Source organism: Bradyrhizobium sp. sBnM-33 (assembly GCF_032917945.1).
In the GTDB taxonomy this organism is placed as follows: domain Bacteria; phylum Pseudomonadota; class Alphaproteobacteria; order Rhizobiales; family Xanthobacteraceae; genus Bradyrhizobium.
The window spans coordinates 2861411-2919081 of sequence record NZ_CP136624.1 but is presented as its reverse complement, the minus strand read 5'-3'; the positions used below and the strand labels follow the sequence as shown (position 1 = coordinate 2919081).

The window sequence follows — 57671 nt, the reverse complement described above, 5'->3', positions numbered from 1 at the left end:
CGGATGGGCGTTGATGATGGCGACGTCTTTGTCACCACGATGCCGCTGTTTCATACCGGCGGCTGCGTCTGCTGCGTGATCGGCGCGGTATCGAAAGCCGCAACCCAGGTGCTGGTCGAGGCCTTCGAACCTGGGCTCGTGCTGGAAATGCTCGGGACCTATCGCGGCAACGCGATGCTCGGCGTGCCTACCATGCTGGTTGCAATGCTGGAGCATCCGACATTCGCGGCGACCGATCTCTCCTCCGTCAAGGCGATCTGCTCCGGCGGCTCGACAGTGCCCGCCTCGCTGGTGCGGCTGCTGGAGGAAAAGCTCGGTGCGCCCTTTACGATTGTATTCGGGCAGACCGAATGCTCTCCGGTCGCGGCGCAGACCCGCACCACCGACAGCGTCGAGGACAAGGCCAATACAATCGGCCTGCCGCTGCCCAATATGGAAACCAAGATCATCGACCCCAACACCGGCGAGACGGTGCCGATCGGCACGATTGGCGAGTTCTGCACCCGCGGTTATCACGTGATGATCGGTTATTTCGAAATGCCCGATGCAACCGCCGCCGCGATCGACGCCGACGGCTGGCTGCACACCGGCGATCTCTGCGCGATGGACTCCCGCGGCTATTGCACCGTGGAAGGCCGCCTCAAGGACATGATCATCCGCGGCGGCGAAAACATCTATCCGCGCGAGCTGGAAGAACTGCTGTTCAGGCATCCCAAAATCGGCGAGGTCGCCGTGATCGGCTTGCCCCACGAGAAATGGGGCGAAGAGGTCGCGGCCTTCATCCGGCCAGCGCCCGGCGCCATCATCGACAAGGAAGAACTGATCGACTACATGCGCGCCTCGCTCGCCCCGCACAAAACGCCAAAGCATTGGTATGTCGTCGACGCCTTCCCACTGACCGGATCGGGCAAGATCCAGAAATTCAAGCTGCGGGAAGCCTGCACCAAGGGCGAGATGACGGCGATCTAGGCCGTGGATTCACTAACGCATCTGGATCCCGACGTCCGCCCGACACCAGCGAACGAAGCGGTTTAGCAGGCGGTATGGGGTCCGAAGCCGCGTGGCAGATCGCGCCATTGCGCCCTTGAAGTAGCCGTCTCCGGCAATCAGCCAGCGCGCCGCGCAAGGAGCAGTGAAGCCCCTAGCCCGCACATGACTGCACCCGAGGTCTGTCGCATCTTGGCTATGAGAGACGGTCGCTTCGCCAGGCCGACTCTCGCACTCGCGGCCCAATAGGTCACGACCACATCGACCCCAGTGTTGAGCACAACCGAAATGATCCCAAGGATGATGAACTGCCGCGCAACAGTGGCGCTTGGGTCGACAAATTGCGGGATGAAGGCGAGAAAAAATGCAGCCGTCTTCGGATTCAACGCCTCGACAAGGATGCCCTCCCGAAATGCCCGCCCGATCCCGGTCGTCTCCACCCCGATCGGGTCGACGATGCCCGCTTTCCGCCATGTCTTGAAGCCGAGCCAGATCAGGTAGAACGCACCGGCGATCTTGAGCACATTGAACGCGTCGGCGCTTGCCATGACAAGCGCCGAGATGCCGACGGCCCCAGCGATAACATGCACAAAGCCGCCGACCCCGGTGCCAAAGCTCGATGCCAGGCCTTCCGAACGACCGCCTGCAAGCGTTCGTGCAGCAACGTAGAGCATCCCGGGTCCTGGTGTGATCGCGACCAGGAGCGCCGCTACCAAGAACAGCAGAAAAGTCTGGAAGTCGGTCATCGATCGCCAGCGTCCAAACTTATCAGCCTTTGGGTACCAAAGACGCCACGACACGGTCCTCAGGGCGATCGCTCTTGGACAAACCGTCGATGACGCCAGCGCGATCTGCTGGATTTCGGTTCTGGCTCATCTTCCGCTTGCCATCGAGCCTCGTGATCGGCATGCGCAGTCCGACAATCCCCTTGAGTTGCGCTTTGATGAACTCAGCCGGGGCGTCCGCCACTGCCCAGCGATCCCGGCGTGATTCCTCGTGCAGATCCGTCAGCCGCGTTATCACGTCGAACAGTCGGTCCGCATCGTCGAAAAACTCAACAGGTCCGTAGGCATGTACGGCAACGTAGTTCCACGTCGGCACGACCCTGTGCGTCTCCTGCTTGGTCGCGTACCAGGACGGGGTGACATAGGCCTCAGGCGCAGCAAAGATGGCCATCGCCTCGCTGAACGGCACCAGTTTCCACTGTGGATTGGCCCGCGCGACATGCGCGTAAAGCGTGCCGTTCCGGCCCTCGCTCTCGTCGAGAAGTATGGGAAGCAGCGTTCCGATAAGCCCCTCCTCGGTCGCGGTGACAAGCGTCGCCGAGCGTGCCTCACGCATGGTCCGGTGAATATCCGCCATGTCGTCAATGCGGAAGGCTGGCGGAATATACATTGGCGAAGCTCCTCGGCATCTCGATGCGACACCAAATGACGTCGGTCGGCCCTTGATGCCTGATCGTCTACACGGCACACTGGTTCACCTGAAGAGCCAGTTTGGAGCAACTTTGGTGGGCCAGTCTAAATCGGTAAAGAGGTACCCCAAGCCACGTGGTGCCCGGCAAATCTACGAGGCATTGAAGGCGCAGATCGAGGATGGCGTTTACAGGCCGAGCGACCGGCTACCTTCGACGCGGACGCTCGCTAGCGAATTTGGCGCCTCCCGAACGACGATCACGGCAGCCTATGAGCAACTTCTAGCCGAAGGCTTCATCGAGACGCGGCAGGGACGCCGGGCATCCGTCGCGCCTGCGCTACGATCGGGCCGCTCTTCACGGGCAAGCAGCAAGCAGGCGCCAAGAACTGCTCGACTATCGGCTTTCGGACGACGGCTCTTCGAATTGTCCGGACCGCCGGTCGCGGCCGAGCCCCTGCAGGTCGACTTTCGTTACGGCGATATTGCAACTGCCGACTTCCCGAGCCTGGCATGGCGGCGTGCTTTGACGAAGGCCCTGACGACGTCTGGTTCGCGCCGTCTACGTTATCAGGAGCCGCAGGGGTCAATGGAACTGCGAACCGCGCTGCAAGCGTACTTATGGCGTGCCCGGAGCCTGCGCTGCAGCGTTGACCAGATCGTCATCGTCAATGGGTCACAGCAGGGTCTCGATCTGTGCTCGCGGATATTGCTCGATACCGGCGACCGGTTCGTGATCGAGACCCCATTCTATTGGGCCGCCCGGCATGTTTTTGAGAGTGTCGGTGCGACGCCTCTATTCGTCCCGGTCGACGAAGAAGGTTTGCAGACGGAAGCCCTCAAGGACATCAAAAAGGTCCGGCTTTGCTACGTGACGCCGTCGCATCAATTTCCGTTAGGTCACGTTCTCTCAGCATCGCGCCGTGCTCAGTTGTTGCGTTGGGCCGACAAAGCGGGCGCTTACGTCATGGAGGACGACTACGACGGCGAGTACCGATACGACATTCGGCCCATCCAACCGTTGCACGCTTTCGATGACGCGGCTCACGTCATCTATCTCGGAACGATCTCAAAGACGCTCTCACCCTTGCTGCGTCTGGGATACCTCGTGGTACCACCAGAGCTCGTGGACGCCTTCCGCACCGCCAAGCGCCTTACCGACCGGCACTCGCCGACGCTGGAGCAAGCCGCGCTGGCCGACTTTATACGATCGGGCGCCTACGAGCGGCACGTAAGAAAACTCCGGCGAAAGAACGCGGAGCGCCGGGCGGCATTACTCGACGCACTCGCTGATCATTTTGGCGACGCGGTCGAGGTGCAGGGATCGGAGGCCGGGCTCCATGTGGTCGCGTGGTTCAACAACTTCGATGCAGCGCAGGAAGACCAAATGGCGCGAAACGCCAGGCAGACGGGCGTCGGTATCTATCCTGTTTCCGATCTATACGAAAGTGGGCGAAGAGTTGCCGCGAAACGGCGAGCCGGCTTCGTTTTCGGGTACGCTGCACTTGAGGAACGGGAGATCTGGCAGGGCGTTGCCCGCTTGGCCGATGCCCTGAGGACGGTATAAGAGTACACGGCCCAGGCCTGTTCGCGCGACCGGACGGTTGCCCGCTTAACCCTTGAATGTCGGTTGCCGCGGATGGATGCAGTCTTTGAAGTCTGCAAAGCCTTTCCACGCCGGCTCCGGCGCGTCCTGTCCGGCTTGAGGCACATAGATCGACGGTTCGATCGAACTCATCGTCGGAATATAACGTGGACAGTTCGGGAAGATCGCGCGCGCGGTCACGCGAACGATGAGCTGCGCGCCAACGGTGTCCGACAGCAGCGGGTCGCTGTCGCTCACGCTGGCGCTGCCGTTGACCCGCAGCCGCCGCGGCTTGTCGTGCATGGCAATGAACAGCAGGCCGACATCGGCATTGACGACGATGTTGCCGAGACTCTTGAACATGCCGTTGCCGTCATAGTCGGGAAATGCGAGCTCGGACGGCCCGGTGATGCGCACAAAACCCGGCGCGCCGCCCTTGAATGAGCAATCGGGCCGGCCTTCGGCATCGGCCGTCGCCAGGAAGAAGTATGGCAAGCTTTCGATGAACTGCTTGTCGTCGGCTGTGAATTCCTTGCGCATCAGCTTCTCTTCCAGCCGGTCCGAAATCCGGCGGCTGTCGAACCGATCCTGCAATTGCCTGTTACCTTCGTGATACATGACGCTCTCAGCCATGGCCGTACGCCCTCCTGCTCTGAACCACCTGGATGGACGGTCCAACCCGGGGCAGGTTTCGCAGGGAAGCATACCCCTTCTTGGTGATGCCGCGTGCGGCAAGCCGACCCGCGCGACCGATCAAGTGCGGGGATCTCGGCCATCGGAGGTTTGATCAATCCGGTGCGCGCAACCGATACCCAATCCCCGTCTCGGTCAGCACGAACTGCGGACGCTCGGGATCGGCTTCGATCTTCTGGCGGAGCTGGCGGACATAAACACGCAGGTATTGCGCATCGGTCAGTTCGTCCCACAGCTCCTTCAACAGGAAGCGATGGGTCAGCACCTTGCCGGCATGCTGCACCAGAACGCGCAGCAATTCATACTCCTTCGGCGAGAGTTTTACTTCGCGCTCGCCGACCTTGACGATGCGGCGCACCAGGTCGACCGAGAGATTACCCGCGCGGAATACCGGCCGTTCGCCCTGCACCTGCAATTGGTGCCGGAGCGCTGTGCGCATCCGCGCCAGCAACTCGTCCATGCCGAACGGCTTGGTCAGATAATCGTCGGCGCCGAGGTCGAGCGCCTGCACCTTGCCGGCCTCGTCGCCGCGGCTCGACAGCACCACGATCGGCACGCTCTCGTTGCGGCCGCGGATCATGCGCAGGAGATCATGGCCCTGGATGTCGGGCAGGCCAAGATCGAGGATGATCAGCGCCGGGCCTTCCGCGAGCTTCTCCAGCGCGATTTTGCCGCTGGGCGCTTCGAGGATGTCGTAGCCCTGCGTGCTCAACCCCATCCGCAACAATTTGCGGATCGGCGGCTCGTCGTCGATCACCAAAACCTTGATCTGGGCGGCGTTCATGCGGCGGTATCCAGCGCGCTATCGGAGGCCGGGACGGGCAGACGAATAGTGATGATGGCTCCAGAGCGATCGCTGCGATTGGCGGCCGATATCGTGCCATGCATCGCCTCGACGAAACCGCGCGAAATGGCGAGCCCCAGCCCGGTGCCGGGACGAACGTGGTCGCCCTTTTGGGCACGATAGAATTTGTCGAACACGCTTTCCAGCTCCGCCGGTGGGATGCCGTTGCCCTCGTCCAGGATCTGCAGCGAGACGGAATCCCGATCCCGCGCGCTCCTGACCGATATCGTGGTACCCGCAGGCGAGTATTTGGCGGCATTGTCGAGCAGATTGAACAGCACCTGTTCGAAAAGCACGGCGTCAAGCTCCAGCATCGGCAAGTCAGCGGACAATTCCAGCGACACCTTGTGCCGCTCCAGGATTTTGCCGGCCCGGCGCAGCGCGCTGCCGACGATCTCGCCGACATCGTGCCGCGCCGCGTTCGGCACGATGGCGCCGGATTCGAGCTTGGTCATGTCGAGCAGGTTGGCGATGAAGCGATTGAGGCGCTCCGATTCGTCGATCACGGTGGCCAGCAGGTCGCGCTTTTGCGGGTCCGTCAGGCTGGAGTCGAGGTCGCGCATGGTAGAGGCGGCGCCGAGCACGGAAGCCAGCGGCGTCTTGAGATCATGCGAGATCGAGGTCAAGAGCGCGCCGCGCAGCCGGTCGGATTCCACCGTGCGCTTGACCCGGTCCATGTCCTCCACCAGCAGCACACGCTCGATCGCCAGCGCGCCCTGATCGACCAGCGCATCCAGCAGGCGGCGCTGATCCGGCGTCAGCAAGGGACCGGTGCGGTCGTCGTCGATGCCGATGACGCCGATCGCGCCGCGCCCGGTTCGCATCGGCAGGAACAACCTTTTTGCTCCCGGCAGCGTATCTGATCCGCGTCCGGCCGGACGATCGTTGCTCCAGGCCCAGTTGGCCGCGGCGAGATCGGCCTGGTCGAGTTGATCTTCCGGAGGATAACCCGACTTGACCGTCAACACGCCCGCTTCCGGCAACAGCAGCACCACCCGCACTTTGAGCAACAACGCGGCCTGGTACGCGGTCGCCCACAGCACGTCGTCGAGCGTCGCCGTACCCGCCAGCTTGCGGCTGAAAGCGTAGAGCGATTCGGTGGTGCGAACCCGGCCGATCGCCGTATCGGCCTGAACGCGCACCCGCGCTGCGACATTGGAGACCAGGAGCGCAATCAGCATGAAGAAGAAGAACGCCGCGACATTGGTCGGATCGGTGATGGTGAAGGTGTGGACCGGCGGCAGGAAAAAGAAATTGTAGCACAGCGACGCCGCGACGCTCGCCAGAAGCGAGGGAAACAGCCCGTAGCGAACGGCCACACTCACGACGGCGGTGAGGAACACCAGATCGACATTCTCGATGCCGCCGAACATGGGTCGGATCAGTACAGCGGCGCCGAGACCGAGCGCGACGAACAGCAGCGCCATCAGATAGGGCCGCGGATTGAACGGCTCCTGCCGCGCCGCGGTCTGCACCGCCGCTTTCGCCACGCCCTGTTCGTCGCCGGCGATGACATGGACGCTGATATGGCCGGCGCGGCGCACCAGATCGTGCACGACAGAACCGCGCGTCAGTTCGAACCACCACGAGCGGGTCGACTTGCCGATGATGATCTGGGTGACGTTGTTGGCGTGCGCGAAATTGATCAGGTCGTCGGCGATGCGGCGGCCGACGCCGGGAATGGTGAGCGCCTCGCCGCCCAGCGCTTCCGCCAGCCGCATGGTGTCGGCCAGTCGGTCGCGCTGCTCGTCGGTCAGTTGCAGGCTACGGCGCGTCTCGATGCTAACAGCGGTCCATTGCGCGTGCAGCCGGTCCGCCAGCCGCTTGGTATATCGCACCAACCCCGCTGCCCGCGGATCTTCACTGACGCAAACCAGGATGCGCTCGCCCGCCGCCCAGGGCCCGGCGATCGCATTGGCCTGCATATGAGTGAGCAACTGCTCGTCGACGCGCTCCGCGGTACGCCGCAGCGCTAGTTCGCGCAGCGCCGTGAGATTGCCCGGCGAGAAATAGTGCTCCAGCGCGCGCTCGGCCTGCTTGGGGACGTAGACCTTGCCTTCCTTGAGCCGCTGGATCAGGTCGTCGGGCGTCAGGTCGATCAACTCGATGGCGTCGGCGCGGTCGAACATCCTGTCCGGCACGGTCTCGCGGACCCGCACATGCGTGATCTGCGCGACCACGTCGTTGAGGCTTTCAATGTGCTGGATATTGACGGCGGTATAAACGTCGATGCCGTGCGACAGCAGTTCCTCGACATCGAGATAGCGTTTGGGATGCCGGCTGCCAGGCGCATTGGTGTGAGCGAGCTCGTCGACGAGCGCGATCTGCGGCCGTCGCGCGATCAGCGCATCCAGGTCCATCTCCTCGAGCGTCTGCTCCTTGTAGGCAAACCGTCGGCGCGGCAGCACCTCGAGGCCGTTCAGAAGCACTTCGGTTTCAGCCCGGCCGTGGGTTTCGACGATGCCAATCACGACGTCGGCGCCCGCCTTCTTCTTGGCGTGGGCGCTCTGCAGCATCTCATAGGTCTTGCCGACGCCGGGCGCGGCGCCGACAAAGATCTTGAGCTTGCCAGCGCGGCTTTCCTCGCGCCGCGCTGCCTCCAGCAGTGCTTCCGGCGAGGGACGCTGTTCGGGGTCGCGGCGGGCTTGGACCATGCGGCAATATAGTCCTCACCCTTCGACGGGCCTAGCGGCTCTCATTTGGAGGCCTCGTCCAGTGCCAGATTCAGCGCCAATACGTTAACGCGGGGCTCGCCGAGCAATCCAGCCATGCGGCCTTGGATGTGCTCCGTGACCAGTTGGCGGACCCGGGCCTCCGGCAGGTTGCGGGCTTTTGCGATCCGTGGGACCTGGAATAGCGCGCCCTCAGGCGAGATATTCGGATCGAGACCGCTGCCGGAGGTGGTGACGAGATCGACCGGCACGGGCGCGGAAGGATTTTCCGTCATCAGCTTTTCGACGTCGTCCTTGATTCGGTCGGCTAGCGCCTTGCTGGTCGGCCCGAGATTGGAGCCGCCCGAACTGGCGGCGTTATAGGGCGAAGACACAGTCTTGGTGGAATCCGCGGGGTCCGGCGCCGAGGTCGCGGACGGGCGACCGTGGAAATATTTATCGTCTTTGAACTCCTGCCCGATCAAAGCGGACCCGATGATCTTGCCGTCCTTCTCGATCAGGCTGCCTTGCGCCTGTTTCGGGAAGATCACGCCGGCGATTGCGGTCATCGCCAGCGGATAGGCAAGGCCGGTGATCGCGGTGAGCAGGAGCAGGATGAGGATGGCGGGGCGGATTTCGCGAATCATGGTGTGTCTCCGTAAGTGTTTCCGTCATTGCGAGCGAAGCGAAGCAATCCATGTCGCCTAACAAAGAAAAGAATGGATTGCTTCGTCGCTTCGCTTCACTCGAATGACGGTTGGATTCAAGCTAGGCCCAAACCCACAACCGCCAGGTCGATAGCCTTGATGCCGATAAAGGGAACGATGATGCCGCCCAAGCCGTAGATCAGCAGGTTACGGCGCAGAAGCGCACCCGCCCCGACTGCGCGATAGGCGACGCCTTGCAGCGCCAGCGGAATCAGCGCGACGATGATCAGCGCGTTGAAGATAATCGCCGACAGGATGGCGCTCTGCGGGCTTGCGAGGTGCATGACGTTGAGGACTTCGAGCTGCGGGTAGAACGCCAGGAACATCGCCGGGATGATGGCGAAATACTTTGCGACGTCGTTGGCGATCGAGAACGTGGTCAGCGCACCGCGCGTCATCAACAACTGCTTGCCGATCTCGACCACTTCGATCAGCTTGGTCGGGTTGGAATCGAGATCGACCATGTTGCCGGCCTCCCGGGCGGCCTGGGTGCCGGTATTCATGGCGACGCCGACGTCGGCCTGCGCCAGCGCCGGCGCGTCGTTGGTGCCGTCGCCGCACATCGCGACCAGTTTGCCCTTGGCCTGCTCGTCGCGGATCAGCTTCAGCTTGTCCTCGGGCGTCGCCTGCGCCAGAAAGTCGTCGACGCCGGCCTCGGCCGCGATGGCGGCTGCGGTCATCGGATTGTCGCCGGTGATCATCACGGTGCGAATGCCCATGCGGCGCAGTTCGGCAAAGCGCTCGCGGATGCCACCCTTGACGATATCCTTCAGATGCACGACGCCGAGCAGTTTACCGTCTTTGGCGACCGCCAGCGGCGTGCCGCCGGCCTTGGCGATCTCATCCGAAATTGCCTGAATTTCAAGGGCCGTGTCCGATGTGGCGCCCGATTGCAGCGCGCGCGTTGCGTTGCCAGAGGCGACCGCGCGGACCGCGCCGCCGCCATCGACGTAGTTCAGGATCGCGTCCACGGCGCCCTTGCGCACCGAGGAAGAGCCGGCATCGATGCCGCTCATGCGTGTCTGCGCGGTGAAGGCAATGAAGGTCGCATTGAGCTCCTTCATGTCGCGGCCGCGGATGCCGTATTTCTCTTTCGCCAGCACGACGATCGAGCGGCCTTCCGGCGTCTCGTCAGCGAGCGACGCGAGCTGCGCCGCATCGGCCAACTCATGTTCGGTGACACCGCGCAAGGGGCGAAACGCCGTCGCCTGCCGGTTGCCGAGCGTGATGGTGCCGGTCTTGTCCAGCAGCAGCGTGTCGACGTCGCCGGCGGCCTCCACCGCCCGGCCGGACATCGCGAGCACGTTGAAGCGCACCAGCCGGTCCATGCCGGCGATACCGATCGCCGACAGCAGCGCGCCGATGGTGGTCGGAATCAGCGTGACGAACAGCGCCACCAGCACCACCACCGAAATCGAGCCGCCGGCATAGGCCGCATAGCTCGGGATCGTCACGGTGGCGAACACGAAGATGATGGTCAGGCCTGCGAGCAGAATATTGAGCGCGATCTCGTTCGGTGTCTTCTGCCGCTCCGCTCCTTCCACCAGCTTGATCATGCGGTCGATGAAGGTCGAACCTTGCGCCGCCGTGATCCGAACGCGGATCCAGTCCGACAGCACTTGCGTGCCGCCGGTTACCGCCGAGCGGTCACCGCCGGATTCGCGGATTACTGGCGCGGACTCACCCGTGATCGCCGCCTCGTTCACGGATGCGACGCCTTCGATCACCTCGCCATCGCTGGGAATGTTGTCACCGGCCTCGACCAGGACGACGTCGCCGACCTTCAGGCTGGTGCCGGAAACCAGTCGATAGTTGCGGTCGGGACCCTCCAGCAGCTTGGCCTTGCTCTCGGTGCGGGTCTTCTTCAACGACTCAGCCTGCGCCTTGCCGCGGCCTTCGGCAACGGCCTCCGCAAAATTGGCGAACAGCACCGTGAACCACAGCCACAGGATGATCTGGAACGTGAAGGCGAGGCTCTCGCCGCCGGTCACCAGATGGCGCAGGAAGATGACGGTGGTCAGCGCGGCCACGACCTCCACCACGAACATCACGGGGTTCTTCACCATCAGCCGCGGATCGAGTTTTGCAAAGGCCGCGCGGATTGCCAGCAGCACGATGTTCGGATCGAACATCGCCGACGCCGTCGCCTTTTTCTGCAATTTCATGGTTTCCATGGATGTCACTCCTGACGGATTCGATCAGAACAAGGTGTTGGCGTTCATCGCCAGGTGCTCGACGATCGGCCCGAGCGCCAGCGCCGGGAAGAAGGTCAGGCCGCCGATGATCAGGATCACGCCAACGACGAGGCCGACAAACAGGCCGCCGGTGGTCGGCAGCGTGCCGGCCGAGGGCGGGATCGATTTCTTGGCGGCGAGCGAACCCGCCAGCGCCATTGCCGGCACGATCATGAAGAAGCGGCCGACGAACATCGAACTTGCGAGCGTCAGATTGTAGAACAAGGTATTGCCAGTCAGGCCGCCGAAGGCTGAGCCGTTATTGCCGGTCGCCGAGGTGAAGGCATAGAGCACTTCGGTAAAGCCGTGCGGACCGGCATTGGCCATCGACGCTACCGCCGACGGTAGCACCACGGCGACCGCGGTCCAGCCGAGATACATCAAGGGCAGCACCAGGATCGCGAGCATCGCCATCTTGACCTCGCGGGCCTCGATCTTCTTGCCGACATATTCCGGCGTGCGGCCGACCATCAGCCCGGCGACGAAGATCGCCAGCACGACGAACAGCAGCATGCCGTAAAGCCCCGCGCCAACGCCGCCGACGATGATTTCGCCAAGCTGCATGTTGATCAGCGGGATCATGCCACCCAGCGCGGTGAACGAGTCATGCATGGCATTGACGGCGCCGCAGGAGGCCGCCGTGGTGATGACCGCAAAGAGTGAGGAGGCAACGATGCCGAAGCGGACTTCCTTGCCTTCCATGTTGCCGCCGGAAAGCCCGAGCGCATGGAGCGTCGAGGTGCCGTTGGCTTCGGCCCAATAGGTGACGGCGACGCCCGAGAGAAACAGCACGCCCATAACGGCCAGAATCGCCCAGCCTTGCCGCTGGTTGCCGACCATGCGGCCGAACACGTTGGTCAGCGCCGCACCGAGCGCAAAGATAGAGATCATCTGCACGAAGTTCGACAGCGCGGTGGGATTTTCAAAGGGATGGGAGGCGTTGGCATTGAAGAAGCCGCCGCCATTGGTGCCGAGCATTTTGATGGCGACCTGCGAAGCGACAGGGCCGACCGCGATGGTCTGCCTGCCACCTTCCAACGTGGTCGCCTCGACGTAGGCGCCGAGCGTCTGCGGTATACCCTGCCACACCAGGAACAGCGTATAGAGGATGCAGATCGGCAGCAGCACGTAAAGCGTGCAGCGCGTGACGTCGATCCAGAAATTGCCGATCGTGCGCATCGAGGAACGGGAGAAACCACGGATCAGAGCAACTGCGAGCGCAATACCGGTCGCGGCGGACAGGAAGTTCTGATGCGTCAGGCCCAGCATCTGCGTCAGGTACGACAGCGTGCTTTCGCCGCCGTAGTTCTGCCAGTTGGTGTTGGTGATGAAGGAGATCGCGGTATTGAAGGATAGGTCCTGGGCGACGGCCAATTGCCCCGCCGGGTTGAACGGCAGCAGCGCCTGCAGCCGCATCAGGCCGTAGATGACGAGGAAGCCGCCGATATGGAACAGCAGCATCGCGACCGTGTAGGTCAACCAATGCTGCTCGCGCTTTTCATCGACGCCGCCGATCCAGTATAGCCCAGCCTCGACCGGCCGCAGGATCGGAGAGAGGAGCGTGCGCTCGCCGTTGAAGACGCGCGTCATGTACCAGCCGAGCGGCTTTACGAGCGCGACCACGATCGCGCAGTACAGCAAAATCTGAAACCAGCCGATAAGTGTCATGGGTGAGTGTCCTTCGTATTACCTTGCAGGCAGCGGCACCCGCAGCAGCATGACGAGCAGCGCCGCGGTCGCAAGGAACGCCAGCGCGATGGCGGCGAGCGTGGTCATGACCGGTTCAAAATCGCTCGGGACGCAGCAGCGCGTAGGTCAGGTAGAACAGCAGGCCAAGCGAGACGAGGCCGGCGAGCGAGTAATCGAAGATCATGGCGCTCTCCTCCATAGCGTTTTCGAGCGAAGTGGATTCCGGTTCGCGTGAAGAAAGCGCGTCAACGTTTTAGAGCCGCTCGCAGACATAGGCATAACCAATGCCCGCCACGAAGAGGCCGAGAGCGAGCGCCAGCATCACAAGGTCCAGCATGGGATGTTCCTCTGCGACGTGAACCGCGCAGCCGAAGATTCGGCTATGCGTTCTTCCGGGCTGAGGTGCCACCGGCCGCATAGGTTTTCGAGACGGGAAGGATGGCGACGTTATAGGAATCTCATAAAGAACCGTCGCACTTGCGGCCTCCCTTCTCCCCTTGTGGGAGAAGGTGGCGTGGACGAAGTCCACGCGGGATGAGGGGTCTATCTCCGCGGATAGAAACCCCTCACCCGTCTCGAATGAGCTTCCGCTCATTCGATCCACCCTCTCGCACAAGGGGAGAGGGGAAGAGCCCGCCCCCTTATGAAGTTCCTATATTTTCACCCCTCGCCCCCACTCGTTTTCGAATGGCGTTTTCGCCACTTTGGGAGTCCGGTTGCAGTCGCGGCCGTGCGAATGAACGAGATGACGGCCATGTCAATTCTTTTGGAACACCGGACCACCACTGATCTCGGCGATCGACTTCGCGACGCTTGCTGCGTGACGGTCGAATTCCTCGCCGACATCGCCGCAGTATGCCGGCGGTTTCCGTCCAATACCCACGGCGCAAAGACGGCCCGCATCGAGCAATTGATCCAATCTCACGCCTGGATCGATGCCGTGCTGGCGCTGATCGATCTGGAATTGCCGCAATGGCGGATTCGGCGGATCGCCTATGATGAGGGCGAATGGTACTGCGCGCTGTCGCGGCAGCGCGAACTACCGGACTGGCTCGATCAGTCCGTCGAAGCTCGTCATGCCGATCTGGCGCTGGCGATGCTGAGCGCTTTTGTCGAAGCGCGGCGTATCAGCACGCCGTCGAGCCGGACCAGCGTCCCGCCCGTGCCGCAGGAGGCAACCCCGGCGTATGAAGCGGCGTGCAGCGACAATTTCGCGTAGAGTAGCCCGGATGCAGCGAAGCGAAATCCGGGAAAACAACAGGCACTGGCCCCGGATTGCGCTGCGCTCCATCCGGGCTACGGGCTCCTACTCCGCCGCCGATTGCAGCGCGACCTTTTCCGCACGCACCGCGCAGAACTTGAACTCGGGGATCTTGCCGAACGGATCAAGCGCCGGGTTGGTCAAGAGGTTCGCCGCCGCTTCCGCGTAGCAGAACGGCATGAACACCATGTTCTCCGGCACGTCGCGGTCGGAGCGCACCTTGACCTCGACTGCGCCGCGGCGGGTTTCCAGCTTGATGAAATCGCCGGGCCAGACGCCAAGCTTGCGCATGTCCTTCGGCGACATGAACGCCACCGCTTCCGGCTCGATCTGGTCGAGTACGGATGAGCGCCGGGTCATCGAGCCGGTGTGCCAGTGCTCGAGCACGCGGCCCGTGGACAGCACCATCGGATATTCGGCGTCGGGCACCTCGTCGGGCGCGATCACCTTCGCCGGCACGATTTTGCCGCGGCCGCTCGCGGTCGGGAAACCTGTGGTGAAAATGATCTCGTTGCCGGGCTTGTTCGGGTCGTCGACCGGATAAGTCACCGCGCCCTCGCGCACCAGGCGGTCCCACGTGATGTTGTTCAGTGACGGCATCACCTGCGTCATCTCGGTGAACACATCGGCCGGTCCGTTGTAGTTCCACGGCAGGCCCATGCGCTTGCCGATCTCCTGGATGATCCAGAGATCCTGCCGCGCATCGCCCGGTGGCCGGATCACCTCGCGCGCGAGCTGCACGCGGCGATCGGTATTGGTGAAGGTGCCGCTCTTTTCTGCAAATGCCGAGGCCGGCAGGATCACGTCGGCATGGAACGCGGTTTCCGTGACGAAGAGATCCTGCACTACCAGATGGTCGAGCATGGCCAGCGCGTGGCGCGCGTGCTGCAAATCGGGATCCGACATCGCGGGGTTTTCGCCCTCGATGTACATGCCCGTAATCTCGCCGGCGTGGATCGCGTTCATGATCTCGACGACGGTGAGGCCGCGCACGGGATCGAGGTCCTGATGCCAGAGCTTTTCGAAAGGCTCGCGCAGATCGGTGCGTCCGACCGGTTGGTAATCCGGCAGGAACATCGGGATCAGGCCAGCGTCGGAGGCGCCCTGCACGTTGTTCTGGCCGCGCAGCGGATGCAGGCCGGTGCCGGGACGGCCGACCTGGCCGGTGGTCAGCGCCAGCGCGATCAGGCAGCGCGCATTGTCGGTGCCGTGGATATGCTGGCTGATGCCCATGCCCCAGAAGATGATCGAGGCGCGCGAGCGTGCATAGACCCGCGCCACCTCCTTCAGCGTCTCGGCAGGGACACCGCAGATCGCTTCCATCTTCTCCGGCGGGAATTCCTTGATGCGCTCGGTGAGCTCGTCAAAGCCTTCGGTATAGCCCGCGATATATTGCTGGTCGGTCAACCCCTCGGTGATGATGGTGTGCAGCATCGCGTTCAGCATGGCGACGTCGCTGCCGGGCTTGAACGCGAGATGCTTCCAGGCGTGCCGGGACAACGATTGCGTGCGCGGATCCATCACGATCAGCTTGGCGCCGCGCTTGGCCGCATTCTTGAGATAGGTCGCCGCAACCGGATGGTTCACGGTCGGATTGGCGCCGATCACGATGATGACCTCGGCGTCCATCGCGGCGGCAAACGGCGCCGACACCGCGCCCGAGTTCAGGCCTTCCATCAAGGCTGCGACCGACGAGGCGTGGCACAGCCGCGTGCAGTGATCGACATTGTTGGAGCCGAAGCCGGTGCGCACCAGCTTCTGGAACAGATACGCCTCTTCGTTCGATCCCTTGGCCGAGCCGAAGCCGGCGAGCGCCTTGACGCCCTTCTCCTCTCGAATCTTCACGAGCCCCTTGGCTGCGATATCGAGCGCCTCATCCCACGACGCTTCGCGGAAATGCGTGAACGGATTGGCCGGATCGACCTGATCGTTGGCGTCCTTCTTCGCGTTCGGCAGCCGCACCAGTGGCTTGGTCAGCCGATGCGGGTGATGGATGTAGTCGAAACCGAAGCGGCCCTTGACGCAGAGCCGGTTGTGGTTGGCCGGGCCGTCGCGGCCCTCGGCGTAGATGACCTTCTCGTCCTTGACCTGATAGGTGACCTGACAGCCGACGCCGCAGAACGGACAAAGCGAATCGACCTTTTTGTCCGCGTAAGTGACGCGAGTCTGCTTCTCGTCCAGCATCACCGACGGCATCAGGGCGCCGGTCGGGCAGGCCTGCACGCATTCACCGCAGGCGACGCAGGTCGATTCACCCATGGGATCGTCGAAGTCGAACACGATCTTGGCGCCAGAGTTGCGATAGGCCATGCCGATGACGTCGTTGACCTGGACCTCGCGGCAGGCGCGCACGCACAGGCCGCACTGGATGCAGGCGTCGAGATTGACGCTCATGGCGGGGTGGCTGGTGTCGCCCGCCCAGCGTTCAGCCGCGGGAAAGCGGCTCTCGGTGACCTCGACCTTCTCGGCCCAGTGCCAGAATTTCGAATCGGGATCGTGCGAGGTCTCGCGCGCCGGCTGGTCGGCGACCAGAAGCTCCATCACCATCTTCTGCGCCGCGACGGCGCGCGCGCTTTCGGTCTTCACCTTCATGCCGACGCTCGGCGTGCGTTTGCAGGATGCCGCCAGCACGCGCTCGCCCTCGATCTCGACCATGCAGGCGCGGCAATTGCCGTCGGGCCGGTAGTCCGGCTCAGGCGAGTAGCAGAGATGCGGGATTTCCTTCTGGTGGCGCTTTGCCACCTGCCAGATGGTTTCGCCCGCGTTGGCCTCGACCTGTTGGCCGTCGAGTTCGAACTTGATCTTGGTCATTCCGCGGCCTCTTTCGGCACGAATTCTTCCGGAAAATACTTAATCACTGACGTGAGCGGGTTCGAGGCGGCTTGTCCAAGCCCGCAGATCGAGGCGTCGCGCATCGCCTGGCTCAGTTGGTCCAGCAGTTCGCGGTCCCAGATTGGCCGCTGCATCAAAAGCGCCGCTTTCTGGGTACCGACCCGGCACGGCGTGCATTGGCCGCAGCTTTCATCCTCGAAGAATTTCATCAGGTTCAGCGCTGCATTCTTCACGCTGTCCTGCTCGGACAGGATGACGACGGCGGCGGAGCCGATGAAGCAGCCGTATTTTTCCAGCGTGCCGAAATCGAGCGGGATATTGTCCATCGATGCCGGCAGGATGCCGCCCGATGCACCGCCCGGTAGATAGGCATGGAAGGTGTGGCCGTCGGCCATGCCGCCGCAGAACTCGTCGATCAGTTCGCGCACGGTGACGCCGGCCGGCGCCAGCTTCATGCCGGGATTTTTCACGCGGCCCGAGACCGAGTAGCTGCGCAAGCCATGACGGTCGTTGCGGCCATGGCTCTTCCACCAATCGGCGCCCTTCTCGACGATGTCGCGCACCCACCACAGCGTCTCGATGTTGTTGATCAGCGTCGGCAGGCCGAACAGGCCGACCTGGAATGGGTAAGGCGGCTTGTGCCGGGGCAGACCGCGCTTGCCTTCAATGGATTCGAGCAGCGAGGATTCCTCGCCGCAGATATAGGCGCCTGCGCCGCGGCGCATGTGCAGCACTGGACCGCCCGGCGGCAGCTTTGCGATTTCACACGTGAGGATTTCGCGTGAGGCCGGATATTCGTCGCGCAGATAGATATAAACGTCGGTGGCCTCGACCACATGTGCGCCGATCAGCATGCCCTCGATGAAGCGATGCGGGTCGGTTTCGAGGTAATAGCGATCCTTGAATGTGCCGGGCTCGCCCTCGTCGCCATTGATCGCCATCAGTCGCGGGCCGGGCTCACCCAACACCGCCCGCCACTTACGCCCTGTCGGAAAGCCGGCGCCGCCGAGCCCGCGCAGCGAAGCATCGTCGAGCGCCTGCAGCAGATCTTCTTTCGTCATCGCGCCGGAGCGCAGGCGATTGAGCAGCTTGTAACCGCCGCCTGCGACATAGGCGTCATAGTCAGTATACCTTGGCAAATGCGCATGGGTGTCGCCGGCCTCGGCGGCGGCGAGCACGTCCGTCACTGTGGCATGATCGACGAAGTGATGGCCGACTTCGGCGGCGGGCGCCGTATCGCAGCGGCCGACGCAGGGCGCGCGCACGACGCGAATGCTGGGGCCGGCGCTATCCTGCAGCTCGTGCAGCAGCTTCTCCGCACCCATCATGGCGCAGGTCAGGGAATCACAGACGCGGATCGTCAGCGGCGCGATATCGGGGGCGCCCTCCTTCACCACGTCGAAATGCGCATAGAACGTCGCGGTCTCGAACACTTCCGCAAATGACAGCTTCATCTCGTCAGCAAGCGCAGCAAGATGAGCCGCCGAGATCTGGTGATATTTGTCCTGGATCAGGTGCAGATGCTCGATCAGCAGGTCGCGCCGCCGCGGCCGGTCGCCGAGCAGGAGTTCGATCTCGTGGGCGGCAGTGGGATCGACCTGACGGCCCTTCGGCGTCGCCTTGGCCCGCTTCCGTCCCGCGCCCGGATGTTCGAACGAGCGGACTTTTTGTAGGTCGTGTACGTCGTGATCCATCGAAACGTCTCGTTCCCTGCCGATTTCTTGCTGCGAGCTTAGCCCGTGGCATGCCAGATGCCAAGCGAATTATCGCGCTTTAATAGGCATTTAAGGCGGCAGGCGGTGGCGCAGTGCAGATTTTGCCGCGTCTGGCGCGAGCCATGCCGGGCCTGCCTTGCCCGATGCCGGATGAGACCTTGTATTGATCCGGAGATCAATAAAGCTGTCTCATGTTGCGATTGCGAACGCGTATCGATTGACGTCTGCGATTGATCGATATGAATCCAAAATGATCCGCAAGCAGACGGCAATGGCACCATCATGCAGGTGCCTCGCATGCAGATGCCTCGCGGGCCAGCTCAGTTCCCCGGCGCGTCCGCTTTCTCGATCAAGAAAACGATACGGCTCTCCGCACGCTCGGCGATCTCGACCTTGTCACCGGTTTCCCGGATCAGGTTGGGAATATCGATTACCGACAGCGGATCGGTGCAATGCACTTCGAGAAAGTGGCCCGGCGTGATTGCCTTCAGCGCCTTGCGCGTTTTCAGCGCCGGCAAGGGACATTTCAATCCGGTAAGATCGAGTTTGGTCGTGGTGGTCATGTTTCGAACATGGCGAAGCAGAGACGCAACGTCAATCACACCAGACTTGCATAGGACAAAAAGCCGACCGTCTGGCCGGGCTCGACCAGCGTGATCTCTTCGCGCAGTTCAACCAAGCCATCGGTATCGACCAGCGACGACAGCAGGCCCGCGCCTTCGCGCGGAAATTTTACCGCTTCGAGCGCGCCGTCGGCACCCTTGCGCAAGCTGACGCGGACATATTCACGGCGCGAAATCTTCTTCTTGTAGCTGAAGGCGGCGCGAACCGGCATCGGCCGAAGCGGCTCCGGCCGGGCACCGGACAGCCCCAGAATGGTCGGCCGCACCACGTGAACGAAAGTGACAAAACTCGCCACCGGATTGCCGGGCAATCCGATGAACGGGGTGCCGCCGATGATGCCCATCGCGACGGGCCGCCCCGGCTTGATCGCCATCCGCCACAGCACCAGCCTGCCGACACTTTCGACGCTTGCCTTGACATGGTCCTCCTCACCGGTCGAAACGCCGCCGGTGGTGAGCATCAGATCATGGCTGCCCGCGACCTCCTGCAGCGCGCGGGCCAGCGAGGCGCGATCATCCCTGATGATGCCGAGATCGCTGACCTCGCAGCCGAGCCGCGACAACATCGCCATCAGCATGAAACGGTTGGAATCGAACAATTGCGCTGCGGCGCGCACCTCGCCCGGCGAGGCCAGTTCGTTGCCGGTGGAGAACACGGCGACGCGAATACGCCTGACGACATCGAGCTCAGTCAGGCCGAACGCCGCAGCAAGCGCGACATCCTGCGGCCGCAGCCGCTGGCCCGCCTGCAGCGCCGCGAAGCCTGAAGCGATGTCTTCACCTGCGGGGCGTACATTGGCGCCCGGCTTGAGGCCTGCGGGAAGCACGACTTTGTCGCCGTCGATGCGGACGTCTTCCTGCATGAACACGGTATCGGCGCCTTCGGGCATCGGCGCACCGGTGAAGATGCGCATGGCATGTCCCGGCGTGAGCGGGGCAGATGCGGAACTGCCTGCTTGGAGGCGGCCGGTAACCGAAAACGCTTGCTCTTCCTGCTGCGGCAGATCGCGGCTCGCAACCGCATAGCCGTCGACGGCGGAATTGGTGAAGGGCGGCAGCGGCAGCGGCGCCAAAATCTCGTGCGCCAGAATGCGGCCGTCGGCGCGGGCGAGCGCAACCGTCTCGATATCAACCACCGGCGTCACCCGCGTGGCAATGAGACCGACGGCCTCATCGACCGACATCATCGGACCGCCGAAGGCAAAGCAATCGTCGGACAATTGCGCCATGTGCCTGATCAGCCCTCAGCTTCGCATTTCGCCAGCACGTCTTCGAGCGATATTGCAGACCGCAACATCATCGCCGCCACCGCCTCGATATCGTCGAGATGGGCGGTCGGCAGCTTGGTTTCAACCGCCGTATCGGTCGCGATTCCGACGATACCGGGATCGTCGGGGAACAGCAGCGGCTTTTCATTCGCGGCGCGGTAGACCTCGATCTTGCGGTGCGGCTCGCGCTTGAATCCCTCAACGACGACGAGATCGACCGGCGACATCTTCGCCAGCAGTTCCGGCAATCGTGGTTCATGCGCCCCACGCAGCTCATGCATCAGCGCCCAGCGCCGCCCCGATGACACCAAAACTTCGGCCGCACCGGCCTCGCGATGCCGCCAGGAATCCTTGCCGGGCACGTCGACATCGAAGGCGTGATGGGCGTGCTTGATCACGGACACGCGCAGGCCCTGTTTTGCGAACTGCGGGATCGCCCGCGTCAGCAAGGTGGTCTTGCCGGCGCCGCTCCATCCGGCGAGGCCTATCACTTTCATCTTGCGCTCCGAGCCTGCATTTCCTTGCAGGATCGTCATGCCCGGGCTTGACCCGGGCATCCACGTCTTGACGCTATCGCAGCAGGAAGGCGTGGATGGCCGAGACAAGCCCGGCCATGACGGAGTAAACCGTGACTTGTTGACTCCGGTCCTTATATCAGCCCGGAGACAAAGTCATGCTAACCTGCGTCCTATGATGAAGATGGAAAAAGCCCCGGCCCCCCTGATCGTGCCGAACCCCGAGGATCCGCGGCTGACCGAGCGGGTCGCCGGGACCGACCAGACGGGCGCGGCCGTCGAAATCCGGGTGCCGGTGGAACGGCCGCTGACGCTATATCTGAACGCGCAGGAGATCGTCACCATGATGACGATCGGCGATTATCCGGAATATCTGGCGCTCGGCTATCTCCTGAACCAGAACATGCTGAAATACGACGACGTCGTCACTGAGGTCGAATATGACGACGACCTCCAGGTGGTGGTGGTGCGCACCGAGCATCACACCAACTTCGAGGCAAAACTGAAGAAGCGCACGCAGACGTCCGGCTGCGCCCAGGGCACCGCGTTCGGCGACCTGCTTGAAGCGGTAGAGAACGTGGCGCTGCCGAAGGCCGAGCTGCGCACGTCGTGGCTCTACGAGATGACGCGCACCATCAACACCATGCCTTCGCTCTATCTGGAGGCCGGCGCGATCCATGGCTGTGTGCTGTGCAAGGAAGGCACGCCCGTCTGCTACACCGAAGACGTCGGCCGTCATAACGCTGTCGACAAGATTGCCGGCTGGATCTATCGCCACGACGTCGATCCCGCCGACAAGATCCTCTACACCACAGGCCGGCTCACCTCGGAAATGGTGATCAAGACCGTGCGGATGGGTATTCCTATTCTCGTCTCGCGCTCGGGCTTTACCGCATGGGGCGTCGAGCTGGCGCGGCAGGTCGGGTTGACGCTGGTCGGACGCACGCGGGGAAAACGCTTCATCGCATTGTCGGGACAGGAGCGGATCGTGTTCGACCAGAACCTCGACTATGTCGAAGAAGAATCCGCGCGGCACAAGCGTAAGGGCGAAGAACGTGACGAGTAAAATTCCGGGCGTACTGCTCGCCGGCGGTCTCGCGCGGCGGATGGGCGGCGGCGACAAGCCGATGCGCACGATCGGCGGCCGCACCATTCTCGACCGCGTGATCGCGCGCCTTGGGCCGCAATGCGCCGGCCTGATCCTCAACGCCAATGGCGATCCGGCGCGCTTCTCAGCATTCGGCCTGCCGGTCATTGCCGATGGCATCGCCGATTTTCCCGGCCCGCTCGCCGGCATCTTGGCGGCGCTGGACTGGGCTGCCGCCAACCGGCCCAATGTAAAATTGGTGCTCAGCGCCGCCGCGGACTGCCCTTTCCTGCCGCGCGATTTGGTGTCGCGGCTCTATGGCGCGCTCGAAGCGGAGAATGCCGAGCTGGCCGTCGCCGCCTCCGACGGCCAGTCGCACCCGGTGATCGGACTGTGGAGCGTCAGCTTGCGCGAACAACTGCGCCACGCGCTGGTCGTTGAGGACATCAGGAAGATCGACCGCTGGACCGCGCGCTACAGGCTTGCCACGGTGACATGGCCGGTCACACCGCTCGATCCGTTTTTCAACGCCAACACCATGGACGACATCGCGGAAGCGGAACGGCTGGCAGCGCTGGACGGGGGCTAACTCGTGCCCCGGATGCAGCGCAGCACGAAGTGATGCGCTGCTGAGCCGGGGCCCACCGCGGATCGGAGGTGGTCCCGGCTCTGCGGCGCACCGCTACGCGCTGCGCCGCGTCCGGGACACGGGAACGCGAATTCGTCATTGAGCGCAAGCCGCCTGTACGCCGCCAGCAATGTCACACTCAATGGGATAGACCTAACAAGCAATCGTCTTGACTACCTGGAGATTGAAGAATTCGATCATGATTTCAGCTTCAGATTCATGCAATTTAATTGACTTTGCTCATAGGGTTGCCGCGATGGATTTGGCGCGAGGCACCCGTGGCAGTATTCGGACGCAGGAAGCCGCAGAGCTTCACCGAGTTGAAAGAGACAATGCGTCCGACGCCCGACGCAGATGGTGTAACCCGCGCTTTCTCGAGGGAGCTCTGGGACGATCCAAAGATCGGCAAGCTGCTGCGGGACGTTGGCTTCGCCCCCGATGATGCGCGCAACGTCCTGCCCACGGCAAACGACTATATCGCTCTTTTTGCTGCAGCCAAGCAGCGGCTGGAGGAGCGCACCGAGGCCTTCAACCGTGAAATGACGATGCGCCATGGCTATTGCCGCGCCGCGCCTTTTTTGGTCATCGACCACACAATCTGGGACGGCGAACATGGCGCGTTTCTGTATGCCCAGATGAACCTCATCGGATACGATGACTGGAACGTATTGATGCTGGCGGCGGATGTACGCACCAAAGAGCTCTGTGACATCGCGGGCCATCCTGGCACGGTGCCGGCGGTTACGGAGGTCATGACCAAGCGCGTGATCGAATGGAAGCAGCGCCGTGATCTCGCGCTCGAAGCGTTCGGAGTTACAGCGATGGGTGGCCAAGGCATCACGCGAGAGCAATACGAGGCCGAACAGGACGCGCTGCGCAGGGAGATTATGGACAACGTGGGCTGGATGAAGCCACGGATCATAAGTGAACTGTTGCGCGTTCAGGGCTAGAGCATGATCCGGAAAAGTGGGAACCGGTTTTCCGAAAAGATCATGCTCAAATCAAAGAGAAATTACGCCGCCAGCGGCGCGGTCCAGGCATCGTAGCCGTACACCCAATCGGCATCGGTCTTGCCGCTAAGCCAGGTGTTGGCGCGCGAGGTTGCTTGGATGCGCTCCGTCCGCTCCTTGCGAGTCGCCTCGAAACGGCGGAATGCATTCGCGACGCCCTCCCGCTCGACGCCATCAAGGCAGCGCGACAGTACGGCGGCATCCTCGATCGCCATCGCAGCGCCCTGCGCCATGTAAGGCGTCATCGGATGGCAGGCATCGCCGAGCAGCGTCACATTGCGATCCGCCCAATGCTCCAGCGAATTGCGATCGACGATCGCCCATTTGTGCACATCGGGGCACGCGGCCAGCACCCGCTCGACCTGTCGGTGGAAGCCGACGAACGCCTTGCGCAATTGCCTGACGTCGCCCTTCGCCGACCATGATTCAATCCGGAAATCCGGCTCCGGCTGGCTGGTGACGAGATAGATCTCGCTGCGATCCGGCTTGACGTAATAGATGACGATATGGCGGTCCTCGCCCCACCATTTGGTGCAGTCGTCAATCTTTTCGCCGCCAAGCAGCGCGGCGGGATAGGTGGTGCGGTAGGCGATCCGCCCGGTGAAATTCACCGGTGAGGCGCCGAACAGGATATCTCTTACGACCGAGTGAACGCCGTCGGCGCCGATCACGGCGTCGGCTGTCACGGTTGCGCCGTTAGCAAAGGCGAGCCGAACGCCCTCGCCGATCTCATTCAGCCCGACCAGCTTGTGGTTGAGCCTGATGAATTGATAGCGGTCTTGCCATTCCCGTCCCCCCTGCCCGAGCCGCTTCTTTTGACGGCTTCTTCAGTTCGCGAACGCTTCAGGCCGGCCGAAATCCCGCCTTCAGCAGTGCCGCGCGCGCCCCGCCCGACGCCAGCGCTTCAAGAAACGCCTGCACCGCCGACCGTTGCTTGCGCGCCGTCACCAGCGCGAAGTCATAATGCTCCTCGGCAAAGGGAATGAAACCCAGGTTTGACGCATGCGCGACCGGCGCAATGGTCATGCCCCAATCGGCACGGTGCTGCGCGACCGCAGCCGCAACCGCATTGTGCGAGCGCGGCTGATTCCAGTAGCCATCGGGTCGCGCATCGCCAAGCAGCCGGTCGATCAGGATGCGCGTGCCGGCGCCCTGGTTGCGATTGACCATGATGCAGGCGGGGTCGGCCAGCGCGGCGTGCACGGCGTCCTCCGCGCTCAAGTCCTCGAAGCGCTTGTCACCTTTGCGGAAGACGATGCCTTGCATGCGACGCCAGCCCGGTACCAGTTCGAGTCCGTCAGCGAGATACGGCGTGTTGTAGGTCTCGGTCTTCTCGTCGAACAAATGGATCGGGGCAAAGTCACATTCGCCGCGCTTGGCGGCCGAGAGGCCACCGAGGCTGCCGACGGCGATCGAGCGCACGGTGAGTCCGGCATGCGCCAGCGGGGCGGTGACCAGATCGAGCCCGGTGCAATGGCTGCCGACGATAACGAGATCCGGTACACGCACATGCGGCGTGAACAGTGTCACCTCGGTCTCGCTGCCGGCCGGCATCTGATCGGCCAGAGCATCGATCTTCAGAAAGCCGTCTGCCTGGGCAAAGGAGGTGATGGCGCCGGAGCCCTTGCCCGTGGGGTACGCAATCAGCCCGTCCGCGCCTTCAACCAGCGACACCATGACGAATTCAGTGCGGCCGAGTTCGGACGCGATCCGCACCGGCACGCGCGCATTGACCTTGGTGTCCGAACGCGGCGGCAAGCCGGCCATCCGCCGCAGCACCGGTACGATCATGTCGTGGAAGGTGAACATCGCCGAGGTCGGAAATCCCGGCAGGATGATCACGGGCTTGCCGTCGCATACCGCAAGGCACAGCGGCTTCCCGGGCTTCAACGCCACGCCATGGGCGACGATGCCGGGCTTGCCGAGCCGGCCGATGATGCGGTGAGACACGTCGCCCGCGCCTTTGGACGTGCCGCCTGACAGCACCAGCATGTCGCTCTTAGCGAGCGCATCGCGCATCGCGGATTCGAGCTGCGCCTCATCGTCGGCGACGGCGCCGAGAAACTTTGCCTCGCCGCCATTCTCCGTGATCGCCGCCGTGACGATCGCGCCGTTGGTATCGTAGATCGCAGCCGGGCGCAGGGAATGGCCAGGCTGCACCAGCTCATCGCCGGTGGAAATGATCGCAACGCGTGGCCGCCGCGCGACCACGACGTCCGCGATGCCGCAGGCCGCCAGCATCCCGATCTCGCGCGAGCCGATGATGGTGCCGGCGCGCAGCAGCGCTTCGCCGCGGGCGATATCGGAGCCGGCATAGGACACGAATTGACCAGGCGAGGCGGCGCGGCGGATGTCGATCGCACGATGTCCCGCCGGCTGCGTGTGCTCGACCATGACGATGGCGTCCGCCCCGCGCGGCACCGGACCGCCGGTCGCGATCGGCGTGGCTGTTGCCGACAAGACCGGCCGCGTCGGGGCGGTGCCGCACGCGATCACTTCGTCGTTCAGCATCACGCGCACCGGTGAGGCCTCGCCGGCAGAAGCAAGGTCGGTGGACCGCACCGCAAATCCATCGACATTGGAGCGATCGAACGGCGGCACATCGATCGGCGCCACGACGTCCTCGGCGAGCGCGCAGCCGAGTGCGCCCGCAAGCGAGCGTTGCTCGCTCGCGACTGCACGCGGGAAAAGCGCGGCTTCAAACCGCGCCAGCGCATCCTCGCGCGACAGGATCGTCAGGAATTGATCCTGATCGATATTGTCGCGGCCTTTCGGCGAGGGCGTATTCGTCATTCCCGAACCCATATCACTCTCGCAGCAGATAGGCATCGACCCGGGTGCCCGCCGCAAATCCTTCCGAGCCGGCGGGCACTGCGAGCCATGCTTCGGCGCGCGCGATCGCATCGAGCGACAATTCGCCCACCGCCAGCGGGACCAAAGCATCCTGCTTTCGTTCCAGCAGCACGATCTCGGCAATGCCGACGCTTGAAGCAATCTTGCGCGCCAGCGGCAGATTGAGCGTGCTGCGCCGCCGGCGGCCCGATAAACGATCGAGCACGGGAAGCCCCAGCGTCCACCACGCCGCCAAGGCTTGATCGGGCGCGCCTGGCAACACCACGACCGGCGTCTTGCCTGCACGACCAACGGCCGAAGTGCGGCCTGGTTGCAGGGCAATGCCATGTGCGAGAACCTTCCCGCGCGCGTCCAATGCCGTCACCGCCGTATCGGTGCGGCCGACACCGGAGCCGCCGACGATCAGCAGCAGATCGCACGCACCGTCATCGATCGCTGCGGTAATCGATGCGGCATCGCGACCTGTAGCTGCGACCAAAAAAACCTCGCCGCCCGCGGCCCGCGCGCTCTCGGTGACCAGATCCGCAGTTGCTGTGCCGCCGGGAACATTGACGATGCGCAGGCGCGGACGGCGCACGCTCAATCGCGCCATTCCTGCGGCGCGGGCGATCATGAGATGGCGCGGCAGCACGCGCCGGCCGGATGCAACGGGGTGGCCGCCTGCGGCGATATCGCCGCCGGCGCGGCGCACGCCCTGCCCCGGGATCGCCTCCGCCAGCACCTGCACGAGCGGACCGGACATCTCGACTGAATCGGAATCCAGCACGCAGTCGCAGTTGTCAGGGATGGTCTCGCCGGCCTCGACCCAGACCGGCGCTGTCGCTAATGGCAGCGGCGAATAGGACGATGCGCCGACAAGGTCGCGCGCGCGGAATGCATAGCCGTCCGCGGCAGCGATATCGCGCGGCGGGTGGGCATCGAGCCCCGGGATATCCGCGGCAATACAGCGCAGCGCTTCCGCCAAAGCCAGTTCCACCGGCGCGACCGGGTTCACGCCCTCCAGCAACGCGGTGAGCGCCACATCGAGCGGTGTCAGCGAAGTCGGCAAGCGCTGGTCCGAGGTCATGGGGCTCGCCTATGCCCTGAATCGCGCCGAAAATAAATAGAACTGGATACCGCGCGCGTGGTTTAGCCCATCCGACCAACGTTGACGTCGGCGCGAAATAGTTGCAAATGAGACCAATTGGCGGAACCAACCGCCCGAAAAACACCAACGGCCAATGTGCTGATTCCTAGGGAGAAGACAGGATGTTCGCCAGGAAACTATCCAGGCTTGCCGTGCTCATGGCCGCGCTGCTGGCATCGACCGCCGCGCTCGCTCAAATCTCGGACGACGTGGTCAAGCTCGGCGTCCTCACCGACATGAACGGGCCGGCGGCGACGCCGACCGGCCAGGGCTCGGTTACCGCTGCACAAATGGCGATCGACGATTTCGGCGGCACAGTGCTGGGCAAGCCGATCAGCATCATTGTCGGCGACCATCAGCTCAAGCCGGACATCGGCGGCGGCATCGCGCGGCGCTGGTATGACGTCGATCAGGTCGATCTGATCGTCGACGTGCCGGTATCTGCGGTGGGGCTGGCCGTGCAAGGCATCGCCAATGAGAAGAAGAAACTGTTCATCACGCATTCGACCCTCACCGCGGACTTCCACGGCAAATCCTGTTCGCCCTACGCGATGCAGTGGGTGATCGACACCCGTTCGCTCGCGGTCGGCACTGCGCAAGCGGTGGTGAAGCGCGGCGGCGATAGCTGGTTCTTCATCACCGACGACTATGCGTTCGGCCACTCGCTCGAACGTGACGCTTCCGCCGTCGTCACCGCCAATGGTGGCAAGGTGTTGGGCTCGGTGCGGCCGCCGCTTGCAACACCTGATCTGTCGTCCTTCGTGCTGCAGGCGCAGGCCTCAAAAGCCAAGATCATCGGCATTGCCGCCGGCCCGCCGAACAACATGAACGAGATCAAGACCGCCTCCGAGTTCGGCGTGTTCAAGGGCGGCCAGCAGATGGCGGCATTGCTCGCGCTGATCACGGACATTCATTCGCTGGGATTGCCGGCAGCGCAGGGCCTCTTGCTGACGACCTCGTTCTACTGGGACATGGACGACAAGACGCGCGAATGGTCGAAGCGCTATTTCGCCAAGATGAACCGGATGCCGACGATGTGGCAGGCCGGCGTCTATTCATCGGTCATGAGCTATCTCAACGCCATCAAGGAAGCCGGCACCGACGAGCCGCTGAAGGTAGCGGCGAAGATGCGCGAAAAGCCGATCGAGGATTTCTTCTCCCGCAACGGCAAACTGCGCGAAGACAATCTGATGGTCCACGATCTGTGGCTGGTGCAGGTCAAGAAGCCGGAGGAATCGAAATATCCGTGGGATTACTATCAGATCCTCGCCAAGATCCCCGGCGATGAAGCGTTCGGACCGCCCGATCCGGCGTGCGCGATGGTGAAGAAGTGAAGTTGGCGAACGGCGAGTAGTGAGTGGCGAATGGTCGGCAGCGAGTTCATCCATTCGCTACTCACCATTCGCTATTCGCCCTATTTCACCACCCCCGCCTCCCTGAAATACTTCATCACGCCGGGATGAATCAGTCCTGCATTCAGCGCCGCCGCTACCGTGTTCGCCGCCGTGGTCTCACAGGCCTGCGGCAGCTTCTTGCATAGCGCGGCCTCCTGCCCATGCAGCGTGCGCGCCAATCGGTAGGCGACGTCGTCGGGCAGGCTTTCACGCGCCAGCACAAAACTCCATGAGCCAATAGAATCGATCGCCGCGGGCTGGTTCGGACGCTGTTGGCGGGGACCGTCAGCGGTTTAAGGAACGTGTGCTTGGCGCGGACGCGGGCGATCTCGCTGGCGTCGGGTGCGATAAATCGCGCGCCGCCCGGCGCCTGCGCCATCGCGGCAAAGCCCGGCCAGCCGGCGCCCGCGCCCCACAGCGCGGCGGCGCGGCCGTCCTGCACCATGGCGGGGCCGTCGCCGGCGCGGTCGAGATAGATCGACTTGAAGTCCTCGTCCTGCTTCAGCCCGATGCCGTCGAGGATGTAGCGCGACAGGATCGGCAGGCCCGAGCCCTTCGCGCCGAACGCGACCGGCTGGCCGACCAGATCCCTGATCGTCTTGTAGGGACTGTCCGCCCGCACCACGAACATGCCGGGACTGGAATACATCGCGGTCAGGATTTTCAGCTTTGTCGCCGGCCGTCCGATGCCCATGAAGGCTTCGTAGGCGGGCTCCCCCGCCACCAGCGCGATGTCGAGCTGGCCGGATTCCAGAAGCGGGATGTTTTCATTGGAGCCCTTGGTGTTGCGCGGCTCGATCGACAGCGCCAGATCCGCGGCATTCATCACTTCCGCAAATGCATTGCCATAGACCGGAAAGCCGCCGCCCGGCGTCGCGGTTCCAAGGCTGATCGTGGTTTTCGTAATGGCCCTGCCTCCCTCCTGCGCCCCGGCGCTTCCCGCAAGCAGCAGCAGGCCGGCACAGGCAATCCGAGCGAGTTTCATCGTTGGCCTCAAGCGTTTGCTGACGAATGATGCGACGGAAGTTGTAGGCAAGGGCGGGGCCCGATGAAAGCCTGTTCTTGGCTGCTAACCCGGCATTGCCGTATCGCTGTCATGCCTGTAAACGATGGCGGCACCGTTGCCGGCCGCCTTCCCGCGGCCGCTCCGCGGCGGGGCCTGTAGCTCAATGGTTAGAGCCGGCCGCTCATAACGGTCTGGTTGCAGGTTCGAGTCCTGCCGGGCCCACCAGACATTACAGGAGCTTACGACGTTCCTGAAGGTTGATAATTTGGCACCGCCTCAGTTACCGCCACAGAATTGATTGCCGTTTTGTTCGCGTGATGGTCTCACGAAAGAAGGTTTGAACCAGGCCAGAGACATCTCACACAATCATCCGATCAATCCGCACCACATTTGCGCGCGGACATGATGAACTAAGATCGATGACCTGCGTTTCCATGACCTTCGCCACGAAGGCAACGGTCGGCTGTTTGAGGCTGGACGTTCCTAAAATAGGTAGCTCTAGTCACCGGACACAAAGATTGGCGAATGTTGCAGCGATAGACCTATTGCCAGCCGGAGGACCTCACAAACTGCGGAAGGCCTCTGCCACCAATGGAAGAATTCAAGGGCTATGCGTCGCTCTCGCGGTATCTAGATTAGCGTTTTCTTGGTTCGAATCATATCAGGCGGCGTCGGCGAGTTTGTAGGACCACGTGTGGATGACCGGATGGCGATTGACGTCGTCGATACCGGCCATGATGCGCTCCTTGAGTTCGTGTTTTGAGGCCACCCGGATGTGGCGCAGGACTGAACGGGCGAACTTGGAGAAGAATCCCTCGATGAGATTGAGCCATGAGCCGTGCTTGGGAGTGAAGGCGAGCTCGAAGCGTCCCACCGGTCGAGTGGCGAGCCAGGCTCTGGTTTCTCTCGATATGTGCACGGAATGATTGTCGAGGATCAATTTGATCGCAGTGTTTGGCGGATAAGCGGCATCGATAAGCCTGAGGAGTTCGATGAACTCTCGACTGCGGTGACGATCTTTGACAAGGGCGTGGACCTTGCCGGTGAGCAGATCGATCCCAGCCAACAGGCTGAGCGTGCCATGGCGTTTGTATTCATGATCGCGCGCAAAGGTGGCGTGGACGCCAGGCTTGGGCGGCAAATCCGGCGCCGTCGTTGCGATGGCCTGGATTCCCGGCTTCTCGTCGCAGGAGACGATCGTCACCGGCTTTCCCCGCCTCCTTCCTTTGGCAGAGGCTTTCTTCAGGATTTCGACTTCACGATAGACGCCCAGCACCTCCGCCATCTTCTGTTCGAACTCGGCGTCGCGATTTTCAAGATAGTAACGCACCTTGTGCGGCTTGATTTCCTCTCGACCGAGGATCTTGCACACCGTTCCCTGGACCAAATTGGCCAAACACGCATGCCCCGCCGCCGGCCCGTGTTCACGCGCATGGCGCGCCAAGAGCCGCGTCGTCCACAACTCATGTGGATAGCCGTGGTCCTTGGCCTTGTCGCACGCCAGCGACACCAACCAGGCTTTGGCTTCCCGGCGTGATGGTTGGTTCCTTGCCCGGTCGCGGGCGATCGTCGAGGGCCGCCAGCGGGCCATCGGCCAGTGCTCGCTCGACACAGCGCTGCACCGTCTGATGATGGACCCCAAGTCTCTGGCCCACCGCGCAGAACGAAGGGTTTTCCCGATACGCCAGCAGCATCTGCGCCCGCGACACCCGGCTCGCCAGTTCGATCCTCGACCGCGAAAGCGTCGTCAAGGTCGCTATCTCTTCATCACTCATTGCCAATTCGACCGCTCGCCGCCATCCTGCCATGATACAGCTCCTCGTTTCGCCGACCGCAAACGAGGAATCCGCCAACAACCCGTCCGTTCCACCAATTCAGCCTGCTGCAGCACGCGGGTTTCATGGAATCGGTCGTCTAGTAAAGACTGGGTGCCCGCTCAATAAACGGAGGCGGGTCATTAGAGAGGAGAAGTAGCGAAATGGCAAAGTCATACTGTTCCGACAGCACCGTCATTTCGGTCACTGGCTCCGGGAACCAGACTCCAAGCTCGTGTTCTTTCGTGGCATGTTTCTCTGCCGTCAAGCGTTGCGCCGCCAGCGATGTTGCCGGAATTTCGATCGGCCCTGCGGAAGTACGGAAAAAGGCTCCGGATTTTAGCGCGGATGCACTCGATCGTGCCCAAAGAATGTATCCATCTCGGGATACGACCAGCACAGCGCGCTTCTCGGTGTAAGCGAGCCAACGGAGTGTCGCGGCTATCAGGGATACTTGGTAACGATCTGAACAATGAGAAATGACGTCCAAGTCGATTTTCGACGACGGCGGAACAAGTCGGCGGAAATCATCAAGCGGCATCAGCAAGTTCGCCGCAAACACATTAGCCTGGTGCTCGATCTGACCGTAAGTCGAGTCCCATTGAACAAAGTCTTGCTCTCCACACCGGATACCTTCGGGATAGGCCAAGCGATGCAATAGGTAGTGGCCGAATTCGTGGCCCAACGTGAAGTTTATTCTGCCGGTCGAACGTATCCGGTTGTTGTAAAAAATTCCCCAGCCTTTCCTCCCGGCGGGTGCTTTGTAGAGAGCACCGTCGAAACCGGGAAGACTGCCGCCAACTATCCGTGAAATCGGATCGTGCGGAAATTTTTGGACACTGTATTCTTGCGCCACGGCTGTGACGTTAATCGGAAAATGCTCTGCTCCCAAAACGGTGTTCAACACGTGGGTTATTTCGAAAGCCCACCGCTCAGGGGAGAACGCATCAGTCATGTATCGTCGCCCCACAGCTTGACCATCTTTCTTATCTTCGCTCTGGTCGCCTCATCCATTTGACGATACTGGCGATAGAATTTGGCATCTGCCGCATCTTCAGTAGAGAGAGACTCTCCTTCGTCTAAAAGATACTCGATGGTCGTATCGAGTTGGTGCGCGATCTTGGCTAACTTATCTGCCGATGGGCGCGGTGGATTTTTATTTTCCAATTCCCAGATGTAGCTCTTACTCGATTCAGAGAGCTCAGCGAGCTTATCGAGACTAAACCCCCTTTCTTTTCGAAGGCGGCGTATCTTGTCTCCCAAAGCTGTAGACATTTGTATCTTCTCCTTTTTATGACCGACAGTTGGAGTGACTGTCAGGCATTGCCCGCTCGGCCAGATACAAGATTCTTACGAATGAGACGGAAGAGCTCTGCTTGATATTGGGCATCGTGCAAGGCGTTATGATCGGACTTGGACTTTGGATTCAGCTTTGCATCAATCGCACTGGAGCGCGTATCGCGCCATGTGGAGCCGGTAGCACCCATATAATAGGCTTTGATGTCCAAGGCGGTAAAACCGAAGGGATTTCTTCCGAGGAATTTGTGGAAATAGTAATTGATGAATGACCAATCGAAGGGGGCGTTAAACCCGACGAATACTGCCGTATCTGACTCACCAACAAAACTTTCGATCCAAGATGCAAATTTCTCCATGGCTTCTTTTGGAGGTAGCCCGGTCCTAGCTAGCTTTTCCAGGGAGAAGCCGCCGACTTCCAGAGCCTTCGGGTCAGCATTTCGATTTATAGGTTGCAGCTCGCAAGAAAATACACGCGACGGTTCATCTACATCACAGGCGCCAATAGACAAGAGGCTGAACTCTCCTGGTATGGGGCCAGCGGCTTCCACGTCAATTGAGATAAAGATTTCTCGCTTGACGGTCATGAGACAAGGGGCTCCGTTGCAACAAGGGCCGGCCTGCTCTGGATGGCGGCCCAATGCTCCCGAAACGCGCGCCGCCGCTCTTCCACCGAGCCCGCTGTTTTCCAATGCAAGCCCGCAAAAGTGTGAATATCGAACGGATGAGAGCTTCCTTCCTTCACCATTAGCATCGTCGGAAGAATACGGCCAAAGGCATAGCCAAGCTCCAAGAAACAGTTCGGGCGCATTCCAGTAATGTCGGCCAAGACCACGCGGCTCCGGTGCAGCTTGGCAAAGATCTCTTGATCGATGCGTGCGTGCTCGTATTTTTGATGGCCGTCTACAACAACCATGCGGTAACCCAGTTCACCCTCAATGATCGGCTGCACAACCACATCGAAAAAATTCTGCACGTCCGCGAAGTCCGCATGGTCTGGATTCAAGAGCCGCACGACGAACGCCGGCGGCGGCTCTAGACTTTCTAGAAGGTCTATGATGCCCTTTATCTGATCGGTTGTGTCGGCGCGATCCGTAAAGTTAATGCGATTCATCCAAGTGTGCGAGGTTTGGGCAAGAGTCCGGAAGAGGCGCGGCGCCTGGGCACTCGACAAGCCCAAAGTGAATAGCCGACGTGCTCCTTCACCAACCGGGGTCACCTTGCAATTGAGCGGAACCACTGGCTTACCCGCGTCATGATAGAGGTTGGCCAGGAACAGCACACCCTCGGAACCACCAACCGTCAGAAGAATATCGCCCCATCGCGCCTGTGCTTCCATGCGCTTGCTGTTCATATTCCAGTGCGACACGTTCTCAATCTGTATGAGGTCCGAGGATCGCAATTCGTCCCAAAGTGCTTGGAACTGGGGCGGAATTTGATCTTCTGTCTTGTGGTGCTGCACCGCGATGACGAGCGGGCCGGGCGCGCCTGACGGGCGGCGGGCGAGGCAGTTGCGGATTGTTTCCCAAATCAACCAGTCGAACAGAATTGGCGTCCCGTCTGCTGTACGGGTTTTCTCACTATCGACCGGCAGGACAAAGGTAGCTCCCCGAGACATAAGCTCCTGTACGAGTCCCTCCACCAGTGCACGCGCCTTCGTCACCTCGGCGACCGCCGCGATAGCTGGATCTTGAGATACGCTACCGGAGATATGGATACGCCGTCCAAAGAGCGAAGACTTCGCCATCAGCGATCCTCCACTGCCGGCGACGCCTTCATCATCGAGACGACGGACTTCAAATGTTCAAAAGAAAGCGGCCGATCCGGAAAAGCTAATGCCAACGCGCCTGGATAAAGGCGAGTGCGAATATCCGAGTAGGTCCAGGATGGCTGACCGCTCTTTGCCTCGGTAGCCGCGACGAGCTGAGCGATTTGTGATTCCGGCAAACCAAGCCCGGCCAAATCGAGCTTAAAGAGTTGGCGGCGCTCTTCGGCGGACGGCCGCTTGAATTCCTCCACGATCGCCGCACGCCTGCGCAACGCAGGATCAAGCACAGACAAACGGTTGGTGCAGAGAAAAGTGACTACACGGCCACCGAACTTTCGAAGATCGTCGATACCTTGAATGAGTGTATTTACGGCCACCTTGTCTTCGTGGTGGCTGTGGTCCTGAGAACGCGAGGTCGCCAGTGAGTCGCCCTCGTCGATGATAAGGACCGCGCGCCGCCCCCGCCCAGCAGATTGTGTTACACGATGAAACGCTTCCGAGAGGTGAGTTCCCATCTCGCCGACTTTACCGCTTCCGCGAACGCGGTTGCTCAACTTGAACAGGATCGAATCTTCTGCCCGCGCTTCGGCAACGATGCGGTTTGCTAAGCACTCGGCGTTTGCACTCTTTCCAGTCCCGACATCCCCGTGGAAGATTGCAAGCGGGTATTGCTCGGCGACAAGGTCGCCGAGCAATAACTTGCCGCCGTGGTATTTTTTGTTCCAGGCACCTAATTCGTTCAAACTCAAGAGAAGTCGAAGCTGATTGTGAACGCGCGTATACCGCTCCTCAAATCCCAGCAGGGTCTTCGCTTTCGCGGTCAACGCTGGGTCCGGAAGCGGGGTCTCGCTGTCGAAAACTTTAGGAGCTGGCTGGTTCACGTGGCAAAATCCTTCCGCTGCATGCCGAAGGCATTGCTGGCGTAGTCGCGTCCACCAGTCGCCTTAAGACCGGTGTGGTTCGTGTCATCGCTCGTTGGACTCCAGTTGATCTTCAACTTTCCGCTCATCGCCGCTTGCTGAGTGAGGGTATAGTCGTCGGTCCAAAACAAGATGATGCGCAAGTAGGCATTGGCAACCCGCGGCCACATAACCCCACCGGGGCGACTCATCGTCAGATCGCCCGAGGCCGTATTCACCATATACTGCGTTGCGCGCAGCTCGACTCCGCCCGACAGGAGCGTGAGGTCGACCTTTTCAAGAAAGCCCTTCTTAGCCAAGGCTTCCACATCATGCGCATACTCGCGCGCTTTCTCCTCAGTGATGGCAGCCGAACTCTGGCCGATCATAACCAGATCGGCCGTGAAACGGCGCGCAACTGCTTCGACGTCGGCCGTGGTATAGGAATAGGTCTCACTCGCAGTGGCAGAATAGGTCATGCGGCTTCCTCGATCTTGAAACGCGGGCCAAAAAGCTCTTTCCACACTTCGTTGTCGTCTTCAGCGGATGCAAAGTGTGCCGCTTCCCAAGAATCCTGCGCTGCCGCCACGATTGAGATGCGCTCCGCCTCGGTGATGCGGCTCGCCACGTTGTTGAGGCTATAGACCGGGTCGATGATGACCACCGGATCAGTGAAGGTGCCGAACGGGGCGGTGTTCTCCGCGAACTGAATCTTCTCCTTCAGGCCGGTCTGGGCGATGTAGAGAAGAATGCGTCGAAAGCGCTCTTCGATACTGCCAGCGTTGCCTTCGGTGTCGAGAATGTACGCGACGATCAGCTCGATAACGAAGGACTTGAGTGCCTTCAGCTCGGCGTGGTTGCGCCATTTCTTGGTCAGGCGAACGAGGGTCCGGTAATCCTTGTCCTTGTTTTTCCGGTCCCGCACAAACTTGATCTGACACGGCGCGCAGGTTTCCAGCTTGGAGCCGTCCTGCAAATCAAACTGCCAACCGTAGCCGGGACGAGCCGGGTCTTCGATCACGGGCACGATGTCGACGCTGAGCCCAGTGCCAACGAATGAAACTGTCGCGGCTTTCCGCTGAATCTCGAAATCCTCGACATCCTTGTTGGGGTAGATCTCAATCAACAACTTGTAGATGGTGTCGTTCAGGCCCTGGAGGGTCTCGTGGTCGATATTGCGACCCGAGATATAGAAGACGACATCGACGTCGACCGGGTCGGTCGAGGTCTTGCGCAAGATCGTGAACTTGGCGAAGGAGCCCGCCTTGACCACCTTGGTGATCTTGATCGCCGTCTTTTCACGAACGGTGCGGCTGAGTTCGGTGATCAACCGATCGACCTGCGCGTGGTATTCCTTCCGCTTGTCGGTCGGAAGCCGCAGGACATTGGCGTCGTAGTACTGGAGCGCTGTGTTGTTGAGGGGCACGTGATTCTCCATAGACTCACATAATGTTCGGTACTCCGAACGATGAATGGAGCGGATGTCTTCGGCAGTCAAGGTTAAAAAGTGCGCCTACTCAGAACATTCACACTTTTTAGGAGGGCCCCGGCGGCACTGGCAAGGGCGCCTGCATCTCGCATTCATGTGCCAATCATGTGTGCCATGTAGAAAATTGTAACGCTCGGCAATTGATTGGAGGTGAGACCTGTAACATATTGATATCAAATGATATATTATGGATTTGATGGGTAAAAGGCAGGAAAGTACTGCAAGACATCAAAAGCCCGCCAGAGGCGGTCTATGTCACTGATATCACTATCAAAGTTTGGTTGCGGGGATAGGATTTGAACCTATGACCTTCAGGTTATGAGCCTGACAAGCTCTCACGAGCCGCTCCGCTTAGGTGCGTTGAGACTGATCAGGTTTGTTAGAAACCTATCCAGTTGCCGACTTATAAGCATTTGCTCGAAGGCTTATAAGTCATGTCTAGCAATCAGTTCTTTGCAGGCAGTACTCACGCCCTTCCTGGTCTGTGCGGAAGGATTCGATGAAGCCCCCTTGCCGCTGGGTGACAAAGATCGTCTTGCCGTCTTTGCCACCGAAGGCGAGGTTTGAGGGCTCTTTGCCCTTGAGCGCGATCTCTCTCTGGGCTTTGCCGTCTGGGGTCAGGACTGCAATTGAACCCTTTAGGATGCGGGCGATGAATAGTTTGCCCTCCGTGTCGGTACGCACCCCGTCGATTGTGTCGCGATCGAACGTCTTGACTAGCCTTGCATTGGTCAGCTCGTTGCCGCGAATTTCATAAGCCCATATCTGACCACTGTCGGACTCGCCGACATAGAGCGTCTTTTCGTCGGGGCTGAGATCGATGCCGTTTGTGGTGCCCATGGCGCGTGGCGCGGTCATCACCTTACCCTGCACCGATCCGTCGGCTCCCTTCGCGATCCGCCAAATCTGGCCGCTGCGTCCCTTCCAGTTCGGGTCGCTCGCGTAGATCGTGCCCTCGCGCGCGATGGTCATGTCGTTAGGCTGGTTCATTTGGTCGGAATGAAACCAGACTTCGGGCATCGCGCTGCCCTTCCTCACCGCGAATATGTTGTGCTTCTTGTAGTCCGCTATGAACATCGTTCCGTCGCGCGCGAAGCGGATCGAGTTGCCGACGCTGCCCTCGGGAAGATCGATGAACTTCTCGGAAGCGGCGCTCCCGGGTGGAAGCTTGCCGATCGTGCCCTGTCTGCCGAGATTGACGACATAGAGATTGCCGTCGAGATCGACGGCCGGCCCTTCGATGCCCGACGTGTATTCGCCCGCGGGCGTGGCCTGGACGCTTTCGAACAACTTCACTTCGGCCGGCGCGGATGTCACGGCGGCCAGGCTCTGCATGGCGCTACAGCAAAGGCACCAGAAGGTCCTGACGGATATAGTAGCCATCTGCATCGGCGCACTCGCCGTTGAGGAAGATATCGGCAGGCCGATAGAACCGGCTGAAGCCGGGCTTACCTGCAGCGTTCTTTTGTGTCACCACGACGACCTTCGTCGTCGGGATTTCGCCGCATTCCTTGTCGGTCTTGCTAACGAATTTCCGCTGGACGGGGCCGGGCTTGATCCGCATCCTTGTTCCGGGAACCATCGTCCCCGCCAGATAATCGGCAAGGTTCAGAACCTGCGCGTAGCCCGGCTCCGTCTGGGGCAATTTCTCTCCTCCTGGAGGCATCAGCTTTTCCGCGCCGAGTCCGCGGAGGCGGATGCGCAGCTTCCCGGAATCGGGGTCTCCTGGATAAATCCAGCCGTCCTGCGCGAGTATGAAGCGCAGGACCGTTTGATCTTTCTCAGCCCCCGGCTGTCCCTTCTTAAGCCCGAAATCGGAATGGCAGCCGAGACAGTGCTTCTCGACCAGATTGGTCCGGACGGAAGTCAGGCGAGCCTTGTTCTTGGAATCGTTCGTGACGAAGCCGGCAAGCTCGTCGATCTGCTCGGGTGTCCGCACGCCGCACGGCAGCGGATCGGGCGGGTTGCCGGAAGCGCGATCGATGCGGATCACTGCCTGGTTCTTGTCCTCGGCGATCCAGATCGCACCATCGGCCGCGACCGTCATGCCGACCGGCGCGCCCTGCGGCCGCGCGCCGTTCACCCGGTACCAGCCGGATATCAGCTCCTCATAGGCGGCGGCCGGAGCATTTCCGGCGTCGGTCTGAAAGGCGCGGCTCGGTTCCGCGCCACAGCTCACCTGATAGCGGACGGGCGGCGGGCTTATTTTCGGGAAGCCGCGGCCGTCTACATCGTAGATGAGAAGACGGCTTCCCGTCGGGCGGTAGCCGTGCAGGGCGACAAGAAGCTTGCCGTCAAGTTCCGGGAATTTGCGCCCGTGATAATACAGCATGCCGAGTGGCGCGCCGTGCGGCGGCAGCAGCGAGTGCGGCGGTTTGTACGCGGCCGTGTTGTTACAGAAATTCTTGTAGGGCCCGGACTGTAGCACCGCCTTAAATTCAGGGCTTGGCGTCGAAAGATCGTAGCAATATGGCCAGCCGTAATGCTTCCCTCTCTCGATCGCGTTGATCTCCTCGTTGGGCTGAAAGATATCCGGCAGGTCCCTCGCATTCTCGCCCTGCAGGAAGGCATAACCGGCGTCGGGGAAGCGGGAATGCACGGCGAGCGCCATCGAGTTCCGGAGGCCCCGCGCATAAATCTCGCGCGGCGGATTGGAATCGCCCGGCCTTAGCGCCGGGAAGACGTTACCGGACGACGGCGTGAACACCCAGATGGAGGCAAGAGGCGACGGGCCTTCACCCGCAGCGCACGGCTTGGTGATCGGCGGCCTCGTGATGCAGTCGTCGCTGTGGGACCCGACATTGACGAATATGCGTCCCGTCCTGTCGAAAATGAAATGCTTGAGCGAGTGACTGCTTTCTTCGATCTTGGTGCCGTTCGGAAGCGTGACCCTGCGGCCCGGGAGGCCGTGAATGATTGTCTCGATCGTGCTCTTCGGATTTGCCGCGAGTGGATCGAACCGGAAAATCGTCTCATGGGTTGAGGCGTAGATTTTCTTATCCGGCCCGATCGCGAGGCCAAACGGATATTCGAGGTTCGTGACGATTTCCTTGACCCGCTTACCTTCCGCGGCGTGAGGATCGAGCAGCAGCAGCCGGCCATCTGTGCGATTCCATCCACTCATGTCGGAGATCACGAACTGCTCGTGGCCGGGGATTTGCACGATGGAGCGCGGAAACCTCAGCCCGTCTTCCTCGCTCAGAACCAGCCCCGCGCAAAACCCCTTCTTCATGTCGATCTTGACGCTGGGAAACGATAGTCCCCGGCTGCCGCATCGCTCCGCGCCGATCGCGTAGCCGCTCTTTCTTTCGGGTTCAGCCGACCAGGCCGACGGACCACAGAGAGCGGTAGCGGCAAGCACAAGCGCCGTTTGAATCCCTCGACGAAAAGAACAGGCAAGACTCGCATGAGCCATGGCAATCTCCGAATCTCTCGCAGACGCGAGTCGCCATACCATAGCATTACCCCTGATTTTCATAATCAGATACTACAACCAAACGTTTTTGCATTTCTGCGATCGGAGATGGCCATCACCATTGCGGAGTGGAGGGCCCAAGAATGCCGCCCGCTCCGGACTGATAAACCTTCTGTGAAAACCTCATCAGTGCGCAAGATCAACTGCCGTTCTCGGGCGGCAGTCGTCACGTCCTTCCACTCGAATTCAGATTGTAAGTTGCTCAGTTGATGCCAATGCTGGGATACGCAATTTCCAGCCGACAAATAATTCATCTGCGTCGTCGATCGTGTCTCTATTAGCGTCGAAGATAATCTTCCACTTTTCAGCATCGCCATAGTAGTGCTTTGCGAGCTTGCGGAGCTGATCGCCTGATACAACCACGTGCTCAGCGAGAATGTTGGTATCCTGCTGACCGGCGTCGATCACGTAAGACGCAAGCGCTGAATCAAGTTTGCTCAACGTTCTTGGCCTATAAGCAGCCCGATCAGGCAATTCGCTAGGCGAGGCTTTGTAACGGCGCAGTGCCGCCGCCGAAAGTTGCCAGCGGTGATCCGGCCCCTTCCTATCCGTCGTGATGACGTTCGTGAAGCTTTTTTCCGGTTTACTCATGTTCACAAGTGGAACGAGAGCATTGGGTGCAAATCCTTGGATGCGTGAGCCGGCGGCGGCATCAAGTACCAGACCCGCACGCTTTGCGCCTTTCAATACCCAAGCCAGTGCCCCGTCAGACAATCCCCGGATGTCACCGCCGCCGCCCACCGAACCATGGGTGCCGGGAAACCACTTCTCCTGATAGGGAGCATCAAGGTGATCCGGGGAATAGTTTTTCGCAGCGTTTATCGCAGTCAGATCACTCCAGGTCGCCGGCGGAAATAATGCGCGGCGCTCGTCAATTGCGACGGCATGTCTCGCACTCTCAACAAAATCGCTCAAACTTGCATCATGAAAAGCATATTTGTTGTTCAGCTTCTGACTGAAAGGCATAACCTCGGGAAAACCGAGCGCTGCAACTGTATCCCAAACTCCTAGGTACTTGATGGTCAGGACTGGAGCCGAGCCCTTTTGGTAGTCGGCCACATTCTGGCAACGCCAAGAGTCGTCGTCAGTACCAACACAAACATTACTCGAGTAATCAGCACGGAACTTTCTCGTGCGTTCGCTGGCGCCGTCCGCTCCGGAGAGTCTTTCACGATACAGGTCTAAGGCCTCGTCAATTCTGGCGGCATGGAGCCGACGCAACGGTCCGACATGGCGCACAAAGTTCACGAAGGTCCGAGCACTAAATGCACCGCGAGAAAATCCGAAGACGAAGATCTCATCTTTGGGATCGTAGTTGAAGATCAGGAAGCGATAGGCCTCGCGAACATTCTCGATCAGGCCTGCTCCGAACATACCTCCAGAGAGTTTTTCGAGACGGCCTGTACCTACGCCTTCATCATAGTGAATGATCTGCGTTATCCCGTCTCTCGTCTCTCGGACGATACTCGCCGCGGTCAAAACGACGTTGGTCGGCGTATCCGCGTTCAACGCATTCCATGTACCGTCAAAGCAAAAAACGAGGCGTTTCATGTTGATCCACCGAAATCAGATGCGCTTTTTCGCTAAGTGTCGTGCTGGATGGGCCAGTGCGCCCCGCGTTCCCTAATGGTCCGGTCGCCTTCAACCATAAGGTGGCCCCAAGGCTGATCTCGCGCTTCGAGACGAATCAGGGGAACGAGGGTTTACAATGTGCAAGACTTCGGTCAAAAACAAGTCGGTTCTACAAATGTCCAGCGATGTTAAGCCCTCAGAACGAGGCTAGGTTCGCTTGTGGCGCGATATACTCAACACTATTGAGTAAATAAGAGAATTTTTAAACTAGCCCTTGGTTTAAAGATATGCTATATTGCTCAATATGGCTGAGCTAAGCACCAGCAAGCTAAACCAACTCCAGAACGAGCTTCCGGAAGGCTTGCTCGTGGATGCCGCTTGGCTTCGAAAGAAAGGCTATGCGACCAACCTTGTCAGCCACTACGTATCGACGGGTCGCCTCGAACAACCCGCGCGTAGCGTGTATCGAAAACCACGCGGTGCATTGAGCTGGCAGCAAGCCGTCATATCGTTGCAGACGATATTGAACGCCAGCCCCCTCATAGTAGGTGGCCGCACTGCCCTCGAACTCCAGGGCTTCGCGCATTATCTCTCGCAGACAACAACAGAGGTCCACCTATATGGGCCGAAGTCCCCGCCGACCTGGCTTGGAAAGCTACGCGTGGGCGCCAAATTCGTCTTTCACAACAGCAAAAGGTTGTTCAAGAACGACCCGGTCACCTTCGGACTTGGCAGCCTAAAATGGGATGTCACCAAATCCCGTAATGACGTTCTCGCACAATCAGGCTTCATGGCGCAGCCTTGGGGTCAATGGGATTGGCCATTGACCCTTTCAATGCCTGAGCGCGCTTATCTTGAAACGCTCGATGAGCTACCGGCACATGAAAGCTTCGAGCAGGCCGACAAACTGATGGAAGGCCTACCAAATCTAAGGCCGCGACGGCTGCAAAAATTACTGGTCGATTGCCGCAGCGTGAAAGTGAAGCGCCTGTTCTTCTTTTTCGCCGATCGCCATAAGCACACATGGCTCAAACACGTCGATAAGAGCGCGGTCGATCTTGGCGCAGGCAAACGTATGTTGGTGAAGGGCGGGAAGTTTGACTCCGCCTACCAGATCACCGTCCCGGAGGATCTGAATGGCGTTTAATGAACAATACCGCCGTCAGGTTACGTTGCTGATGCGCATTCTTCCCTTGGTGGCGCAGGAAGACTGCTTTGCGCTCAAAGGCGGAACTGCCATCAATCTCTTTGTGCGCAATATGCCTCGGCTGTCGGTCGATATCGACCTCACCTATTTGCCGGTTCAGCCGCGTGTGGAATCCTTAGCCGCCATCAGCACCGCGCTAAAGCGAATTGCACAAAGAGTTCAGAAAGCCATCCCCGGCTCCAAATTGATCGAGCAGCACTTCGAAGGCAATCTCGTAAAGCTCCAGGCTCGTGCCGATGGGGTGCAAATCAAAATCGACGTTACGCCCGTGCTGCGCGGTTGCGTCTATCCGCCCGCGCTGATGTCCGTTTCCGACGCCGTCGAAGATGCATTCGGCTACGCGGAAATCCAAGTCACATCCTTTCCCGACCTCTACGCCGGAAAAATTGTCGCCGCGCTAGACCGTCAGCACCCGCGCGATTTTTTCGACGTGCGTGATTTACTTGCTAATGAGGGCATAGACGACAATCTTCGCCGCGCATTTATCGTTTACATACTGAGTCATCACCGACCGATGTCGGAAGTTCTGGCGCCGCCGCGCAAGGACATTGCCAATGAGTACGCTCGTGGCTTCGTCGGCATGACAGAGAACGAGGTCCCGCTCGATGATTTGCTCGCAGCTAGAGAAAGCATCATAGAAAAGATCGTCGGGCAAATGCCGAAGGAACACAGAGCGTTTCTAATCTCGTTTGAAGAGGGGGCGCCCAAATGGGACCTGCTCGGTGTAGATGGCGCGGCAAACTTGCCGGCAGTCAAATGGCGGCAACAGAATCTCGACAAGCTTCCGGCCGAAAAACGCAAAGCACTTGTTGCACGATTAGAAGAAGCGTTGAGCGACTAAGTGGCGGTCATCAATGTCACTTAATCTCACTCGTTTTTGTTCTACTCTGCAGCGCGCGCTCTTGAAGCTCGACGCGAGCGGCCCTGAGGGCTTTGAAGGGTTCATCCGTGATGCGTTCGTCGAAGCGACGGGCATATCGCAAAGAATTCAAAAATCCGGAACACAGGGCGGTGTTGATGCATTTTCAGACGGGTCGGATGATCAGATCGCGGCGGGCATAGAAGCCAAGCGGTATCGCGAGACCACCACCTTGGCACTCGATGATCTCAAGAAGAAGCTGTTTGATGCCGCCAGGCGCTCCGGCAACCCGATAGAGCTTTGGATTCTTGCAGCCAGCAAGGAAGTCTCTGCCGATGATGCCGGCGCTCTTGAACAAATCGGCGATGAACTGGGAATCGGCGTGCTGGTGCTTGATTGGCGCTCAAGAAACGATGTTTTTGCGCCCCTTCCGTTCCTGCTCGCGCTGGCGCCCAATACCGTCGAGCGCGTGCTGGGGCGCAAACTCGGCTCGTCGATAAGGCAAATCGCAGATCTTCCGGAATTTGAAGTCCGAAGAGCCGATTTCCTGCACAAGATCAAACATCCCGGTCTTGGGCGGATTTTTGCGGCGCACGCAGTCCGGTCACGAATTGGCCAAACGCTGCAAACGCGCACCGACTCCAAATCGAGATTGCAAAACAATGTTGATTTATGTGCGCCAGATTGCATCTGGGCGCCGCGTGACAATGAATGCGCAGCCATCGAAGAATGGTCGAAAGCCCCTGACGCGCCGCCCGTTTGCGCAGTGCTCGGCGACGAAGGTGCCGGCAAGACGTGGCTGCTGTTTGATTGGTGGCAGCGGGAATCCGAACGGGACCCGTCGCGATTATTCGTGTGGTTTGCCGCTCGAGACATAACTTCCGGATCGCTCGCGGATGTCTTGGGGCAGCGCTTGCCAAATGGGTGCTCGTGCCAAGTAAGCCCGCGGCGTTTTGGACCCAGCGTGTTCTGCGCTGGCGCCAAGCAGCTCTAGCAGTTTGCTGAAAAACCCAAGGATTTGAGTCTTTTTTGTCTCGGTGAACGCCGTCGATCAAGTTTCAGGTGGTGTGTTCGCCAGCTCGAGGCATTTTTTTTGCGTGAGGGCGGTGTTGCCGCCCGGTACGGCTACGCTGCAAGCAGTTTGGGAATGCGGATCAGGTTATAGGCGATCAGATTGAGCAGGAAGTCGGCGGCAACGCGAGCGATGCCGCGATGTTTGGTCTTGCGCATGGTGCCATGCTGCTTGCCCCATCCGAAGATGCATTCGACCATCGCCCGGCGTGATTGCGACATGCCATATCCCGGATGCCGCGTGGTTCGTTCGTCGATGGCACTGTTGCGGGTCTTGCCGGTTTTGGTGACGGCCTGGTTCTGCGTCACATGCGGCGTCACACCGATGGCGCGAAGATTGGCGACATGATCGGCCGTATCGTACGCCTTGTCCTCACCGGCCGTGATGCGGCGGCCTGCGGCTTTGCGTCTCGCCTTCAGCATGGCCTCCGAAGCCCGGCGTTCGGCGGTGCCATTGGCATGCGTGACCCTGCCGGCCACCGCCAGCCCATGCCGGTTCTCCATGGTGGTGTGGCCCATATAGCAAAGCTTGGCCTCCCGTCCGGTCGCCTTGCGATAAAGCCTGCTGTCCGGGTCGCTGGTACTCGCATGGGTGTCGTTCTTGCGCTTCTGGCCGTGGAAGTTAGCGCCGTCATCATCGTCGCCGCTGCCGTCCTTGGGGCGAAAACTCTTCTGTGAAGCCCAGGCTTCGATCAGCGTTCCATCCACCGAAAAGTGCTCGTCCGACAGCAGCGGCTTGACCTGCGGGTGGTTCAGAAGCCTGGTCATGAACTTCGTGAACACATCGCCGTTCTGCAGCCGCTCCCGGTTCTTGGTGAAGGTGGTCGGGTCCCAGACCGGATCGTCGGGCGACAGTCCCACGAACCAGCGATACAAAAGATTGTAGTCCAGTTGCTCCATCAACTGGCGTTCCGAGCGGATGCCGTAGAACACCTGCAGCAGAAGGGCGCTCAGCAATTGCTCCGGAGGGATCGAAGGACGTCCCTCGCTGGCGTAGAGCCGCCCAAGGCTGCGGTTCAAATCACTCAAAACATCCCGGACAAGTTCCCGCACCTTCCGCAGCGGATGGTTCGCCGGGACCCGCTTATCGGGCGCGATGTACGAAAACAGGCCGCCCTGATCCGTAAATCTGCCACGCATGATCGTCTCCGCCGATTCGAGATGATAAAGTGAATCATCAAGCCCCCTCCGTGGCGAGGGGTTCTTCAGCAGACTGCTAGCGCATCCCGGAAGCCCATTCATTTGGCTGATGCTGGATGGGACGAATGAAGGCACAGCCCAGCCATTTGTAACACAACTCTTGGCCGAGGCTGCCGACTCCGACTGGCGCGGCACTATCCGGATCGTTCTGACCGACCGACCCAACCACTGGCAGTCGCGCTTCAAATCGGGCCAATCCTTGGAACCTCGCCCTGCGAGCGTAAAGCTAAGCCATTTCCGCGATGCCGAGCTGGACGCGCTTCTCGCCAAGCATGGAAAGGCGCGTACGGCATTTTCTTCGTCCGTCTTGAATCTGATCAAATGGCCAAGCTGGTTCGCCGTCGCCGCGGAAATGTTTGATCGCGAACATGACTGGACCGCGCATTCGGCGGACCAGCTTATGCTTCGTTATGTTCAGCATCGGCTCGGCGCGCGCCAAGGCACATCCGTCGATAACGCGACGTTTCGTGAATTGCTGTCAGGTCTCGGTCGAGACATCCAGCGCAATTGGGATGTTGGCAGCAAGTTTTCCCGGGCCACCCTCAAAAACAGGCTATCCGGCTTTACCGGTGAGCCCGAGAAGAATCTCTTGCAGGCCGTTGATGAAATCACGTCGGGTGTCTGGTTTCGCCCCAGCGGATCGTCCTACCAATTCGAAATGGACAACGCGGTATTGCCGCTAGCCATCGGCCTGGCGCTGCATAGCGAGCTTCAAACGCTCACGACTGAGGAGGAAGTTGACAGCAACATCGAGCGCTTTCTTGGTCCGATGGAGGACCAGACCATTGGCGTCAACATACTGGCCGCGGCCGTCTCATTGACCTTTCTTGATCCGGCCTACCCCGCTCTGGCTATCCGGGTGCTTTTGCGACGCTGGATCAATTCTCACAATTTTTCGAATGCGCATTTCCAGCTTCTTTGGCGCATCGGCAGCGTTAATCCAGCACCTTTGCTCGATGTGGCCGAATCCATGTGGCTACGACGATCCGGCGGCTCTTCCGTGGACGAGGTGCTCATCAAGAGTATTGCCAACGTTGGGGGCGACGGCAGGCGGCAAGCGGAAGTCATTGCATTTCTTGCGAAATGGGCGCGGACATTTTGGCTTGATCCGCACGACGGCCAATTTATCAACTACGCCCCGGAACCACAGCAGAGAGTCGAGGCTGTCGCGGCAACACAGGCACGCCTTGATAAAGTGCGAGATGAGATCGGCGCACCAGCTTTTGCAAAACTCGATCTCGTCCAGACTGATGATGGCGTGGGCGCGAGCTGGGTGATTCATCGTGCGATATCGATAGCGACCTACCTGCCGCGCGCCGTTCAGGCGCCCATCTGGCGCGGGTGGGTTTTGAGCCGCGCCGCGATGGGCCGGGCAAATCATTTCGATGACATCGCTTGGTCGCTGCGCGTTAACGCGATCGACGCGACGTCGTCGACCCAGGTATTGCTGCAAACCGTCGATGAATTGCTGGCCCTTCCGTCAACCGCGTTAAGAGAAATGACCCTAAGCCTGCTTGAAGCGCACGGCGGGCCGGAGGCCGCCGTCAAGCTCTCTTCGGTCGGACAGGCGTTTCAAGCACGTCGCTGGCACCAGTGGGAGGAAGAGGTATCGCTGATCGATGGCCTTGTGACATGGCACGAGGATACATCGCCAAATGACATGCATACCATTTCCTTGTTCTCAAATTTCGCGGCCGATGCCGACGCGAAGATAGCTTCCGAACATACAAAACTGTTGCGCCGTTTCGCCAAGTCCTTTCCTGTGTTGGAACTCGGCAAGGGGCGCGATCGGACCAGCGCCAGCCTTGATCTTGATACGGCAAGGCCGGCTCTCGCGCGTTGGGCGCCGAAAGAGCTGATCGCGCTTTATCGCCGCTTTTTGCTGTCGATTACGAAGCGCAACGAGGCCCAGTTGCTGGGGTATACATACTCGCTGGGCAAGCTGTTGATCCTTTTGACGCCGCAAATCCAAAAGAAGATACGCGCCGCGCTCATCAAGCGCCGGAAAGACAGACTCCAGGACAAGCCGGATCAGATTGATCATGCGCTCATTGAGGCCGCCCTTTTCGGCAATGCGCCTCGCGAACAGATCAAGCTTTGGGATGAGATCGGCGCGCCACGATCCGCTCCGTTGGACTGGAATCATCTGTTGCGCGCGCCGTCGGTCAAACAGATAAAGGATCTCGGCCCACGGCTCGCGCCAACTCAGCCTATCGACAAGTTGGCCGGGTGGTTGGCCTATCTAATGCTCTGCGAACCGAAGCAACTTCCGGCTCGCTGGGAAGTTTTGGCGGCGCTGCTCGCGCATGAAAACCCCAGCATACGTGAGCTTGTGTTTCTGATTGCATTGAATGCCAACGACGTATTCCTGGCGAACCGACATTTGCAATCAACCTGGGCTGCTTCCGACAAGCGCAGCGCCCAAGAAAACGCGAGAGGCGCACTCCTTCTCTCGCTGCTCGTGACACCGAAAACGTTCAAGGCGATTTCAGAGAGGATCGGTCCCGAACGGAGCGCAGTTCCATGGCATAAGGTTAAGTATCGGCCGGATTGCGCATATGCTTTTGAAGCCTTCTTGAAGGCAGCGGTCGAACGCGAACTGAGCCCACCTGCATCGCGCACATTTTCTGGTCACCGGGTGACGCACGGCGCGGCTACAAAAAGGTTAGTCGAACAAAAGCCGGACGAAATCGCCGCGCTCGCCGACAGATTGTTCGCTGTTGAAGACGATCCGGCGTTCGGACGGTGGGAATTTCCAAGAACGGACCTCATGGAAGCATTCTTGCATACCAATCCCGCGAAAGGCGCTCAATACTGGACCAGATTAAGCGAAACTGACGGACCATTCAAGGCCGGCGATGACATTGAGGAAGCACCGTTCGAAGCCAACGATGGCGAGGTCATCAATGAGTTGCGCAAGAAGCAGATCATGCGCGCCAACAACGATTGGAAGCTTCTCACGCTGTCGAGCTTCATCGTTCGTCGCAAGCGGATTGCGTGGGCGGTTTCACTCATCAAAGAACTGCTCGCCAAACCGGAGGCGCCGGGTGATATAGCCAGAGCCTTGATGATCGCTGGATTCCTAGACGATTCTGCGGCCGTGCGTTCAATCTGGAAAACAGAACTTGCCAGGGCGCCGCTCGATGGCTGGATTGGCATCGTTTATCGCCATGCGAAGGAAAATATCCAGAAGACCTGGACCAGCTTGGAGTGGCTTGATAGAGCGCTCGCCGCAAAGGATGACGCGGCGTTCCTTGTCGCTTGGGAATTATTTGTCCATTACGCCGAAAGAAACGCGATCCCTGCTGCCGCGCAACGCATAAAGCTGAAACTGAAAACGCGTGCTCAGCGGCAGAGGGAATTCATTGCGTTTGATTGGAAGCGCGTCCATGACGACGCGACAAAGGCAAAGAACCGATGGAAGGATAAGCTATTCTCGTTCAGCGCTGGCCACCGATTGGCGCGACCTTGGGCGGACGAGTAATCCTCTAGCCTCAACAAATCTTTGAACGAACTGGCACGAAGCAGACCTTCCGCCGTTGTGTCGCGATACTCGATTTCTGCACTAAAGGCGATTGCGCGGCGGCAAGCCTATCTTATCCGGCCCGCTCGCCGAGCCAGCCGATTTCCGCGAAGGGCGCGGAACGTCTGTCTCTTCCCTTCGGTTGAATATCTCTCGGATAAGGGAGGCATAAATGTTTTTCTCTACCCCCGGAATGGCGACACGGTTCCGCTCACCCAATACAAACATCCCAAGGCTGCTCACAGGGTCAGCGTACAAGTCATATTTTGCCGCCCGTGCTGATCGAAACGCTGCGCTGATCCGGTGGATTTCAGCGGGCTGCCTTCCCAGCCCGCGCCGGCATGCGTCCAATTCGTGGGATGCCGGAGCGCGTTGGTTCTGTCGAGACCGAAGCTTTCGAACCGCCGGCACGACCGCGCAAACTCGCGACTCACATTATCGCTTTAGTAGGTCCCCAGCGTCCACGCCCAGTGCCTTTGCAAGCTTGCCGAGCATAGTAACCGAAGCACTGTAGGCGCTGGTTTCCAGCTGGCTGATGTAGCTTCGATCTACCTTTGCCCGGAACGAGAGTTCCTCCTGACTCCAGCCTTTTTCATGCCGGAGCCGCCGAAGGTTCTTTGCAACAATGTCTCGCATCCCGTCCATGAAAGACGGCATGCTTCTTGTTGAGCATACTCATCAATTGAGTATACTCAACAAAGAGAATTGCAGAGGCAGTATCCCGAATGAATGGTCTTGAGACGGTACAGCTAGAGCCATTCGCGGAAGTCGCGGGGGATACCTATCGATTTGGATACCGTATCGTCGGAGTCAGCGATTACGTTTCGGCGGTCGATGTGCCTACCCAAATCGTAGAGCAAACGGTGTTGACGAGAGCTTCGTTAACCGTGAGGATTAGTCCGGACGGAACGGTAATTTCACATATGCTATTGTCACATGCTGCGGACACCACCCCAAATCCGCCGACCGACGTCGAGGCGCTCGACGTCCTAGTTCGAAGGGCCGTAAATACTGAAAATCTTCGGATGGAAGAAGCAACTGTTTCAGACCTAAAGACCCTCCTGCAGCGACTTGAATGTTCTATCAGTCTCGTGAAGGCTGCCATCAGCCAGATGTCAAGCGAACCGATCACTCCGGTCTAGACGACGGAAATCTCTGGCTCGCCTCTTCCCTGCTAGCCGGCCGGTAGGATGGTTCCTTGCTCTTGCTGTGGCTCTCCCCCGGCTCTTTCTCAGTAGACCGATTATTGAGACGTCGGGGCGTACCAATCGACGGGTCCTTTGCGCCGCCTGCCCGGCTGGCTCGCCTGAAATCCGCATCGCCATCGAGAAACGCCTCCAGCATGAACGGTACCAGATCGGCGACCTCCTCCCGTGTGCCGTAGGTCTCTGCGTAAAAATCGGCGTAGTCGCGAAGCCGCGCCGCAAGGATCGGCGTTAGCGTCGTGCCGAGCTTGACCGGGGTACGGTCTGGCAGTTTCGAGAGCTTCATCGATGTCATCTCGTCTTAGCGGCAATCTGAAAGTCCCGATAGGGTTTCAGCACGAGATCCTTCGAAACAATGACGCGTAACGGCCAGCCGGGTCGTACTGTGATGGTCGGCTGTACATCGAGTTCACGTTCAATGAGCCGCTGACCTGCCCTATTGGTCGTCTGCTGAATGCTTTCGCGCAGCGCCTTGACCAGATCGCTTTCGTCATTGCCTAGCGAGAGCTGGGTCCCAACACCAATAAGAGTCGCCAGACCAATCCCCTTGAGCAACTGCCAAGTATGGAAATCGACCTCGTCCTCCAGCCCAGCATAGCCCGCCACGTCTGTGGCCGGTAGATTCTCGATGACGACCGAATTGCCATTAGGCAGGATCAAGCGCGTCCAGACCACCAACGCACGTTTCTGGCCAAAGGCGACAACGCTGTCGTATTTGCCAAAGAGCTTCGTTCCCTGCGGTACTAGGAGATGCTCGCCGGTCACGGTGTCGTAGACGTTTTCCGTTACCTGGGCGATCGTCGATCCCGGGAGATCGGAATTCAAGCCAGTGATCAGGCTCGCCGGAATGATCGATCCTGCCATGATCGCATAAGGCGACGGCGCGGCTGCGAGGCTGTGAGGGTTGGTGGTCTCCTTGTCGGCTTTGGCGCTAACGAAGGCGAGCTTGCGCGCCTGGGAAGATGGAATGATTTCGCTGGAGCGGTCGTTCAGGCCACGGGCCTTTGCAAGGAGATCAGTTGTCGTCGGAGTGTTATCGGCGGGTGCCGGACGAAATGCCGAAGGCTGCTCAGTGGTCGTGACCGCAGCCACCGGCTGTTTGCGCCGGTCCTGCTTGTCGGACAGGCGAAACAGGAGGCCTGACTCCTTGGCCTGCTGCGCAATACGGGCCTGACGGATGCGCTCTGCCCGCTCGACATCCTGCTCCGGATTGGCCTGGAACGGCGTTTCGGACGGGCTTGCTCCTAGCTTCTTCTCACTCTCGGCGAAGGCGCGACCGATATCGCCGGGCGAAGGTGGGCCGAGCTTCGGCGGCAAGTCTTGATAGGATTTGGGCAGCTTGGTGAGCCCGTCAGCAGTCTGTTTGCGGTCGGTATTGTACAATTCGGTTCGGTCGGCGGGTTTGAACATCCGAGGCGGACTGAGCGCGACGATCGTCGCACCCGCGATGAACAACGCGGCGACTGCGCAGCCAATCATGAGGGTGCGTTTGTTGAGACGGCGGATCGGCCGCGGCCGTGCCCGCAATTCCAGCCGTTCCGGTGGCACCTTGTCGGAATCCTCGATCACGATGCGCCTCCGGTGCTGAAGATCTGTGAGACCGGGCGCGCATCGGTACGGATGATCCGAACCGTGCGCTGGGGATTCTCGCCAAGGCGAAGCTCGGCAGCGCCGAACATCCGATCGACGATGTAGTAGGAACCTCGTACGCGATAATTGACGAGGTTAGGCCGGCCATCGGCGCCGGCGATGAACAGCGGCGGCGCTTCGCCTTGGGAGAGACCCGACGGCATCTGAATAAAGACCTTATGGCCATCGTCGAAGGCACGAAGCGGCCGCCACGGTGGATCGTCCCCCTCGATGCGATAACGGAAGTTCAAGCTGTCCAGCCGCACGCCGCGATCAGCAACACGTTGCTCATTCTCCTGCGCCGCCCGGTTCTGCTTATGAAGCGCAACCAGACTATCGGTCGGATAGGTCCAGGAGATTGAGGCCATGTAGGTCTGCTTGGTGGAGACGAGTTCGAGGTGGTAGGTGCGCCGGTCGGTCAACACCACGAGATTGGTCTGAATGTCCGGCAGCGTCGGCTTGACCAGGATATGAACTCGCCGTGTGCCCCCCTGCCCGCTGATGGTGTCAGCGATGACCCAGCGCACTGTATCGCCGGTCGAGACATCGATCAGCTCTTCGGCTGGCTGCAGCACAATGGTGGAGACCTTCTCCGGGCTGGAGTAGAGCCGATAAAGCGCGCCTTCGGTCCAAGGATAGACCTGAATGGCATTGATATAGCCTGCCCGGGTCGGCTCGATCCGCGCGGCCTTGTTGGCAGTGGCAATGGCCTGCTCCGGCGGAACCTTCTCGCCTTTCGCACCTTTGGTTGGCCAAGGCTTGAGCTGGCCAGGCAGAGGCAACACCTTGGGTACCTCGACAACCTCGACCGGCTTAGGCGGATCAGCCTCCGGAAGAGCCTTCTCAAAACTCAACTCGTCGTACGGCGCCTCAAGATTCAATTTCATGGCGCAGCCCCCAAGTGCGAACGCCACCGCAAGGATGCTCACCGATGCGCAGCTCTTCATGGCAAAGAACGTCATTTTGCGTCTCCGATCAGGTCGCGCGACCAGTTGAGGGAATGAACGTAGAGACCGAGCGGATTTTTCCGCAACGTCTCGGCGCTGGTTGGGGGTTTCAGGATGACTGTCACGACACCGGTGAATCGCTCAGTCTTTGCGACCGCACCGTTCTCGTAGGTGTTCTCTTTCCAGCGAATCTCGAAACTTTCGCCGGATGCACGGACAACCGAGATCACGTCGGCGGTTGCGGTTTTTGCACCGATCTTGGTGAAGGGGTCGGCTTCGCGGGCATACTCGTTAAGAGCCTGCGCCCCGCGATCGGTGACAAAGTCATATGCCCGAAGCCAGTTCGTTCGTACGATGATCGGGTCAATCGATAGCGAGCGGACATTTTCGACGAAGCGCGCGAGGAAGTGCGCGATCTGGGCATCGGACGGCTGGTAGGTTTCAAATGCAGGACCGACAGCGCGCACTTCACCGAGGCGATCAACCTCGACCACATATGGCACGACGCCGGACCGGCCAATCACCATCGAAAACGTGAGACCCAACACCGTTGAAAGTGCAATAGCGGCCAGAGCGGCTAGCCGCCAGTTGCTGGCCTGAACGCGGGCCGAGCCCAGCCGTTCGTCCCAGACCTGTTGCGCCTTCTGATAGGGCGTGACCGGCTCGGGCGTATTGCCATAGCGGACCGACGGGCGGTGGAAGGGATGAGTCGCCATAGCTTTAGTCCTCTCCCAGCTTGGGACCGGAAGAGTGTCCACCTTTGTCACCTTCCTTCAGGGTATGGCTGGCGACGCGCGCCGCATCCTTGATCTGCTGTCCCGGACGGAACTGGCCGGCCAGACCCGACGGTCTGCCGCTGGATGAAGCGGAGCCCTCACCGCCAAGCCTGCCGGCTTCCGCCGGCTGAGAACTCTGGCGAGCGCCGGCCGCATCTGCCGCAGGGGTAGGCCCGCTCGTCGGTGTACCGGAAAGGGAAGCGGCTGAACGGAGCGTTCCTACCGACCCTGCCGCCATCCGCAAGCCGCCGAGCGCCATCGCACCACCGCCGATCGCGACCGCCGCGGCGCCCGCAACCGTGCCCGCGGCAGCACCGGCGCCAAGTTGGGGCGCGCCCGACACCAGACCGGCCGCGATTCCTGGGCCAAAGATACCGAGCCCAAACAAGGAGAGCGCGGCAAGCAGCAGGCTCATGGCGGAAACAATATCGACCGGTCGGGTCAGCGTCGTGGCGAGTTCACCGAAGATGGTCGATCCGATGCCGATGATGATCGCAAGCACCATCACCTTGACACCGGATGCGACCACGTTGCCGAGCGTCTTTTCGGCGAGAAAAGACGTTTTGCCCCAGAGGGCGAACGGTACCAGAATAAAACTCGCAAGCGTCGTCAGCTTGAACTCGATCAAGGTAACGAACAGTTGGACCGAGAGGATGAAGAACGCGAGCACGATCACGATCCAGCAAAACAGCAGGATCAGAATCGTGGGCAGGTTGGTCAGTATGTCGAAGCCCGAGAACTGGCCGGTTTCCTCGAGCAGCGGATGTGCCGCGGTGAACCCCGACGAGGCCACGAAGCCCGGCCGCATCAGATCCGCCGCGCTCAGCGAACCGCCGCTTGCCTTCAGCCCAATGCTTGAGAACGAACTGAAGACGATGCCGGCAAGCGACTTGAAGTTGCCAATGATGAAGGCGAATGCCCCGACATAGAGCACCTTCTTGGCAAGCGTAACCAGGATGTGATCGTCGGCACGCAGGCTCCACGCAAGGCCCGCAAGCGTCAAATCAATGACAACCAGCGTTGAGCTCAGAAACGCAACGTCGCCGCCGAGAATTCCGAAGCCGGAATCGATGTAGCGCGAGAATGTTTCGGTAAAACGGTCGATGACCGCGAGATCAGCCATGGTCCCCCTCCTCTAGCGTCCGCCGGTGTAAGCGCGACCGTCCCCGATGAAACGGGTAAAGCGCTCGCGCCCGGCCTCCGCGGACGCCTGCTGCTCGACCGCTCGCAAGGCCTCAGCTCGGGCCTGCGTCGCGACCAGCGCCTGAGCCTGCAGCGACTGCTTGACCTGAAGCGCCAATAGTTCGTTGCCGGACTGCTGGGCCTGCAGTGACCCGACGGCGCCCGAAGAATTCGCCATCAGGGTACGGAGCGTCTGCCCGTCCTGATCGAGCGCGGAAGCAATCGTCGCCTGGGTCACCAGCGTTTGCTTCAGCGCCTGATAGGTGTTGTCCCAGCGGGCTGTCGCGTCCTGCACCATCCGATCTGAGGACACTGCTGCGCTATATTGGCGAGGATAAAACCGCTGAAAGTCGCCCTGGGTTTTCTGAACGTCGAATGAAATGCCCTTGGCCTGGGCGATCAGGCTGTTGATCTCGTTTATCTTCGAAGTGAGTTGGCCAACAACGCTGCTTGGCAGGCTCGTCAGGTTCCTGGCGCCGTTGATCAGCATCTGCGCCTCGTTTTCGAGGCTCTTGATTTGATTGTTGATCTGATCCAATGCCCGCGCGGCGGTCAGAATATTCTGACTGTAGTTCGACGGATCGAACACGACGATCTGGGCTCCAAGTCGTCGCGACCCATTCACCGCAACGACGAGTGCCAGTCCGATTGCGACGACACTGGTCGGTATTTTTCGTGGAACGGTTTTGCCGAACAGCTTTTCCAGCATCAGATGGACTCCGGATTAGAGGAAAGGATTGCAGGCAACGCGCGTGGAATCACGCGTCCCTGACGTGTTCGAAGGTGCTGATCAGATTGGCGGCCCACTGAAGATCTCGGGCGGCGAGGTAGCGTTCCGCGAACTGGCTGGGGCCGAATTTGGCGAGTAGTGCCTCAATCAGGCGCTGATCCTCGGGCGATGAAGCCGCTGCGAAGGCAAGCGCAATTGGACCGAGACCAAGCTCGAACAGGCGGTTGCCGGCGCGCGATTGCAGGTAATAGTCGCGCTTCGGAAAGGCTTCCGCGATCAGGCGCACTTGCGTGTCGTTAAGACCGAAACGGCGGTAGGTTTCCGACTGGGCAGGCTCAAGCGCCCGGGGGTTTGGCAGGAATATCCGGGTTGGGCAGGACTCAATGATCGCCGGCGCGATCTGGCTGTCGGCAATATCACTGAGTGACTGGGTCGCGAAAACCACTGCGACGTTCTTCTTGCGGAGCGTCTTCAGCCATTCGCGGATGCGATGGGCGAACAACGGATCGCCCAAAAACAACCAGGCCTCATCCAGAACCAGAAGCCTTGGACGGCCGTCAAATCGCGCCTCGAGCGCATGAAACAGGTAGGTTAGCACGGGCGCCACCAGTCCCGGCAGCGCCATCAGTTCTTCCATCTCGAACGTCAGCACATCGGCGCTGGAGAGCCTGTCCGCGTCAGCGTCAAGAAAGCGTCCGTACGGGCCTTCCAGCGTGTAGGGCGTCAGCGCCTGACGCAGCGCGTCGCGCGCCAGCAAGGCCACAAGACCGGTCATGGTGCGTTCCGCGACCGGTGCCGAGCCAAGGCTCTTCAAGGCCGACCAGATCGTCTCCTTGACCTCGGGCGTGATGAGGACTCGTTCATGGGCAAGAACGCCGCACAACCAGTCAAGCGCCCAGAGCCGCGCT

At 60.5% G+C, this 57671-nt stretch carries 48 protein-coding genes, 1 tRNA gene and 2 pseudogenes (2 of these 51 running past the window's edge); 12 read left to right on the top strand and 39 right to left on the bottom strand.

The annotated features are described in order from the left end of the window. Nucleotides 1-969 carry the 3' portion of an AMP-binding protein gene (locus RX328_RS13465; protein ID WP_213252881.1) on the top strand. It extends 639 nt beyond the left edge of the window, so the window shows 969 of its 1608 coding nt (coding positions 640-1608); its start codon lies off the left edge, out of view; it ends in the stop codon at nucleotides 967-969. 137 nt (nucleotides 970-1106) lie between these two features. Here RX328_RS13465 and RX328_RS13460 read toward each other — a convergent pair whose 3' ends face one another. Next, the gene (locus RX328_RS13460) at nucleotides 1107-1733 is read right to left on the bottom strand and encodes a LysE family translocator (protein WP_213252882.1); all 627 of its coding nucleotides are present in this window, start codon (nucleotides 1731-1733) and stop codon (nucleotides 1107-1109) included. A gap of 22 nt (nucleotides 1734-1755) precedes the next feature. After that, the gene (locus RX328_RS13455; RefSeq protein WP_213252883.1) at nucleotides 1756-2382 is read right to left on the bottom strand and encodes an FMN-binding negative transcriptional regulator; all 627 of its coding nucleotides are present in this window, start codon (nucleotides 2380-2382) and stop codon (nucleotides 1756-1758) included. Between RX328_RS13455 and RX328_RS13450 the strand changes: the two genes are divergently transcribed. Beyond that, nucleotides 2348-3967 (top strand): PLP-dependent aminotransferase family protein, encoded by a 1620-nt coding sequence (locus RX328_RS13450; protein ID WP_317258732.1) that lies wholly within the window; start codon nucleotides 2348-2350, stop codon nucleotides 3965-3967. The two genes, RX328_RS13455 and RX328_RS13450, sit on opposite strands and share 35 nt — an antisense overlap. A 45-nt stretch (nucleotides 3968-4012) precedes the next feature. On the opposite strand, the gene RX328_RS13445 is transcribed toward RX328_RS13450, so the two are convergent. The 7 genes from RX328_RS13445 to RX328_RS13415 form a co-directional block, all read right to left on the bottom strand. Next, nucleotides 4013-4618 (bottom strand): pyridoxamine 5'-phosphate oxidase family protein, encoded by a 606-nt coding sequence (locus RX328_RS13445; protein WP_213252885.1) that lies wholly within the window; start codon nucleotides 4616-4618, stop codon nucleotides 4013-4015. Nucleotides 4619-4772: 154 nt separating this feature from the next. Beyond that, nucleotides 4773-5462 carry a response regulator gene (locus tag RX328_RS13440; protein WP_213252886.1) on the bottom strand — a complete coding sequence of 230 codons (690 nt, stop codon included), beginning with the start codon at nucleotides 5460-5462 and terminating at the stop codon, nucleotides 4773-4775. Continuing rightward, nucleotides 5459-8176, bottom strand: a complete 2718-nt coding sequence (locus tag RX328_RS13435; RefSeq protein ID WP_213252887.1) for a sensor histidine kinase — start codon at nucleotides 8174-8176, stop codon at nucleotides 5459-5461. Before RX328_RS13435 ends, RX328_RS13440 begins: the two co-directional genes overlap by 4 nt. 41 nt (nucleotides 8177-8217) lie before the next feature. After that, entirely contained in the window at nucleotides 8218-8820 is a 603-nt protein-coding gene (locus RX328_RS13430) for a K(+)-transporting ATPase subunit C (protein ID WP_213252888.1), read from the bottom strand. Between the two features lie 116 nt (nucleotides 8821-8936). Further along, on the bottom strand, nucleotides 8937-11054 hold the full coding sequence (kdpB, locus tag RX328_RS13425; RefSeq protein ID WP_213252889.1) for a potassium-transporting ATPase subunit KdpB: 2118 nt from the start codon (nucleotides 11052-11054) through the stop codon (nucleotides 8937-8939). A gap of 24 nt (nucleotides 11055-11078) precedes the next feature. After that, nucleotides 11079-12782: a potassium-transporting ATPase subunit KdpA gene (gene kdpA / locus RX328_RS13420; protein WP_213252890.1), complete on the bottom strand. Its 1704-nt coding sequence runs from the start codon at nucleotides 12780-12782 to the stop codon at nucleotides 11079-11081. A gap of 115 nt (nucleotides 12783-12897) precedes the next feature. Beyond that, nucleotides 12898-12987 carry a K(+)-transporting ATPase subunit F gene (locus RX328_RS13415; RefSeq protein ID WP_016846764.1) on the bottom strand — a complete coding sequence of 30 codons (90 nt, stop codon included), beginning with the start codon at nucleotides 12985-12987 and terminating at the stop codon, nucleotides 12898-12900. A gap of 570 nt (nucleotides 12988-13557) precedes the next feature. On the opposite strand from RX328_RS13415, the gene RX328_RS13410 reads away from it, so the two are divergent. Continuing rightward, nucleotides 13558-14022, top strand: a complete 465-nt coding sequence (locus tag RX328_RS13410) for a hypothetical protein (protein ID WP_213252891.1) — start codon at nucleotides 13558-13560, stop codon at nucleotides 14020-14022. Nucleotides 14023-14109: 87 nt separating this feature from the next. Here RX328_RS13410 and fdhF read toward each other — a convergent pair whose 3' ends face one another. The 5 genes from fdhF to mobB all read right to left on the bottom strand — a co-directional run bounded on the left by fdhF (nucleotide 14110) and on the right by mobB (nucleotide 20999). Next, entirely contained in the window at nucleotides 14110-16875 is a 2766-nt protein-coding gene (gene fdhF / locus RX328_RS13405; protein ID WP_213252892.1) for a formate dehydrogenase subunit alpha, read from the bottom strand. Continuing rightward, nucleotides 16872-18590 carry an NADH-ubiquinone oxidoreductase-F iron-sulfur binding region domain-containing protein gene (locus tag RX328_RS13400; protein ID WP_213252893.1) on the bottom strand — a complete coding sequence of 573 codons (1719 nt, stop codon included), beginning with the start codon at nucleotides 18588-18590 and terminating at the stop codon, nucleotides 16872-16874. The genes fdhF and RX328_RS13400 overlap by 4 nt, the downstream gene beginning before the upstream one ends. A gap of 341 nt (nucleotides 18591-18931) precedes the next feature. Further along, nucleotides 18932-19174, bottom strand: a complete 243-nt coding sequence (locus RX328_RS13395; RefSeq protein WP_213252894.1) for a sulfurtransferase TusA family protein — start codon at nucleotides 19172-19174, stop codon at nucleotides 18932-18934. Nucleotides 19175-19209: 35 nt separating this feature from the next. Then, nucleotides 19210-20463 (bottom strand): gephyrin-like molybdotransferase Glp, encoded by a 1254-nt coding sequence (gene glp, locus RX328_RS13390; protein WP_213252895.1) that lies wholly within the window; start codon nucleotides 20461-20463, stop codon nucleotides 19210-19212. 8 nt (nucleotides 20464-20471) lie between these two features. Beyond that, nucleotides 20472-20999, bottom strand: a complete 528-nt coding sequence (gene mobB / locus RX328_RS13385) for a molybdopterin-guanine dinucleotide biosynthesis protein B (protein ID WP_161852237.1) — start codon at nucleotides 20997-20999, stop codon at nucleotides 20472-20474. Between the two features lie 193 nt (nucleotides 21000-21192). On the opposite strand from mobB, the gene RX328_RS13380 reads away from it, so the two are divergent. From RX328_RS13380 to RX328_RS13370, 3 genes are all read left to right on the top strand, one after another. Continuing rightward, nucleotides 21193-22083, top strand: coding sequence for a formate dehydrogenase accessory sulfurtransferase FdhD (locus tag RX328_RS13380; RefSeq protein WP_213252896.1), 891 nt, complete (start codon nucleotides 21193-21195; stop codon nucleotides 22081-22083). A gap of 40 nt (nucleotides 22084-22123) precedes the next feature. Further along, a complete protein-coding gene (gene mobA / locus RX328_RS13375; protein ID WP_249726623.1) occupies nucleotides 22124-22693 on the top strand; it encodes a molybdenum cofactor guanylyltransferase MobA in 570 nt (189 codons plus the stop codon). Between the two features lie 371 nt (nucleotides 22694-23064). After that, nucleotides 23065-23682: a hypothetical protein gene (locus RX328_RS13370; RefSeq protein ID WP_213252898.1), complete on the top strand. Its 618-nt coding sequence runs from the start codon at nucleotides 23065-23067 to the stop codon at nucleotides 23680-23682. 62 nt (nucleotides 23683-23744) lie between these two features. On the opposite strand, the gene RX328_RS13365 is transcribed toward RX328_RS13370, so the two are convergent. From RX328_RS13365 to RX328_RS13355, 3 genes are all read right to left on the bottom strand, one after another. Continuing rightward, on the bottom strand, nucleotides 23745-24470 hold the full coding sequence (locus tag RX328_RS13365) for an FAD-dependent monooxygenase (RefSeq protein WP_410734060.1): 726 nt from the start codon (nucleotides 24468-24470) through the stop codon (nucleotides 23745-23747). A gap of 115 nt (nucleotides 24471-24585) precedes the next feature. Continuing rightward, a complete protein-coding gene (locus RX328_RS13360) occupies nucleotides 24586-26547 on the bottom strand; it encodes a molybdopterin biosynthesis protein (RefSeq protein WP_409410841.1) in 1962 nt (653 codons plus the stop codon). 1 nt (nucleotide 26548) lies between these two features. Continuing rightward, entirely contained in the window at nucleotides 26549-27661 is a 1113-nt protein-coding gene (locus RX328_RS13355; protein WP_213252900.1) for a molybdopterin-binding protein, read from the bottom strand. A gap of 182 nt (nucleotides 27662-27843) precedes the next feature. Between RX328_RS13355 and RX328_RS13350 the strand changes: the two genes are divergently transcribed. Continuing rightward, entirely contained in the window at nucleotides 27844-29055 is a 1212-nt protein-coding gene (locus RX328_RS13350) for an ABC transporter substrate-binding protein (protein WP_213252901.1), read from the top strand. A gap of 80 nt (nucleotides 29056-29135) precedes the next feature. Here the strand turns inward: RX328_RS13350 and RX328_RS13345 are convergent. Beyond that, nucleotides 29136-30100, bottom strand: a pseudogene (locus tag RX328_RS13345) (TAXI family TRAP transporter solute-binding subunit). Between the two features lie 170 nt (nucleotides 30101-30270). Between RX328_RS13345 and RX328_RS13340 the strand changes: the two are divergent. Continuing rightward, nucleotides 30271-30346, top strand: a tRNA-Ile gene (locus tag RX328_RS13340). Nucleotides 30347-30782: 436 nt separating this feature from the next. Here the strand turns inward: RX328_RS13340 and RX328_RS13335 are convergent. From RX328_RS13335 to RX328_RS13280, 12 genes and pseudogenes are all read right to left on the bottom strand, one after another. After that, nucleotides 30783-31712 carry an IS630 family transposase gene (locus RX328_RS13335; protein WP_317258731.1) on the bottom strand — a complete coding sequence of 310 codons (930 nt, stop codon included), beginning with the start codon at nucleotides 31710-31712 and terminating at the stop codon, nucleotides 30783-30785. Between the two features lie 7 nt (nucleotides 31713-31719). Continuing rightward, nucleotides 31720-31815, bottom strand: a pseudogene (locus tag RX328_RS13330) (helix-turn-helix domain-containing protein); the annotation flags it as partial. A 220-nt stretch (nucleotides 31816-32035) separates the two neighbouring features. Beyond that, a complete protein-coding gene (locus RX328_RS13325) occupies nucleotides 32036-32890 on the bottom strand; it encodes an ImmA/IrrE family metallo-endopeptidase (protein ID WP_213253750.1) in 855 nt (284 codons plus the stop codon). Continuing rightward, nucleotides 32887-33210, bottom strand: a complete 324-nt coding sequence (locus RX328_RS13320; protein ID WP_213253749.1) for a helix-turn-helix domain-containing protein — start codon at nucleotides 33208-33210, stop codon at nucleotides 32887-32889. Before RX328_RS13320 ends, RX328_RS13325 begins: the two co-directional genes overlap by 4 nt. 41 nt (nucleotides 33211-33251) lie before the next feature. Then, complete coding sequence (locus RX328_RS13315; RefSeq protein WP_213253748.1) at nucleotides 33252-33818, bottom strand: 3'-5' exonuclease; 567 nt, start codon at nucleotides 33816-33818, stop codon at nucleotides 33252-33254. Continuing rightward, on the bottom strand, nucleotides 33815-34978 hold the full coding sequence (locus RX328_RS13310) for a hypothetical protein (RefSeq protein WP_213253747.1): 1164 nt from the start codon (nucleotides 34976-34978) through the stop codon (nucleotides 33815-33817). Before RX328_RS13310 ends, RX328_RS13315 begins: the two co-directional genes overlap by 4 nt. Next, nucleotides 34978-35880: an AAA family ATPase gene (locus RX328_RS13305; RefSeq protein WP_213253746.1), complete on the bottom strand. Its 903-nt coding sequence runs from the start codon at nucleotides 35878-35880 to the stop codon at nucleotides 34978-34980. The genes RX328_RS13310 and RX328_RS13305 overlap by 1 nt, the downstream gene beginning before the upstream one ends. After that, entirely contained in the window at nucleotides 35877-36377 is a 501-nt protein-coding gene (locus RX328_RS13300) for a hypothetical protein (RefSeq protein ID WP_213253745.1), read from the bottom strand. The genes RX328_RS13305 and RX328_RS13300 overlap by 4 nt, the downstream gene beginning before the upstream one ends. Next, nucleotides 36374-37324, bottom strand: a complete 951-nt coding sequence (locus tag RX328_RS13295; protein WP_309142542.1) for a CBASS oligonucleotide cyclase — start codon at nucleotides 37322-37324, stop codon at nucleotides 36374-36376. Before RX328_RS13295 ends, RX328_RS13300 begins: the two co-directional genes overlap by 4 nt. Nucleotides 37325-37825: 501 nt before the next feature. Further along, entirely contained in the window at nucleotides 37826-38722 is an 897-nt protein-coding gene (locus RX328_RS13290) for an SMP-30/gluconolactonase/LRE family protein (protein WP_309142505.1), read from the bottom strand. 4 nt (nucleotides 38723-38726) lie between these two features. Then, complete coding sequence (locus RX328_RS13285) at nucleotides 38727-40802, bottom strand: PQQ-dependent sugar dehydrogenase (protein WP_213253742.1); 2076 nt, start codon at nucleotides 40800-40802, stop codon at nucleotides 38727-38729. Between the two features lie 246 nt (nucleotides 40803-41048). Then, the gene (locus RX328_RS13280) at nucleotides 41049-42413 is read right to left on the bottom strand and encodes a phospholipase effector Tle1 domain-containing protein (protein WP_213253741.1); all 1365 of its coding nucleotides are present in this window, start codon (nucleotides 42411-42413) and stop codon (nucleotides 41049-41051) included. Between the two features lie 325 nt (nucleotides 42414-42738). Here RX328_RS13280 and RX328_RS13275 point away from each other — a divergent pair, with 325 nt between their 5' ends. The 3 genes from RX328_RS13275 to RX328_RS13265 are packed head-to-tail and all read left to right on the top strand — an operon-like array spanning nucleotide 42739 to nucleotide 45494. Then, nucleotides 42739-43581, top strand: coding sequence for a type IV toxin-antitoxin system AbiEi family antitoxin (locus tag RX328_RS13275; RefSeq protein ID WP_213253753.1), 843 nt, complete (start codon nucleotides 42739-42741; stop codon nucleotides 43579-43581). Next, entirely contained in the window at nucleotides 43571-44482 is a 912-nt protein-coding gene (locus tag RX328_RS13270) for a nucleotidyl transferase AbiEii/AbiGii toxin family protein (RefSeq protein WP_213253740.1), read from the top strand. The genes RX328_RS13275 and RX328_RS13270 overlap by 11 nt, the downstream gene beginning before the upstream one ends. Nucleotides 44483-44495: 13 nt before the next feature. Next, the gene (locus RX328_RS13265; RefSeq protein ID WP_213253739.1) at nucleotides 44496-45494 is read left to right on the top strand and encodes a hypothetical protein; all 999 of its coding nucleotides are present in this window, start codon (nucleotides 44496-44498) and stop codon (nucleotides 45492-45494) included. Nucleotides 45495-45625: 131 nt separating this feature from the next. Here RX328_RS13265 and RX328_RS13260 read toward each other — a convergent pair whose 3' ends face one another. Then, nucleotides 45626-46711, bottom strand: coding sequence for an IS5 family transposase (locus tag RX328_RS13260; protein ID WP_317258730.1), 1086 nt, complete (start codon nucleotides 46709-46711; stop codon nucleotides 45626-45628). A 109-nt stretch (nucleotides 46712-46820) separates the two neighbouring features. Here RX328_RS13260 and RX328_RS13255 point away from each other — a divergent pair, with 109 nt between their 5' ends. Further along, on the top strand, nucleotides 46821-50255 hold the full coding sequence (locus tag RX328_RS13255) for a hypothetical protein (protein WP_213253737.1): 3435 nt from the start codon (nucleotides 46821-46823) through the stop codon (nucleotides 50253-50255). Nucleotides 50256-50729: 474 nt separating this feature from the next. Here the strand turns inward: RX328_RS13255 and RX328_RS13250 are convergent, their stop codons facing one another. From RX328_RS13250 to trbE, 8 genes are all read right to left on the bottom strand, one after another. Then, nucleotides 50730-50930 carry a helix-turn-helix transcriptional regulator gene (locus RX328_RS13250; RefSeq protein ID WP_308163729.1) on the bottom strand — a complete coding sequence of 67 codons (201 nt, stop codon included), beginning with the start codon at nucleotides 50928-50930 and terminating at the stop codon, nucleotides 50730-50732. A gap of 492 nt (nucleotides 50931-51422) precedes the next feature. Further along, nucleotides 51423-51785 (bottom strand): DUF2274 domain-containing protein, encoded by a 363-nt coding sequence (locus tag RX328_RS13245; RefSeq protein WP_213253735.1) that lies wholly within the window; start codon nucleotides 51783-51785, stop codon nucleotides 51423-51425. A 5-nt stretch (nucleotides 51786-51790) separates the two neighbouring features. After that, nucleotides 51791-53068 (bottom strand): TrbI/VirB10 family protein, encoded by a 1278-nt coding sequence (locus RX328_RS13240; RefSeq protein WP_312018082.1) that lies wholly within the window; start codon nucleotides 53066-53068, stop codon nucleotides 51791-51793. After that, on the bottom strand, nucleotides 53065-54090 hold the full coding sequence (gene trbG / locus RX328_RS13235) for a P-type conjugative transfer protein TrbG (RefSeq protein WP_249726850.1): 1026 nt from the start codon (nucleotides 54088-54090) through the stop codon (nucleotides 53065-53067). The genes RX328_RS13240 and trbG overlap by 4 nt, the downstream gene beginning before the upstream one ends. Continuing rightward, the gene (gene trbF / locus RX328_RS13230) at nucleotides 54087-54791 is read right to left on the bottom strand and encodes a conjugal transfer protein TrbF (protein WP_213253734.1); all 705 of its coding nucleotides are present in this window, start codon (nucleotides 54789-54791) and stop codon (nucleotides 54087-54089) included. Before trbF ends, trbG begins: the two co-directional genes overlap by 4 nt. Nucleotides 54792-54795: 4 nt before the next feature. Beyond that, the gene (gene trbL / locus RX328_RS13225) at nucleotides 54796-55974 is read right to left on the bottom strand and encodes a P-type conjugative transfer protein TrbL (protein WP_213253733.1); all 1179 of its coding nucleotides are present in this window, start codon (nucleotides 55972-55974) and stop codon (nucleotides 54796-54798) included. A gap of 12 nt (nucleotides 55975-55986) precedes the next feature. Then, on the bottom strand, nucleotides 55987-56742 hold the full coding sequence (gene trbJ / locus RX328_RS13220; RefSeq protein WP_108519136.1) for a P-type conjugative transfer protein TrbJ: 756 nt from the start codon (nucleotides 56740-56742) through the stop codon (nucleotides 55987-55989). A 49-nt stretch (nucleotides 56743-56791) separates the two neighbouring features. Beyond that, nucleotides 56792-57671 carry the 3' end of a conjugal transfer protein TrbE gene (gene trbE, locus RX328_RS13215; protein WP_213253732.1) on the bottom strand. 1709 nt of this gene lie beyond the right edge of the window, so only the last 880 of its 2589 coding nucleotides appear in the window; the start codon falls outside the window, past its right edge — the gene reads right to left on this strand; its stop codon occupies nucleotides 56792-56794.

What these genes read in the sequence shown, in the direction of transcription:
- fdhF (WP_213252892.1), bottom strand. Translation starts at nt 16,875, where the DNA reads ATGACCAAGATCAAGTTCGAACTCGACGGCCAACAGGTCGAGGCCAAC.
- RX328_RS13445 (WP_213252885.1), bottom strand. Translation starts at nt 4,618, where the DNA reads ATGGCTGAGAGCGTCATGTATCACGAAGGTAACAGGCAATTGCAGGAT.
- trbF (WP_213253734.1), bottom strand. Translation starts at nt 54,791, where the DNA reads ATGGCGACTCATCCCTTCCACCGCCCGTCGGTCCGCTATGGCAATACG.
- RX328_RS13245 (WP_213253735.1), bottom strand. Translation starts at nt 51,785, where the DNA reads ATGAAGCTCTCGAAACTGCCAGACCGTACCCCGGTCAAGCTCGGCACG.
- RX328_RS13395 (WP_213252894.1), bottom strand. Translation starts at nt 19,174, where the DNA reads ATGACCACCACGACCAAACTCGATCTTACCGGATTGAAATGTCCCTTG.
- glp (WP_213252895.1), bottom strand. Translation starts at nt 20,463, where the DNA reads ATGGCGCAATTGTCCGACGATTGCTTTGCCTTCGGCGGTCCGATGATG.
- RX328_RS13290 (WP_309142505.1), bottom strand. Translation starts at nt 38,722, where the DNA reads ATGCAGAGCCTGGCCGCCGTGACATCCGCGCCGGCCGAAGTGAAGTTG.
- RX328_RS13270 (WP_213253740.1), top strand. Translation starts at nt 43,571, where the DNA reads ATGGCGTTTAATGAACAATACCGCCGTCAGGTTACGTTGCTGATGCGC.
- RX328_RS13410 (WP_213252891.1), top strand. Translation starts at nt 13,558, where the DNA reads ATGTCAATTCTTTTGGAACACCGGACCACCACTGATCTCGGCGATCGA.
- RX328_RS13435 (WP_213252887.1), bottom strand. Translation starts at nt 8,176, where the DNA reads ATGGTCCAAGCCCGCCGCGACCCCGAACAGCGTCCCTCGCCGGAAGCA.
- RX328_RS13460 (WP_213252882.1), bottom strand. Translation starts at nt 1,733, where the DNA reads ATGACCGACTTCCAGACTTTTCTGCTGTTCTTGGTAGCGGCGCTCCTG.
- RX328_RS13335 (WP_317258731.1), bottom strand. Translation starts at nt 31,712, where the DNA reads ATGGCCCGCTGGCGGCCCTCGACGATCGCCCGCGACCGGGCAAGGAAC.
- RX328_RS13400 (WP_213252893.1), bottom strand. Translation starts at nt 18,590, where the DNA reads ATGGATCACGACGTACACGACCTACAAAAAGTCCGCTCGTTCGAACAT.
- RX328_RS13250 (WP_308163729.1), bottom strand. Translation starts at nt 50,930, where the DNA reads ATGCGAGACATTGTTGCAAAGAACCTTCGGCGGCTCCGGCATGAAAAA.
- RX328_RS13320 (WP_213253749.1), bottom strand. Translation starts at nt 33,210, where the DNA reads ATGTCTACAGCTTTGGGAGACAAGATACGCCGCCTTCGAAAAGAAAGG.
- RX328_RS13370 (WP_213252898.1), top strand. Translation starts at nt 23,065, where the DNA reads ATGCGTCCGACGCCCGACGCAGATGGTGTAACCCGCGCTTTCTCGAGG.
- RX328_RS13455 (WP_213252883.1), bottom strand. Translation starts at nt 2,382, where the DNA reads ATGTATATTCCGCCAGCCTTCCGCATTGACGACATGGCGGATATTCAC.
- RX328_RS13265 (WP_213253739.1), top strand. Translation starts at nt 44,496, where the DNA reads ATGTCACTTAATCTCACTCGTTTTTGTTCTACTCTGCAGCGCGCGCTC.
- mobA (WP_249726623.1), top strand. Translation starts at nt 22,124, where the DNA reads ATGGGCGGCGGCGACAAGCCGATGCGCACGATCGGCGGCCGCACCATT.
- RX328_RS13275 (WP_213253753.1), top strand. Translation starts at nt 42,739, where the DNA reads ATGGCTGAGCTAAGCACCAGCAAGCTAAACCAACTCCAGAACGAGCTT.
- RX328_RS13255 (WP_213253737.1), top strand. Translation starts at nt 46,821, where the DNA reads ATGCTGGATGGGACGAATGAAGGCACAGCCCAGCCATTTGTAACACAA.
- RX328_RS13310 (WP_213253747.1), bottom strand. Translation starts at nt 34,978, where the DNA reads ATGGCGAAGTCTTCGCTCTTTGGACGGCGTATCCATATCTCCGGTAGC.
- trbL (WP_213253733.1), bottom strand. Translation starts at nt 55,974, where the DNA reads ATGGCTGATCTCGCGGTCATCGACCGTTTTACCGAAACATTCTCGCGC.
- RX328_RS13280 (WP_213253741.1), bottom strand. Translation starts at nt 42,413, where the DNA reads ATGAAACGCCTCGTTTTTTGCTTTGACGGTACATGGAATGCGTTGAAC.
- RX328_RS13440 (WP_213252886.1), bottom strand. Translation starts at nt 5,462, where the DNA reads ATGAACGCCGCCCAGATCAAGGTTTTGGTGATCGACGACGAGCCGCCG.
- RX328_RS13380 (WP_213252896.1), top strand. Translation starts at nt 21,193, where the DNA reads ATGATGAAGATGGAAAAAGCCCCGGCCCCCCTGATCGTGCCGAACCCC.
- RX328_RS13325 (WP_213253750.1), bottom strand. Translation starts at nt 32,890, where the DNA reads ATGACTGATGCGTTCTCCCCTGAGCGGTGGGCTTTCGAAATAACCCAC.
- RX328_RS13285 (WP_213253742.1), bottom strand. Translation starts at nt 40,802, where the DNA reads ATGGCTCATGCGAGTCTTGCCTGTTCTTTTCGTCGAGGGATTCAAACG.
- mobB (WP_161852237.1), bottom strand. Translation starts at nt 20,999, where the DNA reads ATGAAAGTGATAGGCCTCGCCGGATGGAGCGGCGCCGGCAAGACCACC.
- trbG (WP_249726850.1), bottom strand. Translation starts at nt 54,090, where the DNA reads ATGACGTTCTTTGCCATGAAGAGCTGCGCATCGGTGAGCATCCTTGCG.
- RX328_RS13450 (WP_317258732.1), top strand. Translation starts at nt 2,348, where the DNA reads ATGTCGTCAATGCGGAAGGCTGGCGGAATATACATTGGCGAAGCTCCT.
- RX328_RS13355 (WP_213252900.1), bottom strand. Translation starts at nt 27,661, where the DNA reads ATGACCTCGGACCAGCGCTTGCCGACTTCGCTGACACCGCTCGATGTG.
- RX328_RS13315 (WP_213253748.1), bottom strand. Translation starts at nt 33,818, where the DNA reads ATGACCGTCAAGCGAGAAATCTTTATCTCAATTGACGTGGAAGCCGCT.
- RX328_RS13260 (WP_317258730.1), bottom strand. Translation starts at nt 46,711, where the DNA reads ATGCGTGGCAGATTTACGGATCAGGGCGGCCTGTTTTCGTACATCGCG.
- trbJ (WP_108519136.1), bottom strand. Translation starts at nt 56,742, where the DNA reads ATGCTGGAAAAGCTGTTCGGCAAAACCGTTCCACGAAAAATACCGACC.
- RX328_RS13415 (WP_016846764.1), bottom strand. Translation starts at nt 12,987, where the DNA reads ATGATCTTCGATTACTCGCTCGCCGGCCTCGTCTCGCTTGGCCTGCTG.
- RX328_RS13430 (WP_213252888.1), bottom strand. Translation starts at nt 8,820, where the DNA reads ATGATTCGCGAAATCCGCCCCGCCATCCTCATCCTGCTCCTGCTCACC.
- RX328_RS13300 (WP_213253745.1), bottom strand. Translation starts at nt 36,377, where the DNA reads ATGACCTATTCTGCCACTGCGAGTGAGACCTATTCCTATACCACGGCC.
- kdpB (WP_213252889.1), bottom strand. Translation starts at nt 11,054, where the DNA reads ATGGAAACCATGAAATTGCAGAAAAAGGCGACGGCGTCGGCGATGTTC.
- RX328_RS13350 (WP_213252901.1), top strand. Translation starts at nt 27,844, where the DNA reads ATGTTCGCCAGGAAACTATCCAGGCTTGCCGTGCTCATGGCCGCGCTG.
- RX328_RS13360 (WP_409410841.1), bottom strand. Translation starts at nt 26,547, where the DNA reads ATGGGTTCGGGAATGACGAATACGCCCTCGCCGAAAGGCCGCGACAAT.
- kdpA (WP_213252890.1), bottom strand. Translation starts at nt 12,782, where the DNA reads ATGACACTTATCGGCTGGTTTCAGATTTTGCTGTACTGCGCGATCGTG.